We start from the raw sequence: 57,671 nt of genomic DNA, 5'->3' as shown, positions 1-57,671 counted from the left end.
GCTTCCTCTACGGCCTGATAACCGGTGTAGCGTCCACGTCCTACCGGCAGCCGTTCTCTACGCGCATGGCGCTTGGATACGTGGACAAAGGGCTGATCCGCCGCGAGCACCTCAGGAACGCGACTGTGATACTGCCCAGCGACCTGTCCGTGCCGCTGGAAGTGCGCGAGTACATGACAGGGGATAGCTCGACCATCCTGTGGGGTGGTGAGGGCTGAGTCAGCACGCGCGCCACTCGCAAACCGGGCAAACGAAAAAAGGCTGGTCATCACTGACCAGCCTTTTTCATGAGCGCACGGTGTTACTCAGCAGCCGCACCGAACGGAACATCCTTACCGCCGTAGCGGCGAACACGAATGTTGGCCTGCTCGGCGTGGCCAGTGAATTTCTCCAGGATACACAGACGGGAGCAGTATTCACCGATCATGGCCGAGGCCTCGTCTGTGAGGATGCGCTGATACGTACAGGTCTTCAGGAACTTGCCAACCCACAGACCGCCGGTGTAACGAGCAGCACGCGAAGTAGGCAGCGTGTGGTTGGTACCGATCACCTTGTCGCCATACGCAACGTTGGTGCGGGCGCCCAGGAACAGCGCGCCGTAATTCTGCAGGTTGTTCAGGAAGTAGTCCGGATCACGAGTCATCACCTGGACGTGCTCGGAAGCCAGACGGTTCGCTTCCACGATCATCTCTTCCTGGCTTTGGCAGATGATAACCTCACCGTAGTTGTCCCAAGCCTTGCGCGCGATCTCAGCAGTGTCCAACAGCCCCAGCAGACGCTCGATCTCAGCCAGGGTGTCTTCACCCAGCTTGCGCGAGGTCGTAATCAGCACTGCCGGCGAGGTCGGGCCATGCTCAGCCTGACCTAGCAGGTCGGTTGCCACCAGCTCGCCGTCAACCGAGTCATCCGCAACAACCAGGGTCTCGGTAGGGCCAGCAATCAGGTCGATACCGATCTTGCCGAACAGCTGACGCTTGGCTTCTGCAACGTAGGCGTTACCTGGGCCAACGATCATGTCGACCTCAGGGAATTCACCGATACCCAAGGCCATCGAAGCAACGGCTTGCACACCACCGATACAGTAGATCTCATCGGCGCCGGCCAAGTGAATTGCAGCGATCACCGGAGCGCTTGGACGGCCTTCGAAGGGCGGGGAAGTCGCGATAACCTTCTTCGCACCGGCGACCTTGGCAGTAATGATGCCCATGTGAGCCGAGGCCAACAGCGGGTACTTGCCACTCGGGATGTAACAGCCAACCGTCTCAACCGGGATGTTCTTGTGACCCAGGATCACGCCAGGCAGCGTCTCGACCTCGATGTCTTTCATCGAGTTGCGCTGATGCTGAGCGAAGTTACGAACCTGTGCCTGAGCAAACTTGATGTCATCAATCTGCTGCGGGGTCAGCTCGGCCAGGCATTCGTCGATTTGCGCTTGAGTCAGGCGGAAGCTGGCGGGGTCCCATTTATCAAACGTTGCCGAGTATTGGTGAACTGCCACTTCGCCGCGGTTGCTGATGTCGGAAATCATCTCCTCGACGATTCGGCGTACTTGTACGCTGTCCGCCTCTCCAGCTGGCTGAGTGGTTGAAGATTTCAGATAGTACGCCATGGGTTGTTCCCTTTTGTTGATTTGCTTCGCCTAGGACGGATGCGCTCAAAATGAGCTTGGTTCTCCCATCCGATGAGCGAAGTATTCCCAAGAGTCCATAGCGCGCTCAATTTCGCAGCTCCAACCTGATTGACGCACAGTGACGCATTTGCAGGCGTAGTTTGAGAAAAAACCCAGCAGTCCCCGTACGGCAGGCTCAAGTCCCGGCGTAGCAGCCACAGAGATCAGGCAAGACCAACGGCAGAAAATCGAGATAGGCCGCATAGACCTTGCATCGTGCGTCAGGTGTGACGTGCGACGCAGGTAAGAGCGCTTCAGCGTGCGTACTGCGGGGCCGGGAAAGAAAGGTCATTCTGTAACACCGGCCCTGCCCCCTCACGCGCAACGATCACCTCAACAAGTGACGGCCCATTGCTTTTCAGCGCCTTCTGATACACCGACTTCAATTGCGAAGCGTGCTCCACACGCCAGGCATCGAGCCCGAAATTCCTCGCAACCTCTGCGTAGTGTGGAGAATATGGTTTGCCATCTGGAAAGTTGAACTCGCAACCATAATGGCGCCCGAACACCCCGTTCTGCCCGTCGCGCAGCGACATGTATCCGCTGTTGTTGAACACGACGAACAGGACAGGAATGGTATGCATCACGCAGACCGCCAGTTCCTGGAGCGAGTGGAGGAAGTCGCCATCACCGACCAGGCAGATGACTTGGCGAGCGGGCATGGCGAGCCTGGCGCCGATTGCAGCAGGAACTGCCCAACCGAGCGATGACGAGTCACCACACGTGAGGTGAGTGCGCGGGTGGTAGATGGGAAACATCTGGTGCACCGCCCCTTTGACGCCGCCTGAGCCTGCAACGATGATTGCGTCGCTTTCGATCCAGTTGCGAAGCTCCAGCAGCGGTCGCTGCAGGTTGAAAGGAGCACAGTCACTGTTACTCAGCAACTCGACCTGCTCATTCCACTGCTGTCTCAGGGCAATAATTTCCTTCAGATAGGGCGCCCGCCTGGTGGCCAACTGCGTGCGTTGAGCCGCGGTGATTGCCGATCCAATTGCATCCAGGGCCAGCTTCGCATCTGCAACGATTGCCAGGTCGACGTCATGGCGCTTGCCAATCTGCTTTGCATCGATATCGATGTGCACCAGACACGCATGAGCAAGGGCAGAATCTCGTCCCCCGCCCCACCCCAGGTCCAACACATTCTCCAGCCGGGTGCCAACAGCCAGGATCAGGTCTGCACTACTCAAAAGACAGTTGCCACAAGTACTGCCTAGACGGCCGATAGCGCCGCCATTGAGGGCATGATCATCAGGGAATGCGCCCTTGCCACCGGATGTACTGACGACCGGAGCGTGCAGGTACTCGGCCAGTTTCACCAATTCATCAGTGACGTCAGCATTGATGACGCCACCCCCCACCAGAATCACCGGGCGCTGGGCATCACAAAGCAGCGCAGCAGCATTCGACACCACCTGCGCATCCGGACATGACTTGAGATTGGCCTGCCGCTGAACCGAGAAATCGAGTTTGGCTTCTGACGTGCCGATCTGCGCACTGACCGACAATGCAAGGCTGGCCGGCCCAGGCCGACCCGATAGCATGCTAACGAATGCCTGCCTCAGAACCTCCGGAATTGCGTCGACCTCGTTCACGTAGCAATCGACCTTGCAAAGTGTTGCTCTATCGCCTCGAGACGCGGTTTTCGCAGCGTCAACCAACGACCTTTCCTTATCCCCGCTCAGAACCAGTACGGCAGAAGAATTCGCTGACGCCGTAGCCAACGCACAGACAGCTTTAGACGTTTCCAGACCGGCTGGCAGTAACGCTGCCATCGGCCGTCCGCAGGCTCGAAAGAAACCATCGGCCAGATGAACGGCGCTCTGTTCCTGCATGACCTGGATGAAGGGAATCTCGGATCCAGGCTCAAGGAAGGCATCCACCATGGCCCAAGAACCGTAGCCGGGAATGCCAGCAACGTACTGTACCCCGTGGGCTTTTAGCGCTTTTGCCAGAATCTGGCCCCCAGTGAGCTTCATTGGAATACCTTCTTGTTGAACGCCGATGACGAGGTGCGAGCCTGCTGCAAGGAACACTTCCAGGACCGAAGATTATTTTTCCCATCAGGCGAGATCTCCATTTCGCACCCCTTGAAAAATCGACGCAATGAGACGCACACGTTCGGGCTCACCCACGCTTGAGCCCAAGCTCCACAAGATGAAGCACGATGAATAACATCGGAACTCAGTCTGTCAGGCGTAAGGGGGTTCGAAGAACTGCATCGCAGATTGGTAAGCGAGTTCAGCCATCTGATCCACCGCAAGCCCACGATGAATGCCCGATATGATCTCGACGCCCCAGGGCCCGTCAAAGCCCGTCTGCCTCACATTGTGAATGAACCCGCAGATATCGATCTCTCCGTCGCCGATGAGCAACCTCTGGTGGTTGGACTGCTCTATCAGGTTATCCGACATCACGAACATGGCGTCACTCAGCTCCACGCCCTTGATCAAAGGTGCTGGGATCTTGGCGATCTCGGACATCTCCATGCCACCATAAGCTACGTGCCAACTGTCGATGACCATGCCTGCGTTATCGTGCAAGCCTTGGGTGACTGCCATGGCCTTGTCGATAGTCGATACTTTGGAGAACGGCATGAACTCGATAGCTACGTCGATGGAGAATTCAGCTGCGACTCCGCACAAGGCCTGCAAAGAGGCCCGCATGCCCGCTACATCAAGGTCGCCCTGCTCCAACACACCAGCCCCACATTTGAGTCGCTGGGCCCCGATAGCCGCCGCGAACTCCAGAAGCTGCTTTCGCTTGTAGTCGGACGCTTGCTTTTTGCTTCCTTGCAAGTGCCAATCGGTCAGGAACTCGACTTCAGCGTACTCCAGGCCATGCTCTTTGAGCAGATTGGCGACTTCTCGAATACCAATGGTCTGCTCCAAGTGAAGCAAATCAGCATAGGTGAACCCCAGCCCACTCCAACCGGCCTTACTTGCTGCAGATACACGATCCTGAAGGCTAAAAGTGGCGACCTCACTGGGCGCGCCAGGAAACGTGTTCCCAGCCAGTGTCCAGTACGAAGCGATCAATTGAGTTTTCTTGTTTTTCATGCAGAGCACCTGAACTCAAGAACATGGCAGTGAGCAACCTGATCAAGCAGGCAATATGGGCAATTGCGGCAGTTGGCCGAAACTTCGCAGCCCATCAAATCGCGACGCAGATCGACGCACAGCGTTGTGCTCCCAGATTTTTCCAGAAGGATTGAATCGCCACGGATGCTGCAGACACCTTCTTTACCTGCGTGGCCGCCCCCGGTAGCCCACGAGCGAAGGAATGCCGCGCCCGCAACGCACCTGCAGCGAGGCAAAAAAAGATCGTGGCCATTTGCTATATCGCCGAGTGCCTACTACTTTTCCAAGCGCCACCGTCGCGTCACCAGGAAGGTGGCCACCTCCCCCCCCCAGTCCATGCAGCAAGGAGCTCTCAGAATGGGTATCAGTGCCAAAGTAAATGCTGAGTTTTTGATCGACAACAAGACCTACAAAGCTTCGCTCAACATCCCCAACTCCGCACCGACTGCCGATAAGCCGTTCATCTTCACTGTCACCTCCAAAGGCGAAGCCGCAGACGCGGTACTGCAGACACTTCTCGAAGTCGCTGTCGGCGCCACCGACCAGGTATACGTTGCAGTTGCACCACCCATGGACCTGATCTCCGACGCCATTGGTGGTGACGCCAAGGTCGTCCAGGCGCTCAACGTTGAAGTCTCCGAAGGCAAATACAAAGACGGGAAATTCGAAGTCAAGGCCTGACTCCTCCACGGTGGGGCATGTCACTATGCCCCACCGCATTGATGTACCTGCCTGCGGGAGGGCCCCTCGCCCATGGATATCCGCGTTACGGCGCACTTTGCCTGGTCGGAGATTTTTGGTCGCAAGATCGCCGCCCGAAGCAAGTGCCAGCTGGACCTGTCACGCCAGTACAGCCTGATCTATGCAGACCTGGGAACAGAGGATGCACAGGGGTGGAATGTTCTCGCTGAACTCAACAAAGCCTTCGATATCGAGCTTCCGGCCGAATATCTGAGGGTGATGGATGCCGGGTTCTTCACATTCAGTCATTTCGGCAACGGGGCGGTCCCCCCGAACACCTCTTTGGACAAGATTTTCCCGCAATCGCCGGTTCCACTCAGTGTCTCCAGTGCCACCGAGCCGATGACCAATACAGCGGGGTTTTGGCTGACGGTAAGCCTCGACGATATCAAGCTGTTCGGCAGCCTGATCGAAATAGGGTACGCCTCGCCCTCTGGCGACGGTGACAAGCTCTCACTCTCCGCGGTGCTGGCTAGAGGGACTGTCGCCGGCAAGGCGGTGAGTGACGCGATCTACTTGGCCAGCTTGCCGAACATCCGCTTGTTCAAGCTGTTCGGCTTTGAAGAGGTCGAGGTTCGATATCGCTTCAAGGAAGCCAGACAGCTCAATGTCAAAGGCAAGCTGCGTGTGTCCCTTTTTGATGAGAAGCAGTATCTGTTCGAAGGGGTACTGAACTCGGACGAGGTCAACAGAACCTTCTCAGCCTGCTTGAAAAGTGCCGAACCCGATCAAAGCGTTACCAGGCTCTTCGGCGACCAGATGCGTGGCATTACCTTCCAGCGCCTGGTGTTCGGGATATTCGCTCGCTATGGCGACAACGATGATCAACGAACATTCCAGGTCCAGGGTACGGTCAGAGTCGGCTCAGCCCAGCTGACCGGGTACATCTACCTGCACAACGGCAAACCCCAGGTGGCCAGCATAAAAGTCGACAAGGCACTGTCGATCGGTGATGTGTTCAACCAATGCATCCCGGGGGCCCTGTGGCCGACCTCGCTCATCGACATCACCTTCAAGGCAGGCAGCGAGCTGTATTACCGCTCGGCCGCTGGAAGCCAACTCGCAAGACTGGAGACATTCTCATGCCCTGCCGAGGGGGACCTGCCCGATCGTCAACTTAGCGCCAGCATCGACTACCAGAATGGGTTCAACATAAGGGCGCTGTTCGACCTGACACTCGTCAAGACCCTGGAAGTGGTCGGCACGATCCAGATTGCCGAGGATGGCGTCACTGCCGATATCAGCCTGGGCAAGCCCATCGACCTCTTCATCGTGACCATCGCGGCATCACGCGCCTCACAGCCCATCGGCGGGCCTGCGTTCGAGCTGTCTACCGTCGAGAAGAAATCCTCTATGGGTTTCGTTGGCAGCCTATGGTTCATGCAGGAACAATTTGGCGTCGACGTCCGCGTGAAAGCCACCAGAAACGCGAAGGGAAACACCCAGGTCGACGGTACGCTCACGGCGCTATCGAACTACCCACCGTTCCTGCCCGCTGGCACATCCCTGGGGCTTCGGTACAGCAAGGACGGTGGCTTCCAGGTGACGAACTGGCCAAGTTTCGAGTATCTGACCAACGCCATCGATTTCATCAAGACACTGCAGAAACTCTCCGACCAGGGCAGCGCCGGGTGCGGCAAACTCGTCGGGTTCGCCTTCGAGAAGCTTCTACAGTCGAAATTCCGCGTGAGTGTCTCGTTTGGTACCCAGGAAAACGATGAGGGGGTAACGCTGGTCCTCGATGGGTCCTATACGCTCTGCGTCGCGCAGACCTCCCTCACCGCGGTAGCGATTCCATTTCCAGGGTTGGTGTCGATCCCCCTACCCAACTCGATCAGCTTTTCCGAGTTGGGCAACTACATCGAACGTGCTCTGGCTGCAGCAGCTGAATCATTTGTCAAAGCCCTGGTGAAAAACCGAGAGGCCATTGCTGCCGTCATTGGCCTCACCGCGGGAAAAGCCGCGGCCTCCTATGCCGCTACTCTTGCCTGCCAGGCCTTGATCGACGGTGTAGCAGCAGATGCTGTTGTTGCGACAGCTGCAGAGACCCTTGCCGCAGCCACGGCCGCAGAGGCGGGGGCCGGCGCTGCTGGGGCCCTGGTCGCCGGCGCCGTAGTCGCGGTTGCAGATTTCTTTGCTGGCACAGGCACAGGCACAGGGACTGGCACTGGCACTGGCGGCACAGGAACAGGAACAGGAACCGCGACACAGAGCCCGCCTGTTGATCCGCGAGTCACCATCACCAACCGTGTGGTCACTCTGACCTGGGGGGGTGGCCAGGGCAATGCGCGCTATCACGCGCAATTGCTCGACAGTGCCGCGACCATCCTGCTGAACAACCCGGACCTGGCGGGTGCGGCCCGGCAGACCCAGTTCGAGTTTGGCCCAGAGTGGCCTTCAGGCCCTTACACGGCCCAGGTCCAGGGTGTTCATGAACAATCGGCCACCCGCTGGGCGGCGGCTCCCTTCAACCGGCTGACAGCGCCGGCCCAACCCAGCGCTCAAGCAGACACCACGGTCCCGGCGCCAGCATATGGAGTGCAGCTGAGTTGGCCACCGATTGTCGGGGCCTCCTCGTACGAGCTCTCTACCCGCCTGCCCGGGAGTGCGACCGATAGGGTCCAGATCGAGCCCGGCGCAGATCAGTCGCTCCCACCTGCGGCATACGCATTCATTTTCGAAGAGGCTTCCCCAGCGGGGGATTATCGCTTCAGCGTAACGGCCAAGGGTGGGCATGCATCCGTAGCGAGTCCAGACAGCGAGCCGCTGACGCTTGTACGTCCAGGCCAGCCCCAGGACTTCCAGGCCAGCAGTATCGGCAGCAATGTTGCGTTGCGCTGGCGTTCGGTTGCTGGTGCATTGCGCTACCAGGCATTGGCGCAGAAGAAAGGGGCTGCCCCTCTGGTTATTGAGCTGCACGCCCGGGAGGAAAGCGGCGTCGAGCATGCAGACTTCGCTCTACCCTGCCCTTCGCATTCGCCTTCCGTTTACCAGGTGCAGGTCTGGGCGCTGCCTGGCGCCGACCAGGTGAACTACGTAGCGGGCGTGCCGTCAGCCGTCGTCCAGGTGACGATTACGCCCTATGCAACCGCATCAGAAATGGCCACCGCGCTGCATGCCCTCACTATCGAGGGGAGCGCGTGCGGTACACAGTTGATAGCGGCATTCCCGAACCTGACACCGGACACTTTGGCCATCGCCATGGCGCAAGGCGGCTACCCGGCCATTGAGACCAGCAATGGCCTGCTTGCTGTGTGGCCTGATACCCCACCTCTTGAGCTGGCGACCGTACTTGCCCTGGCGTATCCCGATCCGTTGCAGTTTGCCGCCTCCCAGCGTGACCAGGGCGTGCCTGGAGAGCTGTGCGCAGTCAATCTGTTGAAGGCATTCCCACAGCTTGGCGTATCAGAGATGGCGCGCGCCATGGCAAAGGCAGGTTACCCCGCAACGGACACCGCGACAGGCCTCAAGGTGGCGTACCCCGCCATCTCGCCTGTGGAGCTATCAACTGCGCTGGTGCTCGCTTATCAGTGACGCCGCCATGCCGAGCAAGAAGATCCACCGTTCAACTGCGTCATTCACCCCATTACAAACAGCGACTACGAGAGGTAAACAGCATGAGCACCGAAACCCTGATCAGCATCCTGCAGTCTCTTAAGCAACAAGGGCTGAGCCCCCTTGAGGCGGTCAAAGAGGCACTGGCCCAGCTCCAGTCACGTGCCCGAGGGGCTACCACCGACAACACCGCAGTGGCCGAAGCCGTGATCGAGGTTTTCTCGCCCCTGACCGCGACCCAACTCGCAATCATCCTGCACACCACCTATCCGGACCTGACTGCGCTTGACGTCGGGAAAACCATTCTCAACCCGAAAGTGCTGCCAGCCACACCGGCCACCGAGATGAATGAAGCCCTTGGCAAAGCGGGTTTCGACGCCTCCAGCGTCAGTGATGCAGTGAACATCCTGTATCCGGTTACCGTGACCATTCAGGCCAATCAAGCCTGGCAGCAAAGCGGCCTGACAGTGACTGGCCGCCAGGTCACCCTGATTGCAGCGCAAGGCTCCTGGACTTCCAACCCGGCAACAGGGAAAACAGGCCCGGCCGGCAACACGAACTATCGCGCCAAGCAAGGCTATACCCTGCCAGGCCAGTTCGAGGGGGCCCTGATCGGCCGCATTGGCGACAACGCACCGTTTCTGGTTGGGCCTCAGGTCAAGGTGCCGGCAGGACAGTCGGGGGCCCTGCAACTGTGCATCAACGATGACCTCAACGGGATTTATGGTGCGGGCCTGACGGACAACGTCGGTAGCATGCAGGTAGACATCCGCACGCAAGGCGAATAGCCGATGCTGCCAGCCCGGTGGCTACCTCACCGGGCTGGCAGCCTCATTGCCCCGGCGCGCTGCCACGCTCCCCGAAGAGCAGCGTCACATTGACCCGTTGATTGAGGTAGCCCGGCCGGAAAGCCAGTGGCGCGGTGGCATGGAACAGATCTGAGTTGAAAATCACAGCGCGATTGCACCTGTAAGGGATGACTGTGCGCCGGGCTCCAGCCTCCTTCAGAAAGGCGGCAATTCGATCACCTTGACGATTGTAGGTTTCGAAATCCCAGTCAGAGGGTGCCTCGACGTCGTAGACCACAAGCCCTCCCGAGTCGCGGTCAAGGTTTGCCTCGTCCGGCGTGATCCAGAAGTTCACGTTCACAGCGGCAAAGTCTGCATGGGGGTGTGTCGCAGGCTGGTCATGCTGGTACTTGAACCCCCACATCTGAAGCAATGGGTGATGCTTGCCGATAAGCTGGGGGAAGCAACGCCGAATCTCATCGGCAACCTGCAGCAGAAGCGGGCAATTGAAACCCTCCCTGAAGAACGCGCCGAGCCGACCATGAGCATATCGGTCGGTATGCCAGATGGTGGACTGCAAACAGAACGCCTGCACAAGCGCCAGTGCATCAGCAGACAGGAAGTCGTCGATCACGACCAGGCCCAGGGGGCTCTCCAGGTAATCGCGTTCAGCTCGCAGCAGCGCCTGGCTCATCTTCAAGGCCCCTTCTTGCAGTCGCGGAGCCTGCAACTGGTGCACATTACGCCCGTAGCTCGGGGGCAGCGCAGCGACGTTGGCCGGGGGTGTTGCCAAACTGTTGGGCTGTTCGAATGGTTGGAGAGCTGCCTCATAGCTAGCAATCTCCGCCTCAAGACGCGGACCAATCAGCTGGTGGTCTCGCAAATAGCGTAACTGCTCCAGGTCGTGGGCCAGCTTCGCCCGCGAAGCCCTCGGTACAGCGCCACGCCCTTCGCAGGCACCGGGTTGAGACAGGCTGCGCTCGTCACCACGAACTACAGAGGCATAGTGCGCAGCCCACAGGCCCGCAGCGTCAAGGTCGTGAGTACGCAATGAAGTGCTGACGAGTTGCTCCAGGATCTCTGGATCGCGCGGGTACAGTTCGCCGAGGACCTTCCACATGCCACGGGCCGAATCGTGCTGGCCCATGTGGCCATACAGCGTGGCCAGCAAAAAGGCCAGGTTGGCCCTGGCCAGGTCGAAGGCAGGCTGCAGGCTGATCGCAGCCTTGTAGCTCGAAATTGCGTCCTCATTGCGCCCCGATTGCTGCAAGGCCCAACCCAGGTTGTTATGGCCAACAGCCCAGTCAGGACACTGCTGCACAACGGCACGAAAGCATGCCTGTGCGGCATCGAACTCGCCCTGATCGCACAGGGTACAGCCCTCCTCCAGCAGCACCGATACGGTCTGCTGCGCGCAGCCATTGCCTGCAGCTTCTGGCGTGGTGCGCAGGGCACCATATTTCGCCATCCAGACTTGCGCACTCACGCAAAGCCTCTGAACGGGTCAAGGGCAGCCTTCATCTTCATGGCGCGGCCGAAAGCGTCCTTGTCGGTACTTTCAGCAGCCTCATTCCCGTCATCGCCAATCGCGGCGCTCGCACCGCCAGTGTCATTCAATGCAGCCCAGGCAGGCTCGGTCTCAAGAGACCTTGCGCCGTAGGCTCGAATCACACCGGTTATGTTTGTACTATCCCTTTCAGCGTGCATGGTCCGTCCTTGGAATCGAGCATCAGGTGGCTCGTGGAGCCGGGTTGCGAAACGCCTAGCATAGCCACTGTATCGCCACCATCCACTGAAAGTGCAACTACAGGTGGAAATGCCCCGCAGCCTCGGGCTGATAGAGCACCTTCCGGATCTCGATCCGGCGGGTTCGATCAGCGATTCGCCAGTCGATGGCGTCCCCCTCCTGATAGCCGAGGATGGCGGCGCCGATGTCGGAACACACCGAATGCTTGCCGGTGCTGCTGTCCGCGTCTTCGGGGTAGACCAACGCCACTTCGATCTCCTCGTCGTCCAGCTGCAACAAGGCCCTGGAGTTCATCGTGACGACATTGCGCGCCACCTGCTGCGGCTTCACGACGATGGCCCGCTCGAGCTCATGCTCGAGTTCCACCACGGTCGGGCCTTCCTCTAGCGCGATCAGGCCCTCGAGCCTGGCCTTGTCGATTTCTGTGATGTAGATCCCGGTGGAGTCGCCCACGGCACCTTCGCGCAAGAACGTGAGGTAGCGCCCCATCGTCATGGCAAATGACTTCAATGTCGGGGTTTCGCTCTCCAGCACAAAGCCGCTGCGTACAAAGGCTTTCAGCGAGCGCGTGTTGTCCGGGTGGATCTTGGCGATGAGCTTCTTGGCCCGCATGTCGAGGAAGGCCAGTTTCATGCCTTCGCGAATCGTACGGGCGCCAAGGTTTCGGCCCCACTTGTCGCTGTCTCCGATGACCAGGACGATCTCGCAGTTGGAGCCAGTCTTGACGAGGCGGACAAAGCCGACCGGGGCGTCATGCCGGTCATAGGCCATGAAGAATCGGCCGCCCCGATTGAATAGATGGGTCAGGATCGGCAATTGAGTCCGATCGATGGCTTGTTCGATGGAGCGAGAAACATCACGCGAATCACTCAGATAGCAGGTAACACGTTCGTCTTCCAACCAGTCCATCAACGTCAGCGCATGTGCCCGGGTAATTTCAGGGCACAGCGAAATGAAAGGCCTGTTCATCTTCACCACACTTGATATGCAAAGGATGAAAGCCCTTCATGGCGATTGCCATGACGGTTCTTTCGGCAACCGGCCATCTTAAGACATAACGCCAGAATGGCGAACAGTTTGCGCACTTTCCTCCCCCCTCACCGCCTGCGTCCCAACGTCGCAGCAAAGTGACTTGGCAAATGCCGCGCAATGCTTAAAATCTCGCCTCCTTTTCTACAGTCTGCAGGGGGCATCGCCCTGCCCTGGCTGGCCCTTTCCTGCCGTTCGATACATCGCGCGTACTGCCCGAAGGCGCCGTGCAGCAGGTCACTCGAGGTTTTTATGTCTCCGCGTTTGCTGGCCATGGCGCTGGCGCCCCTGCTGGGCCTGTTCATCATCGCCCTGGGCAATGGTGCCTTGTCGTCCTTGACCACGTTGCGCCTGGGCGAAGCCGGGGAATCGGCCACGATGATCGGTATCGTCGCCTCGGCCTACTTCATCGGCCTTACGCTAGGCGCCCTGTTCAACGACCGGCTGATCCTGCGGATCGGCCATATCCGTGCCTACAGCAGCTTCGCCTCGCTGATTGGCGTCACCATCCTGCTGCAGGGCATGTTCTATGACACCTGGGGCTGGTTCGTGCTGCGCCTGATCAACGGCTGGGCCACCGTCGGCGTGTTTCTGGTCATTGAAAGCTGGCTGCTGCTGGCCGGTGACGCAAAGATCCGCGGGCGCCTGCTAGCGCTCTACATGATCGCCCTGTACGGCGCTGGCGTGCTGGGCCAGGCAACCCTGGGCGAGATCACCGGTTGGGGCGACACGGCGCCATTCATGGTCGCCGGCATGCTCGCGTCCTTGTCGGTGCTGCCGATCGTGATCCTGCCGCGGGTGTCGCCGCTGCTCGACCAGGTCGAGCCGCTCAAACCACGACAGCTGCTGGGGGTGACGCCTACCGGCTTGGTGGGTTGCTTTGGCTCAGGGGTGGCCATTGCCGCCGTGTATTCGTTGCTTCCGCTGTACCTGCAGCGTATCGGCCACGATATCGGCGAAGTCGGCAGCCTGATGGCCTGGACGATTCTCGGGGCAATGCTGCTGCAGTATCCCGTAGGGCGCTGGTCCGACCGCAGGGACCGCCTGGAAGTGCTGACCGTGCTGGCGGGGGTATGCAGCGTGCTGTCGCTGGCCGTGGTACTGCTGCCGCTGTCCGCGACGCTGCTGGCCGCACTGCTGTTCCTGCTGGGCGGCGGCGTGTTCGCGCTCTACCCGGTAGCGGTCAGCCATGCAGCAGACCGCGCGTCGCCCGAGGCGCTGGTACCCATGATTCAGGGCCTGCTGCTGATCAACTCGCTGGGCTCTGCCATGAGCCCGCTGATGATCTCGCCGGTCATGACATCGCTGGGCGAAAACGGGCTGTTCTGGGCCTTCGCGGTGGTCAACCTGAGCATGGTGACGTTTTTCGTCTGGCGTCGCGGCAAGCGCCCGGTACCGGTCAATCCTGCGCCGTTCACGGCCTCGGCAACCTTTTCGCCTACCGGTGCCGAGTTGCGCCTGACAGAAGACCTGATGCAGGCCGTGCAGGATCACCCGCCGATGCCCGATGCGGTCAACGGCCAGGCCGCCCCCAAGCCCGCGCCACACTGCGAGCCTGGTTGAAAGAGGCTACAGTGGAGCGTCCCGAGACCCCGAACGCGTTGATCGAGCGTTCACCTTGGGTCGAGAGGCACTGCTTCAGCAGTCGACAGCCTCTTGGGCAACTCGCAATCTGCTCGAAACTGCCGGAGGACGCATGAACCGTTTCAATCCACGAAAGCTTGGGCTGTCAAAGTGGACCGCCTGCCAGCCGGTCAACCGTGAAAAGCACTTCCTGGTCACCGAGTTGATTTGCGATGAGCACGGCACACCCCTGCAGATCGAACTGCAGGCCGTGCACAGCGGGCGAAAACAACTGCTCGACTGGCAGGAACTCAGGGATAGCCAGCGCTGGAAAATCGGATGGTGCTGAACGGCACATTCTGGGTATGGGACGATCAACCGATCGCCTTGTGAATCCTTTGACTGGCAGCATGGATCTCGCAAACCAGTTGCCTCACCGCCTCCTCAACCGTGCCTTCATTACGGCACAGCACCCACCCGTTATCCGCAACCGCCTGCTCGAATGCCTGCGTGGCAGCAACCTGCTCCTCCAGGCTGAACATCACGGTACTGCCCAGCCCTCGCGTTCTGGCCGCCGCCCTCGCCCACGAAATCTGCGGGCTGGTAACCACCCCGACGTGCAGGTCCGGCACACTCACCTCGCGCTCGAGGTTCAACCGCAGAATCTCGGCAAACGGCACTATCCGGCGAAACGCCGCATCCGATGGATACCAGCGGTCGATCAGGATGATGCTGTTGGGCGGCTGCCTGGTCAGCACCTGCCGGGAAATCCAGGCCCGGCTGTCGGCAAGGCGTTCGCAAACCGCCCACTCCAGCGACCGGCTGGGGTTTCTGACCAGTGCGTTGACGAGCGCCATCGTCTCGCCCCGGCCGGGGTCGCTGTTTTTCTCGGACAGCCGGACCACCTTTCTGCCGTCCGCCCGCAGTGCCTGGGTCACGGCTTCCAGCAGCGTGGTCTTGCCGGTTCCCTTGGGGCCATCCAGAGAAACGAAAAGCGGACGGTTCATTGTTGTTGCGCCTCTGGTTGTGTCCATCAGTCATGAGCCGGCATTCTTGCACACCCGCTCCCCAGCAGACACCGAGGCACCTCCGTCAATGGACCCGACACTCACCCAGGCCCTTGCGCAACTGCGCCGCGCCCTGCCCATCGGCCTGCGCCACGCCCGGGCCCTGCTGCAACGCTGCGCCGGCAACCCGCAGCAGGCCGCCGAGCTGTACAAGGCCGAACTGCTGCAGGTGCTGATGGAAAAATCCGGGCTGCCACACCACCAGGCCCGCCAGTACCTGCACAGTGCGGGCTACGACCTGAGCCGCGCCTTGACCGCCCTGGACGAAGCGCGTTTCACCCTGACCCAGCGCATTCTGCGCCACCATCACCAGGACAAGCCGCGCGCCCTGGACCTGATCGCCCAGGCCATCGAAACCGCCGGACAGCTGCCCCGCCAGTACTGGCTGGATTTCGAGCGCCTGGATCAACTGCCCCCGGCGCTGCGCTGCTTCATGGTGATCCACGAATGGCTGGCCTTCGAGCAATGGGAAGGCTTTGACAGTGCCCTGCACTTTCACCTGCCCCAGGCCATCGCCCAACTCAGGCACCTGCAGCTCGATGCCCTGGCGCACACACTGGAGCAGGCCGATCAGCGCCAGCAGCACCTGCGCCAGGCCCATGCCGATGAACACCACGTCGAGCTGGCCATACGGATCCAGCATGACCCGCTCTTCGACGCCTGCCAAACCCGCTTCAACCAGCAGCGCACGCAGCTCGACGAGCAGCTGTACGCGTGGGTGGAGCGGCACATGGCGCAGTTTCCCTCCTGAGCCGCGCCCCTGCAGCGCGCAAGCCGGTAGACTGCCGCCCTCCCCGACGGACCTCGGATTCCCCCTCATGGAACTGCACTACCGCATCACCCCCGACCACCTCCAGTCCTGGATCGCCGAACCGCTGAAGCAGGAACTGCTCAAGCAGGACACGCAACAGGCCCGCGCCCTGGCCACCTTCGCCAGGTGGCAGAGCCGCCTGATCGGCCCGCTGATGTTCGCCCTGTGCCTGATCGGCGCCCTGCTGGCGGTGTATCTCCCGGAGCGACGCATCACCCCGGAGAAAGCCATCGCCCTGCTGCTGTTCACACTGGTGTTCATCCCGCTGTGGTGGCGCTTTTCCGGGCGCTGGCTCGGCCACCTGCAAGCGCGGATCGCCGCCAACCACGCCAAGCCCCGGGCACCGGTACGCGGGCTCAACCAGCGCCTGATCGAGGCCAGGCTTCGGGCACCCCTGAAATCGGCCCAGGACACGTACAAGCTGAGCTTCGATGATCAGGGCTTCACGCTGGACAAGGCCCGGGGCGGCAAGACGGTCCTGGCCTGGGAGCAAGTCGTACACCTGCTGGAAACGCCGGATTTCTACCACGTGGCGAGCGCAGACATGCGCGCCAAGGGCATGGCCTGCCTGATTGCCAGGCACAGCGAGCTGATGCCGGCGGACGACTATCAGCAAGGTCTGCAGGCGTTTCTGAGCCACTGCCCGGTCACGGCTAGCGCCCCGGCCACGTCTTGCCCATCACCCCCGAAGTAGCCCTCGCCCGGCCTGGGCGCAGGTGGTAATTCGGCCAAAGCACAGGGAAGCAATGCCATGGCAACGCGCCGGTGCTGCATGCAGCCATGGCGAACGTATAAGGTAGGCCGCACAACAATCCAACTGCCAAGGAGACAGCCATGACCCTGTTCTGCCGGCTTAGCCTGCTGTTGCTGATCGTGGGAATGCTGCTGGGCGAGATCGTGCTCGCCAGCGTGGGGCTGGTGGGCGTGTGCGGTGCGGCGCTGTACATCAGCATCCGCGAGGACACCCCGCAGGCGCCCCCCGCCGAGCCGGAGTTTCTCGCCTAGCCGTTCAAGGCTGCAGCGGTTCGGCGCCCTTGACGAACATCTGCGCCGTGACAATGCAGCACTTCTCGGCCTTCTTCGAACTGAAGGCCTTGTGGTCGAGCGCCCATTCCAGCCAGAAGCCGTCGATCAGCGCGGTGATGGTCAACGCCGCGCTTTTGGCGTCTATCTGCGTGCCCTGTGCCTTGCCGATGGCCTTGAACACCGACTCCAGTTCCTTGCGATAGTCGGCATAGAGCTTCTTGTTCAAGGCGCGCAGCTGCTCCGACGATACCGCCGCCCCCCAGAACCCCAGCCAGGTGGTGAGGATGAACTCGTTGAAGATCTGCCCGCGAAACGAGGAGCGGATGATCGCCAGCAGACGGTCCTCGGGGGTGCCGCCCTGCACCGCCAGGTACTTGCGGGTTTCTTCGCGCAGCTGGTCGGTGAGTTCCTGGTAGGTCGACAGCATCAGCTCTTCCTTGCTGGAAAAGTGATGGCCGATCAGCCCGATGGACACCCCGGCCTGCGCGCAGATGCGCTCCAGGGTACTGCCACTGTGGCCATAGCGGGTGATGCACTGCATCGTCGCCTCGATGATGGCCTTGCGGCGCGTCTCGGGGTCGATGCGGGTTCGACGCTTCCTGGGTTGGGTTACTTCGGGCTCACTGCTCATACGTCAACAACCTGTGCACTGCGGGGCATGGCCCCGGTCTCCGGACAGCGGCTACATCTCAGTCGCCAAGCGAGGCGACAATTTAGCAACTTTTGCCCGGGCAAGTGACAGGAAATGGCGATTGCCCCGGCGTGCGTCGCGCACGCCGGGGCAATCGTCGACAGGCTCAGTTGGCGCTCAGGCCGCGCTCCAGGTCCTTGTCCAGTTCATCGATGCGCGACAGCTCCGCCGCGATGTCCTGGGTGCGGCACAGCCACCCATAGACCAGCGCCGACACCACCAGGCCCACCAGCATGCTGATGTCGGCGCCATCGAGCAGCGTGGTCACGTAGCCGGTATACAGCCCGGTGCTGGAGAACGGCAGCATGGCCACGAAGCCTGCCACGTAGGCGCCGATGCCGCGCCAGTTCCAGCGCCCGTAGATCCCGTTGGGCTTGAAGATCTCGGTAATCGAGAACTTGCCGTGGCGTACCTTGTAGAAGTCCACCAGGTTGATCGCCGTCCACGGGGTGAACAGGTACAGCAGGATGGCCAGGAAGTCGCCGAAGTCCTTCACGAAGTTGTCCGAGGCGGTCATCGCGATGGCGATCGCGGTCCCGCCCACCAGCAGCATCGAGACGATGCGCTTGAACAAGGTGGAGGTCTGGGTCTTCACCGTGTCGGCGATACTCAGCAAGGTGATCGAGGCGCCGTAGAAGTTCTGCGCCGCGCTGGTCACCAGGCTCAGCACCGCCAGGATCAGCAGGCATTCGCCGAAGCCGCCGAACAGTGTGTTGCCCAGCATCACCAGGCCCTTGGCCAGGTTCTGCCCCGGGCTCAGTGCCGCGGCCAGGGCGCCGATCAGCATCATCCACACCCCGCCGATCATCGCGCCCATGTAGGTCCACCAGAACGACGAGCGCACGCTGACGTTGGCCGGCAGGTAGCGCGAGTAGTCCGACACGTAGATCGCCCAGCTCAGCTGATACGCGGCGGCCACGAAGAACTGCGCCAGGAACGGCGTTGCCTTGAAGTCCGAGACGCTCAGCTGATCGGCTGGCAGCTTGACGAAGAAGAACAGCCCCACGGTGAACACCAGCATCACCGCGATCAGCACGAACGCCAGCAGCCGCTGCACCTTGTGGAAGGTGTTGTAGCCGGCAATCGCCATGACGATCGCCAGCAGCGAGAAGGCGATGGCCGAGCCGTTTTCGGGAACGTCGAACAGTTCGTGCAGCGTCTGGCCCACCAGCAACTGGTTGAAGGCGTTGTAGCCCACGTAGGTGGCGATGGCCACCACATACACCAGCAACGCGCCCAGGTAGCCGAACTGCGGGCGCGACTGGATCAGTTGCGGCAGGCCCATCTGCGGGCCCTGGGTGGAATGGCCGGCCATGAACAGCGTGCCGAAGGCGCAGCCCAGGAAGATCGCCACCGCCGACCAGAACAGGTTGGCGCCCATGCCGACCCCGATGATGCCCACCGCCAGGGTGGTCAGGTGCGCTTCCCCGCAGAACCAGATGGGCCACAGGTGCCACGCCTTGCCGTGGCGCTCTGCGAGCGGGACGTAATCGATGGAGCGTGTTTCAAGGTTCAGGCGTCCCTTGGACGCCGAGTGGGAGGCAGACATGGCAGTTGCACCTTTTTTTATTGGTCTGGTTGCACGGCTAAGCGGAAAACAGCGGGTTCATCAATCGCGGGCGTGGTTGATCGCCTGGGTCAACAGCGCCTCCAGTTGTGCCTGGGTGCTGTCGCGCGGGTTGGTCAGCCGCGCCGGGTCGCCCATGGCCTTGCGTGCCACGGCGCCGACATCGGCCTGGCGGACCCCGAGCTCGGCCAGCGACCTGGGAATCTCCAGGCGGTCGAGCAAGGCGCACACGGCGTTGTAGAAGGTCTCGAACTCGGCGTCCGGCAAGCCCAGGGCCTGCGCCACCGGCATCAGGCGCGGGGTGATCTGCGCCTGGTTGTAGCGCAGCACCACCGGCAGGATGACCGCGTTGGTCAACCCATGGTGGGTGTTGTAGGTGGCGCCCACCATATGGCTCAGTGCGTGCACCAGCCCCAGGCCCTTGAGAAACGCCACGCCGGCCAGGCACGAGCCGATCAGCATGTTGCCCCGCGCCTCTAGGTCGTGACCGCGTTCGACGGCGGTGTCGATCGAGCCCCACAGCAGCGTCAATGCCTGCAACGCGGCGCCATCGCTGAGCGGGTTGAAGCTGGGCACGAAGTAGGCTTCCAGGGCATGGATGATCGCATCGCACCCGGTCCATGCGGTCAGGTTGGCCGGCAGGCTCTGGGTCAGCTCCGGGTCCAGGATCACCGCCGCCGGGCGCGCCCGTGGGTGCCACACGCAGCCCTTGATGCCGCGCCCGGTGTCGGTGAGCATCGCGGTGCTCTCGGTTTCGGCGCCGGTGCCGGCGGTGGTGGGAATCGCGATCACCGGCGCAAAGTCCGCCGCACTGAAACCTGCCGGCACCGGCTTGTCGAAGTCGAAGGCCCACAGCTCGCTGCGCTGCTGACGGGCGACCAGGGCCACCGCCTTGCCGCCGTCCAGGCCACTGCCGCCCCCCAGCGCGATGATGCCGTCGGCGCCCCAGGCCCGATAGGCTGCGGCACCGGCCAGTACCGACTGGTCGGTGGGGTTGGGCTCGATGCCGCCGTACAGGCCGCAGGCAAGCCCCGCCTCGGTCAGGCTGCGCTGCAGTTCATCCACGAAGGGCAGGCGCAGCGAGCCCTGGTCGGTGATGATGATCGGTCGGCTGATGTTGAAGTCCCGGCACAGCCTGGCCAGGTGATGACGCGCACCCGGGCCGTACTCGATGGGCAGTGGCACGGTCCATTGTTGCGGGTTCAAGGCTGAAAGCGTGTTTTGCATGGGGTTGACCTCAACGGCAGCGCAGGATGGTGGATTTCAATTCGGTGTACTTGCCCAGCGCATGGGCCGAATTGTCCCGGCCATTGCCGGACTCCTTGAACCCGCCAAACGGGAAGTTCATGTCCACCAGTTCGTCATAGCAGTTGACCCACACCGTGCCGGCCCTGAGCTGGCGGGTGGCGCGGTGAATGGCCCCAAGGTCGGATGACCACACCGCCGCCGCCAGGCCGAACTCGGTCTGGTTGGCGATGGCGATGGCCTCATCGAGGGTGTCGAAGGGAATCACCACCAGCACCGGGCCGAAGATTTCCTCGTTGGCGATACGCGCCGTTGCGTCCGGGGCAAGGAAGATCGTCGGCTCCAGGTAGGCGCCTGCCCCCACCGGCGAGAGCGCCTGGCCGCCCTTGAGCAACTGCGCCTCGTGCCGGCCTGTTTCGATGTAGCGCTGGACGCGCTCGAACTGCACCGCGTCGATGATCGCACCCGTGACGCTGGCCGGGTCCAGGGGGTGCCCCGGGTAGTAGCTGTCGGTGGCCACGAGCAGTTCGCGCAACAGCGGCTCGATCACCGAGCGCTGCACCAGCAGACGCGACCCGGCGCTGCACACCTGGCCCATGTTGGCGAAGATCGCCGCCGCTGCCGACTGCGCGGCCTGGGTGAGATCCGCGCAATCGGCCATGACGATGTTGGCCGACTTGCCGCCCAGCTCCAGCCATACACGCTTGAGATTGGAGGCGGCGGCGTTCTGCGCGATCTGCCGCCCCACCGCGCCGGAGCCGGTGAAGGCGATACAGTCGACGTCGCCATGCAGGCTCAGCTCGCGCCCTACCGCGCCATCACCGGGGAGCACGTTGAACACCCCAGCCGGAACACCCGCTTCCATCGCCAGGGCGGCGATGCGCAAGGCGCTCAACGGGGTTTTCTCCGACGGCTTGAGCAGCACGCTGTTGCCGGCTGCCAGGGCCGGGGCGAACTTCCAGGCGGCCATCAGCAGCGGGTAGTTCCAGGGCACCACCGCCGCCACCACGCCCAGCGGCTGCTGGGTCACGGTGCCGAAGAATTGCGGGTCGGTGGCCGGCACCTCGCCGTGCACCTTGTCGATCAGTTCGGCAAACCAGCGCAGGCAGTAGATCGTGCCCGGCAGGTCGGCACCAATGGTATCGGCAATCGGCTTGCCGCTGTCCAGGGTCTCCAGCAGCGCCAGCTCGTCAGTATGCGCCTCGAGCAGTGCGGCCCACTTCAGCAGCACCGCCTTGCGCTCGCGGGCCGCCAGCTCGCTCCACACGCCGGCCTCGAAGCTGCGCCGCGCAGCAGCCACGGCCAGGTCCACATCGGCCTTCGCGCACTGGGCCACCGCCGCGAGCACGGCGTCGTCAACCGGGCTGCGGGTGCAGAAGGTCGCCCCGTCTTGCGCGTCCACATAGCGCCCGTCGATGAATGCCCTGCCCTCCAGCGGCAACGTTGCTGCCTTGTCGAGCCAATAGGCCCTGTCTTTGAGTCGTGTCACTGCAATACCCCGTCTTGTTCTTGTCAGGCTGGGGCAATCCTAGGCGATACTGAAAATATCTTCAATAACGATCAAGGCTGTTACTGAATTTATTTTCAATAAAAAATGCCCGCATGAGCGGGCATTGTTCCAGGCGATGCATGGGCAGCAGCGTGCAGTCAGTCCGTCCAGGTCAGCGAGGGCGCCCCCCGCCGGCGCATCACCCAGGCAATCAGCAGGCCGCCGAGCATCCAGGCGGCGCCCAGCACCTTGGCGTGCACGTTGGTGCTCCACAGCGCATAGCTCAACAGCAGCACGCCCAGCACCGGGGACACCCCATGGCTGAACAGCTGCGCCTGGCCGATCTTCCTGAAGTAGATCATCACCGACACGTGCAACAGGATGTAGGCGGTCAGCGCGCCGAACGTGACCAGGGTCACCATCACATCCAGGTAGCCGGCCCCGGCGAACGCCACCACGAACGAAACCAGCGCAACCGTGACGATGGCGTTGGCAGGCACGTTGGTGCGGGCACTGATGCGGCTCAGGTACGCGGGCAGGCGCTTGTCCCGCGACATGCTGAACAGCACCCGCGCCGTGGTCGCCTGGGACACCAGGGTGTTGGCCATCAGCGCGATGATGCCGCTGGTCAGGGTGATCACCGGCAGAAACCAGGCCCCGACGATCTCGGCACTGAGGGTATAGAACGCGGTGTCGGCAGCGGCGCCCTGGTACACCGTGCCCAGCGGCACGAACACTGCCGCCAGGTACACCTGCCCCACGAACAGCACCGTGACCAGCACCAGCAGCATCATCGTGGCCCTGGAGACCGTCTCCCCGCCCCCCTTGGCCTCTTCGTTCAGGGTCGACACCGCGTCGAATCCGATGTAGCTGAGGGCTGCAATCGGTACGGCGGCGAACACCATGGCCATGGAGAAGTCGGAGCGGTTGTAGAACGGCGCGATGAAGTGCTCCAGGGTCGGCTTGAGTTCGATGATGCGAGAGGTGGCAAAGGCGGCGAACAGAAACAGCACCACCAGTTGGATCAGCAGCAGCACCTTGCTCAACCTGGCATTCATCTCGATGCCCATCAGGTTGACCGCCGTGGGCACCGCTACGAAGGTGACCAGCCACACCGTGGTCGGCACCTGCGGGAACTGCGCCGACAGCGCCGCCGCCCCCAGCACCGCCAGCAGTGCCGGCAGCAGCAGGTAATCGAGCAGAATCGCCCAGCCGGCCACGAAGCCCAGGCTGCTGTTGGTGCCGTGGGTGACATAGGAATAGACCGAGCCGGCCAGGGGGATCTTCCTGGCCATCTGGCTGTAGCTGATGGCGCTGAAGATCATCGCGACGGCGGCCACCAGGTACACCAGCGCCACCATGCCGGCGGAGGTGTTGTAGATAAGCCCGAACACGCTGACCGGGGCGATGGGCACGAAATACAGCAGGCCGTAGGCGAGCACATCGGAAAAGCTCAGTACCCGTTTGAGCCCTGCCTGCTCCGGGTCTTGTGTACTGGGGGTGTCTGACGCATTGGCAATCGACATGGGCAATCTCCGAAGCAATAGATCGTCGAGGCGCAACCCCCTGTTTCGCCAGGGGCCTGGGTCGACTTGTTTTTTATAGTTTTATCCATGACTTCAAGGGTCGGTACAGCGCGCGAGGGGCTGCGTGCGCTGTACCGGGGCTGCTTCCTGCAAGGGGCAAGTATCAAAGTGGGCCACCAGGCGAACAAGCGACCATTGCGCATGCAATCAGTCGTCGGCGGAATGATCCCCAGCGGTGCCGCCATGGCTGTGCATCGACCCGACGGCATTCAGATGCGCGGGGTCGCCTTGGCAATGAAGGCGCGCAGGTGCCTGAAGAAGGGTTCGGGGTTTTCGATATGCGGCATGTGGGAGGCCTCGGGTATGCAGCAGAACTCGGCGCCCCTGACCATCGCCGCGAAGGCCCGGCCCGATTCTGGGGTGCCTTCGTCGTGGGCCCCGCACATGAACAGCGTGGGCACCTCGATCGACGCCAGCTTCGGGGTCAGGTCCAGGTCCGCCAATGTGCCGGTGCCGAAGAACTCGGTGGGGCCCCACATGTAGCCGTACAGTTCGGTCGCGCAATTGTCCATCGTGTCGACCACGATCTGCGGCCAGGGCTGCACGCGGCACAGGTGACGCACATAGAACGCGTTGACCACCTCCAGGTACTCGGGGCTGGTGAAGTCGCGCTGCGCCTCGCACCGGCGCATCACCGCCTGCAGGTGGTCGGGCAACTGCGCCTTCAATCGCTCGCAGTCCGCCATCCAGCGCTTGGCATCGACCAACGGCCCCGACAGCGCCAGCGAGCACAGCCCGGCCGGCTGCCGGGCCGCATAGTTGATGGCGATGCTGCAGCCCCACGAGCTGGCAAACAGATGCACCTGGCCCAGGCCCAGGTGCTCGCGAACGGCATCTATCTCGTCGGTAAAACGCTCCAGCGTCCAGTTGCGTGTGTCGCCCACCCGCTGCGAGCGTCCGCAATCGAGCTGGTCGTACAGCACCACGCTGCGGTCAGGCACCAGTTCGAGCAGCGGCAGCAGGTAGTCATGGGAGTTGCCGGGGCCGCCATGCAGCACGATCAGCGGCACGGCACCGCTGTTGGCCGAGCGGTTGAGCCGGTACCAGACCTTCCCACCCGGCACATCGATATGGCCGCTTTCATCTGGCACAGCAGCGTAGTCACTCACGAGCACCTCCAACCTTGTGATTGTTATTCTGTTGGCGCACGCCCCCGAACCCGCAAGCCCGGTACTGACGCGGGAACAGGCGGTCGTCGCCCTGCTTGAGTCTTAGGGCACGAAGGGGCTGGCACAAGCGAAAAAAAATGGGCTGGTCCTGAATTATTTTCCTGACCTGCCGTGGCGCTGCGGCACGCTCAGGGCGGCGGCGCGAACAGCACGGGCCGCGCTGCATCGGCGCCCAGTACACAGGCCACGTCATGCGCGCAACCTGGCACGATGACCATGCGCCTGGGCGTGCGCGGCTTGAGCACGGCCTGTTCATAGGCGGCATACGCCAGCCCTCGCTGCAATCGGAAAGGCCCCTGCAACATGGCCGCGCAGGATTTGTCGAGAATCGGGTAGAACGTACCCTTGTCGGCACTGCTGTCGAGGGCACCTTCCAGGTAATCGACCTGGGCCGCCGCATAGTGTGCGCGGGCCTGCGCGCCGGTACGCGGCAGATAGCCAGGCAGCGACTGGGTGCCGTACTTCCAGTGGTCATAGGCACAGGCCGGGGACGTCGCCGGCACGTCGAAGCGCCAGGTGCAGCCCCCCGTACCACAGGCCTCCCACGGCACCGTTCGCTCGCCCCGCAGGGGCACGGGGCGAACCGGGTCGAAGTACAGCCAGCTGCCCGGGTCGGCGATCACATAGCGCAGCGCCACACCCGCCGGCGGGTCGGCGGCAAAACCGATGCTGTGCTGGAGCATCTGCGCACCGGCCGAAAATCCCACCAGGGTCACACTGCGCAGGCTCGGCCACTGCCGGGCCAGTTCGCCCAGCAAGGCGTCCAGTGCCGCAAAGGCGCCAAGCGGATGGGCGCCCAGCGAGGGAGCCCCCGCCAGCCAGCCGGCACAGCTCCACAGCGCGTCGCCCGGTTGAGCGCCGGGCGTGTCCGGCATGCTGCAACGCCCGGCCTGCGCCGGCGCCACCTGATACAGCGGCGCCACCACCAGGGTACGCGGCAACCGGCCCGCAGCACGTGCCGCCTGCAAGCCGGCCTCGAAGCTGCGCCCGACATCGCGCGGATGCCCGTGCAGTATCAGCAGTGCCGTCTGCGGGCCGTGGGGGTCGCCGGGCCTTGGCGCGCGCGATGCGTAGTAATGCATCTGGCCTGCACCTGCCGGCAACGCGAAGCTGTGCAGGCACTGCGGGCCGGCCTGGCGCCCGCAGTGGCCGCGCTCGGCGGCGAGCGCGCCACTGGCCGTCAGCCACAGCACTGTCAACCACATAACGCTGCGCCAGAGGCGCCTTGGCGTGTGCATCGTCGCCTCCATCAGGCTTGGCCTGTCACTCCGGCGAGGTCAGTTCCCCGTACGCCACCACCCGGTTCCGGCCGCCCTGCTTGGCCTGGTACATGGCCTGGTCGGCCTGTCGCAGCAGGTGCTGGTAGTCGGGGTGGCCGTTGTAGGTGGCCATGCCGATGCTCACGGTGACCTGGTGCCTGCGGCCTTCGGTCAGTTGCAGCTTTTCCGCTTCGACCTTGCGCCGCAACTTCTGCGCCACCTTCATGGCGTTGGCGCTGTCGATGTCCACCAGGATCATCAGGAACTCCTCGCCCCCCATGCGGAACACGTAGTCCCCCGCGCGGCTGTGGCTGCTGAGGATCTCGGCGATCTGCTGCAGAATCGCGTCGCCGGCTTCGTGACCGAAGTTGTCGTTGATCGACTTGAAGTTGTCGATATCCACCGAGAACACCGAAAACGTCTGCCCGGTCTTCTGCGCGATGGCGATCTCGTTGCCGATCACCACCGGCAGGAACTTGCGGTTGAGCATGCGTGTGAGCACGTCGCGGCCGCTTTCCAGCTCGTTGGCGGTGTTGAACAGGTTGTCGAGGTTGAACATCAGGCTCTTGGTCTGGTCGCGAATGTCGCGCAGCAGGCGCATGCGCGTCTCCTGCTCGTGCATCGAGGCAAGAAACATGGGCAGCAACACGTCATCCATGTGACGGATGATCTTCAGGATCTGATCGCTTTCGCTGGTGTTCTGGAAGGCGTAGGCGCCCTTGTGACGGAACCACAGGCCGAAATCAGAGGCCGCGAGCCTGGGCAGGTTCACGCCGTTGGAGCCCATGGCCAGGTCGAACATCAGGCTGTTTTCCCAGTCCAGCAAGGCGCCACGCTGACGCTCGCGCTCGGTGCTGATGTTCTGCAGCACCGAGAACAGCCGGTAGCCTTCCTCGTTGCGCGAGTTGCGGTCATGGGACCGCGAATAGGCGTGGCTCATGATTTCCATGGCCAGGTCCATGGTTTCGCTGGCCAGGCGCAATGCCTGCGCCTCGCTGGCCCACTGCTGTTCGAGAATCAGCTGGAACAGCAACTTCTTCAGGTGCCGCGCACCACTGAGCACCAGGTGCAGCGGCACGTCGATGCGCGCATGCACTTCCCCCACCTGCTTTTGCAGGGCAACCAGCGGCATGCAGTCATCGGTGGGCGACACCGAATAGACCCGCACCAGCCAGGCCTGCATCGAACTGCCCAGGCGGCTCTTGACCTCGTCGTGGGACAGGATCAGCGAAGCATTGGGGTCGGCCAGCATGTGTTCATAGAACCGCGCGGCCAGCATGACCTTGTTGCGCTCGACAAGGCCCTGCAACGATTGGGTCAGCGTGCATGGGTACTGGGAAACCATGCTGTGCCATTCTTTGGCTTGTACTTCCGGGGAAACGCTTGGCATGTGTGGCCTATTTTCAATTCAGCAAGAAGCCTGATGCCTACACGAATCACAAGAGGCTTCGGCACTGGACGAACCAACCGGGTTCGCCCGCCGGGTATTCTATTGCACGCTGCGCGGGAAGTCTTTGAACGCGAGCCCTGCATACCCGGCTCAATACTTGCGCGGCCCTGCCGATAGCCTGCGCAAGGCATTTTTTCAGACGCGAGGCATTCCTGTACCCGCAGGACCTGGAAGACTACACGCACTACAAGCAGGAACAGGCCAACTACCACGCCGAGCCCGCCAGGGTCGACGCGCTGGGCGACTTCCTGGATATCCCCTTTGCCGACCAGACCTTCGACTACCTGATCACTTCCCACGTCATCGAGCATGTGCCCAACCTGCTGGCGGCCTACGTGGAGTCATCCCGGGTGGTGAAGGACGGTGGCGTGTTCTTCTGCATCTTCCCCAACCGCAACGCCGAGCCCACCGACCGCATCCGCGCGCTGACCACCCTGGAACAGATGATCGACGCCTACGAAAAGCGCGTCGACATGAGCATGATCGACGCGCACCTGTGGCGTGGCCATCACCTGGTGTTCTCCCGGCACTGATCATCGACCCGGAAAACGAAGAGTACCGCCAGTGGTTCGTGCAGTTCACCGGCGGCCCGTTCATCAACCCTGTGACCTGACCCCGCCGAGCCGGCCGCACGCAGGCCGGTTCAGGCGTGCCAGCAGCGGTACCAGCCATCCTGTTCGCTGATGCGCAGCTGCGTCTGGTACAGCTGCGACAGTGCCGCGCTGGTCAGCACCTCGGCCTTGGGCCCGTCGGCCACGATGCGCCCCTGGCTAAGCAGCACCACACGCTCGATCTCCGGGATGATCTCGTCGATATGGTGCGTGGTGATGATCATGGCGTGCTCCTCGGCGCAGAAGCTGCGCAGCAACCTCAGCATGCCCAGGCTCGCCCCCATGTCCAGGCCGTTGGCCGGCTCGTCGAGAATCAGCGCACTGGGCCGGTGAACCAGCGCGCGGGCCAGCAGCAGGCGGCGCTTCTGCCCGGTGGACAGGCGCTGGAACATGGTGCTTTCGTACCCGGCCATTTCCACCTCGGCCAGCAGCGCACGCGCCTGCGCCAGTTGCTCGTCATCGGGCTGCAGATGGCCATGGGCACCGATGGCGCCGAAAAAGCCCGACGCCACCACATCCAGCGCCTGGGTGTGCGGGGTGTAGTCTTCCTGCAGGTCCTGGGACACGAACCCCAGGCGACTGCGCAGTGCCCACAGGTTGACGGTGTCGCTGCCGAACAGCTTCAGGTGGCTGCCTTCGCGCTCCACCGGGTACAGCTCGCGGGTGATCAGCTTGAGCAGGGTGCTTTTGCCGGCCCCGTTGGGGCCCAGGATGGCGACCTTCTCGCCGGCACCGATGTGCAGGGAGAAACCGTCCAGCACACGGTTGTGCTGCTGGTAGGCGGTGACATTGTGGAAATCGATCATGGCTTGCTCGTCAGTGCGGCACGGAAAAGAACCCGGATCTTTCCACAGCACGCAGCCACTGGCTACAGGGCACGGCCAGGTGCCCATGAATGCCGGGCGCGACGTGTGTCTGGCGCCAGATTACCGACAGCCGCCCCGCGTCAAACAATCGTTTGAAAAAAATCGTCGAAATACCCATTTTCAGTGATGGCAATGCGTCACTACCTCGCCTAGCATCAACCCACCTCCCGAGGGCCGCTTCGCCGGACCCTCTGCCTGTTATCGCAACCATGGAAGGAACGCTCATGAAGAAGCGCAGATGGAAGCTGGAACGGCCACCGGCCGTGATCGATAACCGCCTTACCTAGCTAGTCAGCTCTGCCGTGATTGTCACTCACTTGCCTGCAAGTGGGTTTTTTTTGGTGCCTGAGAAACATGATGGAGGTTTGTTCATATGGAACCTTTCGTGGGTGAAATCCGCCTGTTCCCGTACAACTTCGTGCCCAAGGGTTGGCTGCCGTGCGACGGACGCCTGTTATCCACGCAAACCAACGCTGCACTGTTTTCCTTGCTCGGCACCCAGTTCGGCAGCTCCGGCAACAACCTGTTTGCCCTGCCTGACCTGCGCGGGCGCACCGCGCTGGCCCGGAACAGCACCGGCACCCCTGACCCCGGCCTGAGCAATCATACCCAGGGCCAGTCAGCCGGCACCGAGAAAGAAACACTGCCCGCCGCCGCACTCGCCCAGCATACCCATGAGGTCTATGTATCCGATGCCCTGGGCAACAGCGGGCCGGCCGGTGCGTTCCCGGCCACCAGTGCCAACCTGGCAACCCCACCGGTCGCTTCGCGCAGCACCTACGTCAAGTTCGACAGTAGCAAGCAGCAAGCGCTCAACCCGGCAACGATTCAGCCCACGCCACCCCAACAGCCCCTGGACAACATGCAGCCTTCGCTGGTGCTGCAGTACTGCATCGCCAGTGTTGGCGTTTACCCACCGCGCCCGTGAACACGCTCCTTCACATCAAGGAATGAACCATGTCTGAAGCCTTTATCGGGGAAATCCGTCTGTTCGCAGGCGACTACGAGCCACAGGACTGGGCACTGTGCAATGGCCAGCTGTTGTCGATCCAGCAGAACCAGGTGTTGTTCACGCTGTTGGGCACCACCTATGGCGGTGATGGGGTCAACACCTTCGCCCTGCCCGACCTGCGCGGCCGGGTACCGGTAGGCGCCGGCGCAGGCCCCGGCCTCACGCAGCGCAACCTGGGCCAGGCAATGGGCAGTGCACAGACCTCCATTGGCGTGCAACACATGCCCGCTCACTCGCATACCTTTTACGCCAGCACGCAGTTGGCCGATGCCGCCTCGCCGGTCGACACCCAGGCACCGGCCTCGCGCACGCTCGGGGTGTTCACCGCGCAAAGCTCGACCAAGGGGCTGTACAGCAACGGCGGCACCAACCCCAACGTCACACTGAACTCCGCGGCAGTGTCGGTGGCGCCAGGCGGCGGGCAACCACATGCCAACCTGATGGGCAGCATGGCGCTCAACTACATCATCGCGCTGGCCGGGATCTACCCGTCGCAGCAGTAAGCCCACCCCTCTCTGAATCAAGGAAAGAGCATCCCATGGACGCTTTCTATGGTGAAATCAGGCTTCTGCCCTACAGTTTCGTGCCGCAGAATTTTCTTCCCTGCGACGGGCGTTCGTTGTTGATCCAGCAGTACAGCGTGCTGTTTACGGTGATCGGCAACCGATTCGGCGGCGATGGCAAGACCACGTTCATGCTGCCCAATCTCAATGGTCGTGTGGTGATGGGAGCCGGCCAGGGTACCGGGTTGCCAAACGCAGCCTTCGCCAGTACCGCTGGCGCCGACAAGGTAGCGCTCAATTCCTTGAACTACCCGCCACACAACCATGGGTTCACCGCGCGCGATGGTACCGAGCCGGACCAGAGGGTCGACATCCCGAGCACCACCACCTACCTGGCCCAGCCACGCAACATCAACCTGTACAACACTGTGGGCACCACGCAGACGCTGGCCGAAGGCAGCATGACTGACGCCGGCACTGGCAACGGCAACATCGAGCGCAACCTGATGCAACCCTACCTGGCGCTGGCGTACTGCATCTGCGTCGAAGGGGAGTACCCGATCCGCAATGACTAGCCTCGAGCGCCTGGCCCGCCTGTTGCCATCGTCGTTCGATCCCGGCCTGCGCCTGCAGGCCGAGGCGGATGACGGGTTTCTGCGCGCGCTGTTCGTGGCGCGCCGCTGGGAAGAGGTGCGTGCCGCACCAGGGTGGACCGACGCGCAGCGGGTCGCGTTTCTGCACGCCCAAGCCGAGCTGCAGCAACGCCACTACGCCCTGCACTATCGCTCGGCCGAATTCCTGTTGCTGGAGCACCAGGGGCAACCGATCGGCAGGTTGTGCCTGCAGGTGGACGCCAGCGAAGTGCGGGTGGTCGATATCGCCTTGCTGCCTGCCTGGCAGGGCAAGGGGCTGGGCAGCACCCTGCTGGCCGCGGTGCTCGCGCTGGCCGACGGCCAGCACACGCGCTGTGCCCTGAGTGTGGAGCCGTTCAACCCGGCGCGCCGGCTGTATGCGCGCCTGGGCTTCGAGGTAGTTGGCGAGCAGGGCTTGTACCTGCAGATGCAACGGCCACTGATGCAGACCTGTGCCGAGGGTGCCCCCATGGAACCCTGACCACGCCGCCGCCGTTACCTCAACGCTGCAAAACCCGCACTGCCAGTCACAGCATACGGGTTGTTCCGATGACTCTTGACCCGCGCCGCAAGCGAGTAATACCGCTACCTGGCAGGAAGCCCCATGAACAGATCCCTGATTGACCTTCGTCACCGCATGGCCCGCAGCATTGCATTGCTGGGCCTGATGCTCGTCTCGCTGCTGCTGTGCGGCCAGGCCAGTGCCGCCCCGACCCTTTCCCCCGCCAGTGGCACCGCCCTGCCGGATGTGGCGGTCAACACACCGATAGACACTTTCACTATCACCGCCACCGGCGGCGCCATCTTCGAGTGGTACGAATGTGACCAGGATGACACCAGCATGCCGACCAACTGCCTGCCGCCCGGTCTGGTTCTGGAAACGTCGCCTGGAAGCGCGACCACCACCCTGCATGGCACCCCCACAGCCATCGGCAACTACGATTTCTGGATTTCGGCCCTTGACAGCAACGATGTCGTGGGCAAGGCCCGTTACACCCTCAAGGTCACAGGCGCAACACCGCCCCTGACCCTGACCGCCGTATCGCCCGGCAGCGGCCCCGCCATCGGCGGCACCTCTGTGACCCTGACCGGCACCAATTTTGTCGGCGTCACCGACGTGACATTCGCTGGTGTGCCCGCTACCAACATCATCGTCGTTTCCCCGACCTCGATAACCGCCACCGTCCCCGCCCACACGGCAGGCCCGGTCAACGTGACGGTCACAACGGCAAGCGGTACGAGCACGCTGACCAATGGTTTCACCTACCTCGCCGTACCGACCCTGACCATCGCTACGCCCAATTCCGGCGCCACCACCGGCGGCAATCAAGTGTTTATCTCAGGCACAGGCCTGACCGGCACCACCAGCCTCACCTTTGGCGGCACACCGGCAAGCAGCTTCACCGTCAACAGTTCGACATCGATCACCGCCATTGCGCCCGCGCATGCCGCCGGGCCCGTCAATGTCGTGGCCACCACGCCGGGGGGCAGTGCCACTTCGGTCAATGCCTATACCTACCTCGCCGTGCCGACCCTGAACACCGTCACCCCCAACTCAGGCCCCATCGGCGGTGGCACCAGCGTGACCCTCACGGGCACCGGCCTGACCGGCGCCAGCAGCGTCACCTTTGGCGGGGTATCGGCAACCGGCTGGACCATCAACAGCCCCACCCAGATCACCGCCACAATCCCGGCCGGCAACGCCGGCGTGGTCAACGTGAGTGTCACCACTGCCGCCGGCTCGGCGTCGTTGACCAATGCCTTCACCTACATTGCACCGCCGGTTGCCGGCCCGGTCAGCGCCTCTGTCGGCCACAACAGCAGCGCGAACCCTGTCACACTCAGCCTCTCGGGGGGCGTCGCCAGCAGCGTGGCCATCAGTACCTCAGCAAGCCACGGCACAGTAACGGCCAGCGGCACCAGCGTCACCTACACACCCACGGTCGGTTATGCAGGCACGGACAGCTTCACCTATACCGCCACCAACAGTGCAGGCACCTCTGCCCCGGCGACCGTGACCGTTACCGTCGGTTCCCCGACCATCAGCATCGCCCCTGCATCACTGCCTGCGGGTACTGCCGGTATCGCCTACAGCACCACCTCGCTGGCTGCCAGCGGGGGTAACGCGCCCTACGCCTTTTCGCTTGCATCTGGAGCCTTGCCCAGCGGCCTGACCCTGGCATCCAACGGCACGCTCAGCGGCACGCCGACCAGCAGCGGCAACTTCAGCTTCACGGCCAAGGTCACCGACGCGTTCAGCTACACCGGCACGCGCAGCTATACACTGACCATCGTTGCCGGCAGCATGGCCATCACCCCGGCGACATTGCCGGCCCCCATTTACAGCAGCAGCTACAGCCAACAGCTCACCGTCAGTGGGGGTGTCGCGCCCTACACCTTCAGCATCAACGGTGGCAGCCTACCGACCGGAATCGCCCTTTCCAGTACCGGTACCCTGACCGGAAGCCCCTCCAAAGCCGGTACTTACACCTTCAGCGTCACGGCGGTCGACAGCTCCAGCAACCTCACCAGCGTCAGTCAGACCTATACCCTCACCATTGCCACGCCCTTCATAGACATCACGCCGATTACCTTGCCCGCAGCTACGGTGGGCACGGGGTACAGCACGTCGATCAGCGCCAGCGGTGGGGTTGCACCCTTCGACTACGGTATCGCCTTCGGCGCGCTGCCTGCAGGAATGAGCCTTACCAGCACAGGCACCCTGAGTGGCACACCAACCACCGCCGGTACGTTCACTTTCGGGGTGCGGGCCAGTGATACCAACAGATTCACCGGAGTGCGTCCCTATTCCTTCGTGGTTGGCCAGCAAGCGCCGGTAGCCGCCAATATCAACCAAACCCTCGCAGCCAACAGCGGCGCCAGCACGATCAGCGCAAGCCTCAGCGGGGGGCCGACCACCAGCCTGGCCGTGGTGACACCCCCTGCACATGGCACCGTCAACATCACCGGGGCCACGGGTTTCACCTATACCCCGACCCCAGGCTATGCCGGCGTCGACAGCTTTACCTATACCGCCACCGGCCCGGGAGGGACTTCGGCGCCTGCCACCGTCAACCTCGCCATCACGCCACCCACCGTGGTTATCGGCACGACCACACTGGCCAACGCCACCCAGAACGTGCCCTACACGGCCAGCATCAGTGCCAGTGGCGGCACCGCGCCGTACAGCTACACCATCGTTTCGGGCGCCCTGCCGTCCGGCATGGCCCTGGCCCCGACCGGCAGCCTGACCGGTACGCCAACCGCACCCGGCACCACCAGCTTCACCGTCAGGGTGACTGACAGCCAGAATTTCCAGGCAAGCCAGGCGCTGAGCCTGACAGTCGTGGCACAGGCGCCCGTGGTCGGCAACGTGTCGGCCAGTGTGGCCGCCAACAGCCGCAACAACCCGCTGACCCTGAACCTGGGCAGTGCCCCGGTCACCAGCGTGGCCGTGGCCAGCAACCCACAGCACGGTACTGCGCAGGTCAGTGGCACCCGCATCAGCTACACCCCGACTGCCGGTTACTCGGGCATTGACAGCTTCACCTACACCGCAACCGGCCCGGGCGGCACCTCGGCAGCCGCCACGGTGAGCCTCACCATCACCCCACCGACGCTGGTAATGAGCCCGGCCTCCGGCACACTGCCGCCAGGCACCGTGGGCAGCGCCTACAGCTTCGGCCTGGGTGCCAGCGGCGGGATGGCGCCGTACAGCTACGCCATCGGCGCCGGCAGCCTACCCAATGGCCTGCAGCTCGACCCGGCGACCGGGGTGATCAGCGGCACGCCGACCGAGGCCGCCAACGCCACGCTGACCGTTACCGCCACCGATGCCAACGGCGCCACCGGCAGCCGCAGCATTACCCTGGCGATCGCCGCCCAGGTGGTCACCGTGGTGTCATCCAGCGAGGCGCTCAGCCCCGGTGCTGTCGCCAGCGTCGACCTTACCCGTGGGGCCACCGGAGGGCCGTTCCTGCGCGCCCGCGTGCTGTCGTTGAGCCCAGCGTCAGCCGGGCATGCCAGCCTGACATCGGTGGCCCCTGCGCGAGCAGCGCGTGCCGCCCTGTCCGGTTTCAACCTGCGCTTCGTGCCTGCCGCTGCCTTTGCCGGCACAGCAGTGGTCACCTTCAGCCTGGAGAGCACCAGCGGTGCCAGCGCGACCGGCACCGTGACCTTCAGCGTGCAGGCACGTCCCGACCCCAGCAAGGACGCCGAAGTGATCGGCCTGCTCAACGCGCAATCGCGCGCAGCGGATCGTTTTGCCAGCACCCAGATGGACAACTTCAACCGGCGCCTGGAGCAACTGCACCGCCCTACCTGTGACCGCAACTCGTTCAACGCCAACGTTCAACATGGCCGCGACAACCTCGGCCTGGGCAGCCTGGGCAAGGCGCTGCGCGACGAGCTCGAAGGCAACGGCAAGGGCAATGACGACGAGGACGCGGACGACACCCGTCGCAAATAGCGCGACACCGCCCGCGCCACCTCAGGCGAGTGCGTCGAAGAGGCCGTGGCCTACTGGACCGATGGCTTCATCAACACCGGTTCCAACCACGCACGCGGCGCCAAGGACAACAGCTTCGTCACCTACGGACTGAGCGCCGGCGTCGACTATCGCCTGTCGCCAAGGGCCGTGGTGGGCATCGGTTTTGGCTACGGCAACGACCGCGCCGACATCGGCGAGCGGGACACCCGCAGCGAGGCCGACGCCCTGGGCCTGGCGGCGTACCTGAGCGTCAACCCGCTGTCGGAGATCTACATCGATGCACTGCTGGGCTACAACCGCATCCGCTTCGACTCGCGCCGCTACGTCACTGCCGACCCGTCCAACGGCTATGCCCATGGCTCGCGCGACGCCGACCAGCTGTTCGCCTCGCTGACCGCCAGCTACGAGTACCGCGAAGGCGCCCTGTCGCTGGCGCCGTACACACGGCTGAACGCCAGCTTCACCAAGCTGGACGACTTCAGCGAACGGGGCGGCGGTATCTACGGGCTGTCGTACGAACAACAGCGCCAGCGGACCTTCACCTCGTTCCTGGGCGTGCGCAGCGGCTACGACATCCAGACCGGCGCCGGCGTGCTCACGCCGCGGGTCGGGCTGGCGTGGGGTCACAACTTCAGCCACAGCGACGACTACCGCATGCGCTACACCGACCAGACCAACGACGGCGTGCTGTATCGCCTGTCACCCGACCCGATGGACAGCAACTTCGTCGACCTGGACCTGGGCCTGGACTTCAGCCTCAGCCAGAGCTGGCGCCTGGGCTTCTCGTACAAGACCGCGCTGGCCACCGACGAGCGCAACGAGATGTTCCGCATCGGCCTGGACGGGCGCTTCTGACCCCTGCCCTGGCGCCCCTTTGCCGGCCTCACCGGCGAAGGGGGCTGGTCAATCTGCATGACGCCTGTCGGCAAAGGTGCCGACAGCGCGTTGCGCGGCTACAATGCGCGGCTACCGTGACCAGCCAGACTAAAAAGACATGTCCCTACCCAAGCATCACCTGGAATTGCTCAGCCCCGCCCGCGACGTGGCGATTGCCCGCGAGGCGATCCTGCATGGCGCCGATGCGGTGTACCTGGGTGGCCCGAGCTTCGGTGCCCGCCACAACGCCTGCAACGAGGTGAGCGATATCGCCGGGCTGGTGGAGTTTGCCCACCGCTACCACGCGCGGGTGTTCACCACCATCAACACCATCCTGCACGACAACGAGCTGGAGCCGGCGCGCAAGCTGATCCACCAGCTGTACGACGCCGGCGTCGACGCGCTGATCGTGCAGGACCTGGGGGTGATGGAGCTGGACATTCCGCCCATCGAGCTGCACGCCAGCACCCAGACCGACATCCGCACCCTGGCACGGGCCAAATTCCTCGACCAGGCCGGCTTCTCGCAGCTGGTGCTGGCCCGCGAGCTGAACCTGCAGGAAATCCGCGCCATCGCCGACGAAACCGACGCGGCCATCGAGTTCTTCATTCATGGCGCGCTGTGCGTGGCGTTCTCCGGGCAGTGCAACATCTCCCACGCCCAGACCGGACGCAGTGCCAACCGTGGCGACTGTTCCCAGGCCTGTCGCCTGCCCTACACCCTCAAGGACGAAAAAGGCGGCGTGATCGCCTACGAGAAGCACCTGCTGTCGATGAAGGACAACAACCAGAGCGCCAACATCCGCGCCCTGGTAGAGGCTGGCGTGCGTTCGTTCAAGATCGAGGGCCGCTACAAGGACATGGGCTACGTGAAGAACATCACCGCCTACTACCGCCAGCGCCTGGACGAAGTGCTCGAAGACCGCACCGACCTGGCCCGCGCCTCCAGCGGCCATACCGCGCACTTCTTCGTGCCCGACCCGGACAAGACCTTCCACCGCGGCAGCACCGACTACTTCGTGAGCGAGCGCAAGATCGACATCGGCGCGTTCGATTCGCCCACCTTCACCGGCCTGCCGGTGGGTGTGGTGGAAAAGGTCGGCAAGCGCGACCTGCAGGTGGTCACCCATGCACCGCTGTCCAACGGCGACGGCCTCAACGTGCTGGTCAAGCGTGAGGTGGTCGGCTTTCGTGCCAACATCGCCGAGGCCAGGGGCGAGTTCGACGAAGACGGCGAAAAGCGCTACCGCTACCGCGTAGAGCCCAACGAGATGCCCAAGGGCCTGCACCAGCTGCGCCCCAACCATCCGCTGAGCCGCAACCTGGACCACAACTGGCAGCAGGCGCTGCAGAAGACGTCGGCCGAACGCCGTATCGGCCTGGGCTGGGTCGCGCAGTTGCGTGAACACGGCCTTGAGCTGACCGCCACCAGCGAGGAAGGCATCAGCGCCAGTGCCACCCTGCCCGGCCCGTTCGGCCCGGCCAACAAGCCGGAGCAGGCGCTGGAGCAACTGCACGACCTGCTCGGCCAGCTGGGCACCACCCAGTACCACGCCACCGGCATTCGCCTGGATGCGCCGCAGGCGTACTTCATTCCCAACTCCCAGCTCAAGGCGCTGCGCCGCGACGTGATCGAGAGCCTCACCGCCGCCCGCGTTGCCGCGCACCCGCGCGGCAGCCGCAAGGCCGAGACGGTGCCGGCGCCGGTATACCCCGAGTCGCACCTGTCGTTCCTGGCCAACGTGTACAACCAGAAGGCCCGCGACTTCTACCACCGCCACGGGGTCAAGCTGATCGATGCGGCCTACGAGGCCCACGAAGAGCCCGGCGAAGTGCCGGTGATGATCACCAAGCACTGCCTGCGCTTCTCGTTCAACCTGTGCCCCAAACAGGCCAAGGGCGTCACCGGCGTGCGCACCAAGGTTGCGCCCATGCAGCTGATTCACGGTGACGAGGTACTGACCCTGAAGTTCGACTGCAAGCCGTGCGAGATGCACGTTATCGGCAAGATGAAGGGGCACATCCTCGACCTGCCGCAACCGGGCAGCGTGAAGCACATTGTGGGCCATATCAGCCCCGAGGACCTGCTCAAGACCGTGCCGCGCGGCACGCACTGAGTGCCGCCCGGGCGGTCATGCGCCCTGCATGACCGCCCGCACCCGGCGGCGCAGGCCTACCCCCTGGCCGCCAGCCGGCCTTGCCTGGCCAGGGTCAGTTCCTCGATGCTGATCTCGCGCATGCGAAACTTCTGCACCTTGCCGGTGACCGTCATGGGGAACTCGTCCACCAGGCGAAAGTGCCGCGGCACCTTGAAGTGGGCGATCTGCGCCCTGGCCCATTCGCGCAGTTCGTCTTCGCTGGCACTGTGTCCGGGGTGGAACTTGACCCAGGCCACGATCTCCTCGCCATAACGGCTGCACGGAATGCCGATCACCTGTACGTCGGCGATGGCCGGGTGGGTGAAGAAGAACTCCTCCAGCTCCCGCGGGTAGATGTTCTCGCCACCGCGAATGATCATGTCCTTGCTGCGCCCGACGATGCGCACATAGCCCTGCTCGTCCATCACCGCCAGGTCGCCGGTGTGCATCCAGCCCTCGTGGTCGATGCTCGCGGTGGTGGCCTCGGGGTTTTCCCAGTAGCCGAGCATGACACTGTAGCCACGGGTGCACAGCTCGCCGATCTGCCCGCGGGGTACCGTGAGCCCGTCGCTGTCCACCAGCTTGCTCTCCAGGCACGGCTGGGTACGCCCCACGGAGGTGACGCGCAGCTCCAGCTCGTCCTCGGCGGCGGTCTGCAGCGACACCGGGCTGGTCTCGGTCATGCCATAGGCGATCTGCACCTCGCTCATGTGCATCTCGTCGATCACCCGGCGCATCACCTCGATCGGGCAGGTAGCGCCGGCCATGATCCCGGTGCGCAGGCTCGACAGGTCGAATTCATGCCGCTGCGGGTGGTCCAGTTCGGCGATGAACATGGTCGGCACACCGTAGAGCGCGGTGGCGCGCTCCTCGGCAACGGCGCGCAGGGTGCTCAGCGGGTCGAAGGCATCCCCGGGGTAGATCATGGTCGAGCCATGGGTCAGGCAGCCCAGGTTGCCCATGACCATGCCGAAGCAGTGGTACAGCGGCACCGGGATCACCAGCCGGTCGTGCTCGCTCAGGCCCAGGCTCTCGCCGACCATGTAGCCGTTGTTGAGGATGTTGTGGTGGCTGAGGGTTGCCCCCTTGGGAAAACCCGTGGTGCCGGAGGTGTACTGGATATTGATGGGGTCGTGCCAGTGCAGGCCGGCCTGGCGCTCGGCCAGGGCCTGCACGGTCACCGCCTCGGCCATGCCTTGCAGGCCCGCCCAGGGCAGAAAGCCTGGGGGTGGTTGCTCGGCCAGGCTCACCACGCCGCGCAGGGCTGGCAGGCGCTGGCAGTTCAGGCTGCCGGGGGCGACGCTGGCCAGCTCCGGCACCAGGCCGAGGAGCATCGCGTGGTAGTCGCTGGTCTTGAACGCGTCGGCGCAGATCACCCAGTTGCAGCCGGACTGCTTGAGCGCGTATTCCAGCTCGCTGCTGCGATAGGCCGGGTTGATGTTGACCAGGATCACGCCGACCTTGGCGCTGGCGAACTGGGTGATGCACCACTGCGCGCAGTTGGGCGCCCAGATGCCCAGGCGATCGCCGCGCTGCAGCCCCAGGGCCAGCAGGGCCCGGGCGTGGCGCTCGACCTCCTCGGCCAGTTGCTGCCAGCTGTAGCGCAGGCCCTGGTGGCGCACCACCAGCGCTTCACGCGCGGCGAACCTGGCCGCAGTGGCGTCGAACGCCGCACCGATGGTCATGGCGAGCAGGTCCTTGTCCTGACGCCCCTGGGTATAGCTCGGTTGATTCATGGTTGCCCCTTGTGATTGTTATGGGCCGGCGCAGGTGGTTGCCCGCCTGCGTTGAGTCAGCGGGTGAATACCTGTGCGGTACCGGTGGCCATGTCGCCGCCTGGCAGCTTGATGTTCGCCACCAGCTCCAGGCTGTCCGGGTCGTACACCGCCACGTCGTTGAAGGTGCCGGTCAGGTACAGCTTGCTGCCGGCCTTGTCGAAGCTGATGCAGTAGTACGAATGCGCCAGGTTCGCGGCCTTGATCAGCTTCTGCTGCTTGATGTCGTACTTGGCCAGGCGGTTGAGCACGCCGAACATCTGGTTGGGGTCCTTGGGCGAGCGCATGCCGGTGAAGTACACCTCGGTGACCGGGGCAAAGTCCTGAACCTGGGTCTTGCCGGTGGTCAGGTCGACGCTGACGTAGCCGTAGACGAAGTCGGCGGTGTCAGCGTCCTGTTTCTCGTCCTTGTACTTGGCGGCGGTGTAGAGCAACGAGAAATCACGCCGGGCGGTCTGGTGAGACCAGATGTAGAGCAGGTCCGGCGGGCTGTATTGCGGGCGCTTCCAGCTGCCGGTGGGCAAGGCCACGCTGTACTGGCCGGTCTTCACGTCCAGCTTGTAGATGTCGCGCCCGGCCATGTACAGGCTGCCGTCGTCCGCGGCCTGCATGATCGAGATCTGCCTCGGTACCTCGTAGGTGCGCAGCGGCTGGGCGTTCAACCCGGCGTCGGTGGCGTACACCTGCAGGCGCGGCGCCTGCACCGCATAGTGGTCGTTGAGGATCTGCGTGGGGTTGGCCACGCTGTACAGTTCCTTGCCGTCCGGGCTGACTGCGAGCGACAGCATCGACTTGGCCTGCTCGCCCGGCTTGAACGCCAGGCGCGCATGGAACACCGTCTTGCAGGTGTCCAGCTCGATGCCGTAGATATCGCCGTAGTGGTTGTTGAGCACGTAGGCGACCTTCTTGTCCGGCGCCACCTGCGCCGCGCCCGGGCCGAAGGCGTCGGGCATCTGGCAGGTCTTGTACAGCGTGTCGCTGGCCACGTCGATCAGGTGCAGGTTGTTGGGGTAGTTGGTGGCCAGCAGGTATTCCTTGCCCGGCTTGAGCGCAGGCCCCGACGCGTTGGCGGGTACGTCGCTGGCGGCGAAGGCCAGGCCGACACCGGCAGCGGTGCAGATGGCAAACAGACCCAAGCTCGTCGCGGCCATGCGGCCGATGAACTGAAGCTTCATAGCGGTATCCTTTTTTATTCTTGTCGTCAGGTCACTTGTCGTTCGGGAACACGGTGGTGAGATTGCGCCAGCCCTCGTCGGAGCTTTGCGCGTCCTTGTTCCAGTCGGGGAAGGTGCTCATCATGTCCGGCACCTGGGCCGGCCACCAGCACGGGTCGGAGCAGCCATAGAGGTCGGCCTCCATCGGCTGGCACAGCGACGCCACCCCCCCGAACACGTCCACCTCCCAGCCCGGGTCGGTGGTGGCGGTGCACCCGGCCACGCTGCTCATTGCCACCACTTCCTCGAGACGGTCTTCGGCAGCGGCCTGTTCCAGAATCAGTGCCTTGTTGTTCAGCGGCTTCAGATGTTTCATGTCAGTGCGCCTTCCGCGGGGTGATGTAACTGCTGATGAAGGCCGGGTTGGCGGCCATGATGCGGCTGTAGACCTCGATGCCGAAGTCCACCCAGTCGCGCATCAGTTCGCAGTAGTGGTAGGTGGGATGGGTGGGGTCGCCATAGCGGGCGTAGCTTTCGTGGTAGCAGCCGCCGGAACACAGGTTGCGAATGTGGCAGGTGTCGCAGCCGGTACCGCTGCGGTCCAGGCGCTGGGACAGGAAGTCGTTGAGCTCGGCCTGCTTGACCTCGCCGTGCACGTTGCCGAAGGTCGGCAGGCTGGAGCCGGTGAAACGGTGGCACAGGTTGAGCTCGCCCTTGTGGTCGACCGCCAGCATTTTCAGCCCGGCCCCACAGGGCAGCGCCTTCTTGTGGCCTTCGTGGATGTCGGTGATCAGCTGGTGCAGGTTGGAAAAACCGATGTTGCGGTGCTCCAGCGCCGCCTCCAGGTAGCGCCGGCCCAGGGCCTTCATGTTGGCGAACACCTCCACCAGTTCGTCGCCGGTGAGGTTGAAGTCGGACATGTCGCCCGAGGTGACCGGCGCAAAGCCGACCTCGGCAAAGCCCAGCTCGTTGAACAGGTGGTTCCAGATGGTCTCCACGTCGGTGATGCCACGGGTCAGCGTCACCCGCGCGCCCACCGGGCGGCTGCGGTAGCGCGACAGCAGCAGGTCGACCTTGCGCCGCACCACGTCGTAGGTGCCCTGCCCGCCCACCGTGATGCGGTTGCGGTCGTGCACGGTCTTGGGCCCGTCGATGCTCACCGACAGCCCGAAGCGATGGGCATTGAGGTAGTCGACGATCTCTTCGGTGAGCAGCGTGGCGTTGGTGGTCATGATGAATTCCACCTGCTTGCCGGCCTCGGCAAAGCGGCGCTCGCAGTAGTTGACCATGTGCTCGATCAGCGGGCGGTTGGACAACGGCTCGCCGCCGAAGAACACCACGCTGTAGCGCTCTTCGTCGGGCGACTCGCGCAGCAGCATCTCCACCGAGGCCTCGGCGGTGTCGGCGCCCATCTTCTTGCCGGCCGAGGGTTTGTCCAGGTCTTCCTTGTAGCAGTAGGTGCAACTGAGATTGCAGCCGGTGTTGACGTTCAGCACCACGGTGTTGAGCGCTGTGCGCTCGACCCGGCTGATGCCCAGCTCCGGGGTCAGCGGCGAGCCGTCGTTGACCACTTCCAGCGCGATCAGCTCGCGCAGTGTCTCGTTGACGTCCTGCCCGGCGAAGCGTCCGGCCAGACGCAGCACCAGGTCTTCGCTGGTGCAGCTCTGCACGCGCAGGGCGTCGATGATGCCGCCGGTAACGTCATCGGTGGCGAACAGCGAGCTGCTGGGGATGTGGAACAGCATGCGGTCGTCGTCCACCCGCACTTCGTGCAGGTTGCGTTCGACCAGATTCAATAATGCACCCATGGTGACCTCCGCAAATGTGACGATTCGTCGTGGCAAAGCCGGGCGAGACGCGCTCGCCCACCGCCTTCGCGGTCAGGGCAGCGGCGGGCTGTTCCAGCGCTGCACCGTGACGATCAGTTGCCCTTCGCCTTGCAGGCCACCCTCCTCCAGCTGGGCGATCACCTTCAGGTTGCCGACGTTGTTGGCCATCATCCTGCGCTGCGGGTTCGGCCCGGCGCCGGCAGGCAGGAACACCCCGTCGCGCTGCATGGTGCCGGCGAACTTCACGTCCTCGTCGTCCCTGGCCTGCTCGTTGAACGGCTCCACCGTCCATTTGGCCGGCAGGTAGCCGATGCGGTAAGGCTGGCCATCGGCGCCCTTGCCCCACGCCTCGGCCTCGAAGCGGCCCTGCACCTTGGGCGTGGTGCCGCCGTTCTCGCCGATGCGCGCCACCGAATACGCCGGCACCACCTTGACCTCGGCGACCTCGGTGTACACCGCAAGGTCCACGCCCTTGAGCGCACCCAGGGCCACGTTGCGCAGCCCCGGCGCGGCATCGGCTGCCGCCTTGACCTTGACCCGCAACAGCTGCGGGGTGCTTTCCAGCACCTTGACCACCTCAACGCCTGCGCCCAGGTCCGGGGTGCCGGACAGGCCGCTGCCCACCAGGGTCAGCTCGGCCTCGTTGCCGGCGCGGATGAACGCCGGCTGTACCGCCAGCAGGCGGGGGCTGTCCTGCCTGGCCGCGCTGAAGTCCAGGCCGCGCTCGTCGTGCTCGGTCTCGAACATGCGCCCTTTCATCTCGCCGTTCAGGGCCGCGAATACCTGATGCATGCGCACATCGCCGATCTTCAGGTTGCCGCGCCATTCGTAGCCGTTGTAGACGATGGCCGAGCCGCTGCCATTGAACGGCGTGCCGTCGGCATACTGGCCCTTGACCTCGATGTTGAAGGTGTCGCCGCTGTCGTGGGTCACGCTCATCACGCCGCGCACATCGCCCCTGGTCATCATGTGGCCGCTGAAGCTCCACTGCCCCGGCAGTGCGTCGGCGCCCGGCTTGCTCTTCTGCCAGTCGCTCCAGGCCTGACTCTCAAGCGGGTAGTCCTTGGCCAGCTGGGGCGCCACTTCGTTGCGCGCCAGCCCCAGCCAGTCGCGGTCGCGGGACATCATCTGGTATTCCAGCGACGGCCAGCGCCCCAGGTGGAACTCCACCAGGCGTTCCCATTCCTGCAGCGGCCGACGCTGCAGCGCCACCCGCGCGCCGGAGTGACAGCGGGCACACATCTGGTTGAGGGGTTCGTCGAACTTCTCCACGGTGTTCAGGCGCCGCTCCATCGCGTAGCGCATGCCATCGGTCTCGCTGGGTGCCAGCCCCTGCCTGTCGGCCAGATACTTGACCACCGAGCGACGGTCTTCATCGCTGATCTTCACGCCGTACATCAACTGCATGCGCGCAATGCTCATCAGCCAGCCTTCGGGGGTCTTGCGCTGGTGGCTGATGCGGCTCAGGGCGTCGTTGCCCTCGGGGGTATGGCAGGCCATGCACTTGGCATTGAGAATCGCCTTGCCATCTTCGGCCACGGCGGGGGGCAGAACAGCACAGGCCAGCATGGCCATGGTGCCGGCACTCAGGTAATGCCGGAGTCGTGTTGTCTTCAAGGTCAGGCCTCCACGGTATTGTTTTTATAAATCGTCCGCGCCCGGCGAGGGGCTGTACTGCACATCTGACTCACACCAAGCAGAGTGCATGCCAACAAAATCAATTCCTTGTTTAACAATTAGTTACTGGATACTCCTGATAAACAACATTGATTCAAGCGCTGCCCGGGCGTGCAATTTCGCGATGACTGTCTAACTCTGAGACAGCTGAGACCACTGCCTGGCCGGGTGAGCCTGGCCCGGCAGCACCAGCATACCCAGCACCATCGCCAGCAACCCCAGCCACACCAGCGACACGAACGGATAGCGACGCACCACGATCACCCCCTGGATCGCGTCGCCACCGCCCAGCGTGCCGGCGGCCGTCATCAGGCGTGGCGAGGCCGGTACCCATACCTGCAGGTCCTGGGCCCAGCCGCGCACGATGAAGGGGTGCAGCACATAGCCCGGGTCGCCCACATGGCGTGCATAACGGTAGTCGAGGATTTCGCACAGCTGTCGCACCGGGCCCTGATAGGCCGGCGGCAATGCGCGCCGGTCCTGGAACAGCGCGTGCCCGGCGATGACCTGGTCGTCGCTGCGCAACTGCACCTGCGCCACCGCCTGGTAGCCCGAGAAGTTCTGCTGGCTGCTTACCGGCAGCACGCGCACCTGCAACTGATCGGCCACCCGGTGCCACGCCTGCGGTGATGAAGCCGGGGCAATATTGATGGGCATGTAGGTATTGAGTGCCGTGGCCAGCAGGCCACCGGCCAGCGCCACCATCGCCCCACCGTGAATCAGCGCCAACGGCGCCGTATGACGCAGGGTGCCGAGCCGGCGGCTGCGCCACAGTACCCGCATGCCCCAGGCCAGGCACGCCAGCAGCAGGAACATTCCCGCCAGCAGGGCCGCGTCCAGCCACGGCAGCACCTGCACGATGCGCTGGGACAGCACCCCTTCGCCGGTGTAGCGCGAGGTCAGCCAGGCACCGCGCCAGGCCGTCAGCGCTACCCACAGCGCCATGCCCAGGGTAATCAGGCCGGCGTAGCGCGCCGGCAGGCTGCGCCGCAGGAACACCCACCCGCCGAGCAGCCCGAGCAAGCCGATGACGGGCATCAGCCACTTGCCCAGGGCATGGCCGTCCACGTCCCAGTGATCGAAGGCCCGGCGCAGACCGGCCAGCTCCTCGGCACTGGCCCACACGGCCAGGGTCTCGAAGAACGGCTTGAGCTCCGAGGCCTTCTCCAGCGCCAGCCACTGACCGACATGAGCGCTGAGCAGTTGGCCCACCGCCAGCAACGCGGCCACGGCGAACAGCCACATCGACAGGTCCAGCCCCCAGTCCGAAGCCGACCGGCGCACTGGGCGGGCCTGCGCCGCCGGCCGCCTGAACGCTCGCCAGGCAAACCACAGCATCTGGCCGAGGATGCCCCCCGCCAGCGCCAGGTGCCCCAGCCATGAAGTGGTACCGATATAGCGGTGTGAACTGGCCAGCACCTCGCTGCGCGTCACCGACATGGCGATGCAGGCCAGCGCCGCAGTCAGCAGGCTGAACAGCGGCAGCGCGCGCCAGTGGCGGCCCTGCGGCCGCCAGCGCCGTGCCCCGTGCAGTACCGCGCCGAGCATCGCCCATACCGCGAAGGCGGCTGTCTGCACCGGGTCCCAGTGCCATAGCTGGCCGAAGGTGAAGTCTTCGAGCGCCCACACCATGCCCATGCCGATGCCGGCGGTCAGTACCAGCCAGGCGCGCCTGCCGTAGGTACATGCCAGCGCACCGTAGGCGTCGCCGGTACGTGCCAGTGCATCCAGCGCAGCACCGGCCGGGGCGATGGCCCAGGCATAGGCGGCGATAATCAGCGGCGCGTGAAACGCCATCCAGATCGTCTGCAGGTGCGCGTTCATGCCCTGGCTCGCCTGGGCCGCCAGCCAGTCGGCCGGCGTTGCCGTGAACGGCCCCAACCCGGCGGCAGTGAGGGTGTACCAGGCCGCCACCAGCGCATTGGCGCGCCCGGCCCAGCCCGGCAGCGCGGCATTGCGCACGCCGATGCCCATGCACAGGGTTGCCAGCAGCAGCACGGTGCCTTCATCGCCGCCCCACAGGTTGGCGACCTTGAGGTAGGCCGGCAGCGTGGCGCTGCTGTACAGCCAGATGTAGCGCAGCTGGAAATGGTCGGCCAGCAGGTGCATCACCAGGCTCAGGCACGCCGCACACAGCCCCACCAGCGCCAGCCGCCAGAGTATCTGCCGCAGCCGTGCGCGCACGGCGCCCAGTACCACCAGCCCGGCAATCAGCACCAGCAGCAGGTTGCCCATCTGGGGCAGCCACCACAGCAGCGCGCAGCACAGCAGCAGCCCCAGGGCCGGTGGCCAGCCCGTATCCCATCGCAGATCGCTCACGACGCCCACTCCTTCTTGTTGTTGTGCAAGCGGCCATACAAGTACTGCGCCAGGCCAGGTTTCACCTGCCAGAACAGCAGCTTGGCCGGTTTCAGGGCATCCCGGGAGTGCGTGCGTGTGTGCCGTTCTGAGACAGTCGATGGGCGGCTGAGACAGTACGGCCCGCCTCGATCTCGCCGGGCTGGGAGACAAACCGCCGACATTTCATCGGGTTGAACGCGTCGTGCAGGCATGGCGCAGTAGTTGCTTGGGCCGGTGCAGCTCGCTGCACACCTTCGATAACAACAAGAAAGGAGCACACCGATGATTCGAGCCGCCCGCACGCCCTTGGCGCTGACGCTTGCCCTCATGGCCTGCAGCGCCCAGGCCCACGAGCTGTACAACAACGAGGGCCGCGTGCTGAACGCCGACCTCGAGGCCCTGTTCGGCGTATTTCACAGTGACGAAAGCTACGCGGTGGGCGGCAACCGTCAGCCCGGCAGCAGTGCCTGGCGCGAGGGCTATATCAAGTATGGGCTGAGTGCGAGCCAGGCACTGGGCGCTGCGGGCACGGCCTACGGCGCGTTCAACCTGGTCAGCTCCGGTACCTGGGGCGACGGCGACGCCGCCGGCCTGACCCTGGGCAGCGAACGGCGCACCGGCGTCGAGGATGCCTACCTGGGCTGGCGCTCCGGCGACCTGTTCCCGGCGCTGGGCAAGGACGGCGTGGACGTTTCCGCCGGCCGCCAGACGCTGACCCTGGGCGACGGCTTTCTGATCCAGGGTGATCCGGTCAACCTTGGCAAGGTCGACCTGGGCGCGAACTTCAACCGCGGCGGCGCCTATTACCTGGCCGCGCGCAAGGCCTTCGACCGCACGGCCGTACTGCGCCTGGGCGGCAGCGAGGGCCTGCGCGGCGACCTGATGTGGCTGAAGTCGGACAACCATTACCAGGCCGATACCGAGCTTGCCATCGCCAACCTCGAACAGGTGGGCGAAGCCGGCACCCTGGGCATTTCATGGATTCGCGGCCTGGATGTCGACCGGCGCTATGCGTCGATCCTGGGCCTGCAGGAGCGCGATGGCATGGATACTGTCAGCCTGCGTGGGCGCGGCAGCCTGGGGGTCAAGGACCTGGAGGTGGCCGCCGAATACGTGACCCAGGACAAGCCCAGCGGGCGCGAGAACGCCTGGTACCTGGAAGGCGCCTGGACCTTCTCCGAGGTGCCCTGGAGCCCGACCGCCACCTACCGCTACAGCCGCTTCTCGAATGCCTTCGACCCGCTGTTCTACGGGGCCAGCCGCGGCTACGGCACCTGGTTCCAGGGCGAGGTCGCGGCCAACTATGCCGGCCCGTTCAACAGCAACAGCCAGGTGCATCACGTGGGCCTCAAGGCCACCCCACGGGAGAACCTGACCCTTGGCGCGCTGTACTTCGACTTCGATACCCTGGACAAGGCGCGTGGCAACCTGGGTGGCCGCGAGCTGGACCTGTACGTGGAGTGGATGGTCAACGAGCACCTGCTGATCAGCCCGCTGCTGGGTTTCTACAAGCCTGATCGCAGTGCCGACAATGGCGGCCTGCAGCTGGGCAGCAGCGACACCAGCACCTACCTGCAACTGCTGGTGGGCACCTTTTTCTGAGGTGTCACACCGGGTACCCCTGCGCGGCCAGCCAGCCGCGCAGCCTGGCCTGTTCCGGCGCCGGCCTGCCGTGCAGCAGCCACTGCAATGGCTGACCGGCCTGAACCCCGCGTACCAACGGGGCCAGCGGCACGCCGTCGAGGTGCCAGATACCCAGCGGCTGGTCGGGCCCCACCACCACCTCGGCCTGTTCGATGAAGCCGTGGCTCACCACCGGGCGCTGCTGCACCTGCCATTGGCGGAAGTCCCCGGGCAGGTGCAGTGGTTGCGCATCCGGCCACACCTGGCGCGGGCCCCAGAACGCTTGCCCGGCCTTGTCTGCCTCCTGGGCATAGAAATCCCGGCCGATGCGGGCGAAGCGCAGGAACAGCTGCTCGATACGTTCCTGATGAAAGCGCAGGGCCAGCGCCTGCTGCCCGGGGCGGCGCAGCAGGGTGTTGATCACTGCGGGCGCCTGCAGGGCCGAGGACAGCGACTGGAAGATGCCGTTGCCCGACAGCGGGTCCACCGCCATGGCGGCGTCGCCGATGCGCAGCCAGTTGTGCCCCGCGCATGCGCCTGCCAGGATCGCCGTGCTGCTGCGCGCATGCACCGGCACCGCCTGCCCGGCCGCCGCGCCGAACACCTCGGCCACCAGTGCCGATTCGCCCCGACGCCGGGCACAGTACTCAGGCAGGTGCGCCTTGCCCGGCAGACCGCCGGCGCTGCTGTCCAGGCTGATCTGCCAATAGCAGCGGCCATCGGCCAGGCGCGCCATCCAGGCCCAGCCGTCGGCCAGGCTCTGCACCGCCGACACCGGCTCGGCCGGCGCGCCCTGCCACACACTGAGCAGGCTGACGCTTTCGGGGCCGCGCAGGCGGCTCGCCGTCAACGGGGCCTGGCGCCCGCGTGCCTCCACCAGAAAATCGGCATTCAGCACCCGGCCATCGTTAAGCTGCACCTGGTGCGCGTGCGCCGTGCTGTGCAGCTTGCTCACCCGTGCTTCGATCAAGCCCACGCCGGCCCGGCGCAGGTCATCGCGCAGGGCGGCATCGAAACGGCGGCGGTCCAGCAGGCATTCCTGGTTCAGCCATTGCTGCTGGCCATTCCAGTGCACCTGGCGGCGCGCGGGCATGGCTGCCTGTTCCAGTGCGCTGCCTAGGCCGGCATGGCGCAGGCCGTCGAGCACCCGTTGGGACACACCCTCCACCGCCTCGAACCGGCGCCAGTCACACACCATCTCGACCGGGTAGCCCAGGCGCTGCAACCCCATGGCGCACGCCGCGCCTGCGGGCCCGGCGCCCAGTATCAGGATGCGCGGCTCAGCCATGCACGCCGCCACGGCGTTCTGCACCAATGAAGGCGGCCTGTTGGCGCAGATAGGCCAGTACCTGTTCGCGACCCGCGTTCGGCTGCGCCGTCAACAGTGCGCGCACCTGGCCGCACAGCGCCGCACTGGCCAGGCTCGCCCCCGCCACGCCGCTGGCCGGATCGACCGCAGCGCCGAAATCGGCCTGGGGCGTGTCGAGCCACGACCATTGGCCCGGCGCGCAGCGGGCATCGCCGGTTACCCGAATCACCCCCGGATAACGCGCCGGGTACACCGGCGCACCGCGCGCCGGGCTCGATGCGCACAGCAGCACCCCGGCCTCGACGGCCACGGCGCAGGCCGCACGCAGTACATTGCGGTCCTGCTGCAGGCCCAGGCTCAGGTTGACCAGCATCGCGCCCTGCTCCACCAGCCACAGCAGCGCCGCCGCCACCTGCAATGCCGAGGTCTGCCAGTGGCGGTCGAACACCTGCGCCACCAGCACCTCGCCGGCACCGCCCTGGGCCAGCAGGCAGTCGAGTACCCGGCTGCCATGCCCCAGGACATCGGCCTGCACCTGCCCCTCGCGCAACTCGCCGTGCTCCAGCCAGAAACGCCGGCCACCGGCGATAGGCCCGGCCTGATGCGCCGAGCACCCGCTGTCGATCACCCCGACACGCAGGTTAGTGCCCATGCCGCACGGGCTGCGGCTGTACACAGCGCAGTTGCCCGTCCTCGAGGTGCAGGTGAAGGTCCGCGCCGTCCAGGGTGGACGGCCGGTGGCTGATCAGGATGCGCGTGCGCCCGGCGAACAGCTGGTCGATGGCCGCGATCACCTCGCGCTCGGTGGCCTCGTCGACCGCCGAGGTGGCTTCGTCGAGCACCAGGATCGATGGCTGCTGCAACAGGGCGCGGGCAATCGCGATGCGTTGTTTCTGCCCACCGGACAACTGCTGCCCACGTTCACCCAGCGGCCCGTCCAGCCCCAGGGGCAGGCTGTGCACCAGGCTGTCCAGGCGCGCCAGGCCCACCACCTGTTCCAGTTCTGCACGGCTCGCGTCGGGCCGGCAGTAGGCCAGGTTCTGCGCCAGAGTGCCGCGAAACAGCACGATGTCCTGGCTGACCACCGCAATGCGCCGGCGCAGTGCCAGCAGATCGAGGTCGCGCAGGTCCTGGCCATCGAGCAGGATGCGCCCCTGGTCCGGGTCGTAGAAGCGTTGCAGCAGGTCGATCAGGGTCGACTTGCCAACCCCCGAAGCACCGCTGATGGCAACCTTGAGCCCGGCGCCGATGCACACCCGGGCATCCTGCAGCACCGCGCCACGACGCTGCTCATGGGCAAAGCACACTCCTTCAAGGCGCAGCTCGCCGCCGCCGTCACGCATCGGCTGCGGCGCGGCCGGCTGGGTCACGCTGACCGGCTCCTGTTGCAACTCCATTACCCGGCCCAGGCTCACGGCCATGCGCTGGACCGCCACGTACAGGCCCAACAGGCTCTGCACCGGCCCCACCGCCATGCCCAGATAAGTGGAAAAGGCAATCAGCGCGCCCAGTTGCCAGGTGCCCTGGATCACCCAGTAGCCGCCCACCAGAAACGCCGCGGCGCGGCACAGCGAGGTCAGGGTGCCCGGCACCGCCTGGGTCAGGAACTCGGTCACCTGCACCTTGAGCAGTTGCCCCATGTAGCCCTGGCCCAGTCGCCCCAGGCGCCCGGCTTCGCGCTGCTGCTGGCCCGCGGCCTGGATGAACTTCATCGCCGGCAGGGTCTCGACCAGAAACGACGAGACATCGGCCGAGCGTTCGCGCAGCTGGCGCACCTCGCGCTCGACCTTGCGCCGCATCCAGCGCAGCCACAGCACCTCGATGGGAATCAGCACCGCCAGCAGCAGGGTCAGCTGCCACGACAGCATCAGCATCAGGCTCACCGCGCCCACCAGGCCGATCAGGCTGGAAACCGCCGAAAACAGCGAATCCACCGCAAAACGCTGGATTTCCGCGACGTCGCCATCGAGCCGCGAAAGGATGTCGCCCAGCCGCTTGCGCCCGTAGAAGCTGGGCGACAGCTGCTGCAGGTGGCCATACAGGTCGTCGCGCAGGGCGAACAGGATGCGCCCCGACAGGCGCGTGTGCAGGTAGCGGTTGACCCCCGACAGCACGGTGCTCGCCAGCCCCACGCCGACCATGATCGCCGCCATGTGCCACAGCACCTCGAAGTCCTTGGCCAGCAGGCCCTCGTCGATCAGGGTCTTGACCAGCCAGGGCTGGGCCAGCACCAGCAGCGAGGCGCCCAGCGACAACCCCAGCAGCACGCCGATCGCCCGCCCGTGGGGCCGCACGAAGCCGTACAGCCAGGCCAGCGCCCGGCGCATCAGCTGCGGGTCGTCGGTATTGACCAGGCGCAGCAGCACTCGACCCAGGCGGTTCAACTGCGCAGCTGCTTGATCTTGCGGTACAGCGTGGCGCGGCTGATGCCCAGGGCATCGGCTGCCGCGGTGATGTTGCCGTGATGACGCGCCAGGGCGCCACGGATCAGCTCCTCCTCGTTTTCGCGGATGCTGCCCGGCTGCTGGGTGCTGCCCCTGAGGTCTTCAAGCAGGCAGTCGGTCAGGTGTTCCAGGCCCAGCAGTGGCTCACCCGGCTCGCGCATGGCCACCGCCGAGCGCAGCACCATCTCCAGCTGGCGGATGTTGCCGGGCCAGTCGTAGTTGTTCAGCAACGCGGCCAGCTCCTTGCTCAGGCGCACGCCGTGGGCGCCGAACTTGTGCAGCAGGCTGTCGATCAGGGCGCCCAGGTCGTCGCGCTCGCGCAGTGCCGGCAGGCGCAGGCTCACGCCGTTGATGCGGTAGTAGAGGTCTTCGCGAAACTGCTGCTCGAGCACGTGGCGCTTGAGGTCGCGGTGGGTGGCGCAGATCACCGCCACGTCGATGTCCTGCTCTTCGCCGGCGCCCAGCGGCGCCACCCGGCGCTCCTGCAATACCCGCAGCAGGCGTGCCTGCAGGGCCAGCGGCATGTCGCCCACCTCGTCGAGAAACAGGGTGCCGCCGTGGGCCTGCATCAGGCGCCCGACCATGCCGCCACGGCGCGAGCCGGTGAACGCCCCTTCGCGGTAGCCGAACAGTTCGGACTCGATCAGCCCCTCGGGTATGGCCGCACAGTTGACCGCCACGAACGGCTTGCCGGCACGCGGGCTGGCCTGGTGCAGGGCGCGCGCCACCACTTCCTTGCCGGTGCCGGTTTCGCCCAGCAGCAGCACCGGCAGTTCGTTCTTCAGGCCCTGCAGGGCCATGCGCAAGGTGCGCGCAAGGCTGCTGTCGCGCCCGGCCAGGGCCTCGAGGTCGACGCTCTTCTGCGCGGCCACCGGGGCAGCGGGTGCAGGTGTCGCGGCAATCACGGGCTGGCGCGGCAGGTGCTGGGAGCGGAAGTAGAACTCGCCCTTGGCGGTCTGCACGCTGCTGATGCCGCCCTGCCATACCCGGCTGATGAAGGCGCTGGAGCGTTGGCCGATCAGGTCGCTGCAACTGCGCCCCACCAGGGCGGCGCGCGATACCTGCAGCAAGGCGCAGGCCTGGTCGTTGGCCGCCAGCACCTCGCCGTCCAGGCTCAGGGCAAGCAGGCCGTGCCAGGCGCTGCCCAGGTACTGCGGGCGGTTGTGGAAGGCCACCACCAGTTGCTCGGGGTAGCACAGGCCGAACATACGGCTTTCGATGTTGCCGGCCGCCAGCAACAGCGTCGAGAGGTTGTCCTGGGGCTGGGCCATGACGCCTTCGCGGGTCAGGTCGAGCACCCCGATGATCTCGCCGCGCGGGTCGCGCAGCGGTACCGAGGTGCAGGAGAACGGGCTCAGGCGGTCCAGGTAGTGTTCGCCGCAGTTGATCAGCGTGGGGCGCCCTTCCACCACGGCGGTGCCGATGGCATTGGTGCCGCGCACCGACTCGCTCCAGCAACTGCCCGGGTGCAGGTCGCGCAACCCGGTCTGGCGCAGTGGCTCGGTGTTGCCCTCGATGGCCAGCACGTTGGCCTGGGCGTCGCCGAGGATGATGATGCCGCCCTTGCCCTGGCGCGACACCAGGTACTCCAGCTCCGGCGTGGCGGCGTCGATCAGCAGCCGGTTGCTTTCCAGCAGGCGCTTGAGTTCACCGCGCTGCGGGGCGGCCAGCTCGTGCCGCTCGCCTTCGAGGCAACTCAGGCCATGGCCGAGGCTGCGCCGCCACGAGGCATCGATCTCGTCGCGCAACATGCCCAGCGGCAACTCCCCGTCATGGACCAGTTTCATGCGTGCCTGGCGTGACTCCTGCAAAGGGTCAGCGGCGTTTTTTATTAGAATGGTGCGTGCCATCGCTTACTCCAGCGCCCGTCGAACGTTGTGCACTTAAGGCAATGTAACTCAAGGGAGTGTGCTTGAGATTTGCAGGGCCGTCACCCGCAGGCGCCGACAACCTGATCGGCAGAGTGGCACAAGGTTACGTTTACGTAAAGGTGATGAATCGCGACGTGTCGTCCTCCTTTCAGGCGCGCCGATTGCGCGCCAGCAGCCACAGCAGGTACACCCCGCCCAGCAGGCCGGTGGTCAGGCCGATGGGCAGGTTGAGGTTGGCCACAAAACGCTGGCTGAGCAGGTCGGCGGCCAACAGCAGTACCGCCCCCATCAGCGCTGCGCTCACCAGCGGCACCTGCGCCGAGGTGGTCAGGCGCCGTGCCAGCTGCGGCGCGGCCAGGGCGATGAAACTGATCGGGCCGGCCGCCGCGGTGGCGGTCGCGGTCAGGCCCACCGCCGCCATCACCATCAGCAAGCGGGTACGCTCCACCGCCACACCCAGCTGGGCGGCGCTGTCGTCACCCAGTTCGAGGATGTTCAGGCGCCGTGCGTGGTACACCGCCACCGGCACCACCAGCAGCAGGCCCAGCGCCGCCGGCAGCACATGCGACCAGGTGCGGGTGTTGAGCGAGCCGGCCAGCCAGATCTGCGCCGACATGGCCTGGTCGAGGTTGCCCATCACCAGCAGCACGGTGTTGAGCCCCGAGAGCATCGCGCCCACCCCGATGCCCACCAGCACCAGGCGATAGCCGCCGGTGGTGCGGCCCTTCATCGACAGCACGAATACCAGCGCAGCGGTGCCCACGCCGGCGATCACCGCCGCCAGCGACGCCCCCAGCGGGCCGGCATCGAACAGGATGATCTGCACGATCGCCCCGCTCGCCGCCCCGGTGGTGAAACCGATGATGTCGGGCGAACCCAGCGCGTTGCGCGAGATGGACTGGAAGATCGAGCCGGCCATGCCCAATGCAGCGCCCACGCACAACGCGGTGAGCACCCGGGGCAGGCGCACGCGCAGCACGATGCGCTCGGTGGTCGGGCTCGGCCCTGCCCCCAGCAGGCTGGCCAGCACCTGGCCCGGCGTCAACGGCAAGGTGCCGATGCCCAGCAGCAGCACCCCCAGCCCCAGGGCCAGCAGCACCAGCACGGCACACACCAGCAACCCCCGTGGCTGCCAGCGAAACGACAGGGCGGCCAGGCGGACGACCCGTGTAGCGGTAGTGTTCATAGCTTGCTCAACCGGAATGTGCGCACCAGCGCGATAAAGAACGGCCCGCCGATCAGCAGCGCGACGATACCCGCCGCCACTTCCGCCGGCGCCGCCACGACCCGGCCCAGCACATCGGCCCCCAACAGCAGCACGCCGGCAAACAGTGCCGAGTACGGCAGGATCCAGCGGTAGTCCGGGCCCACCAGCAGGCGCGCCAGGTGCGGCGCCACCAGCCCCACAAAGCCGATCGGCCCGGCAGCGGCGGTGGCAGCGCCGGCCAGCAGCATCACTGCCAGGCAGGCCAGCAGCCAGGTGAGGCGCACGTTCACCCCCAGCGCCAGGCCCAGGTCCTTGCCCAGGGCCATGGCATTGAGGCTGCCGGCCAGCGCCAGCACCGTGACAGCGCCCGGCACCACGGCCATCGCCAGCACCCCCACCGCCTCGAAGCCGCTCTTTTCCAGCGAGCCCGATGCCCAGTGGCGAAACTGGTCGAACACCTGCGCCGGCGCATTGAGGATGATGATGCCGGTGACCGAGGCCAGCATCACCGACAGACCGGCGCCGGCCAGCACCAGGCGCACCGGGTTGGTGCCGGTCTCCTGGGCACGGCCCAGCATGAACACGGCCACCCCGGCCAGCCCGGCGCCGACGAAGGCGCACCACACGTAGCCGCTCATGCTGCTCAGGCCCAGCACGGCCACACCGACGATCACCCCTACCCCGGCCCCGGCGTTGATGCCCAGCAGTCCCGGTTCGGCCAGCGGATTGCGGGTGACCGCCTGCATGATCGCACCAGCCAGGCCCAGCGCCAGCCCGGCCAGTATCGCCACCAGCGTGCGTGGCACCCGCAGTTCGCGCACGATCAGGTGCTGGTCGTCGAGCCGGTCGTAGGCCGACAGCGCCTCGAACACCTGGGCCACGCCGATGCTGCGCGACCCCACCACCAGGCTCGCCAGCACCGCCACAACCAGCAACAGCAGCCCCAGCAGCAGGCCCTGACAACGTCTTGATCGCACCATGGCTCAGCGGTACGCCCGCGCCACGGCGTCGATCATCTCGCGCCCGGAGTAGTAGTCGATGCGAAACGAACTGGGGCCCAGTGCATACACCCGCTTGTGCACCACCGCCGGCAGGTTGGCCAGCACCGGGTCGGCGAGAAACGCCTGCACGTCGGCGTCGCTGCCGCCCAGCAGGAACACCGTGTCGCCGGTGATGGCCGCCGAGAGGTTTTCACGGGAGATGAAGTCCACGTCGGAGCTGCGCTTGACCTGCCCTTGCAACCCTTGCGGCAAGCCGGCCACCGCGAACCCGAGAGCTGCCAGCAGCTGCGCATGGGGGCTGTCCAGGCGCGCTACCGAATAGCTGCCACCCAGGTTGTAACCCACCACGCTGACCGCGCCGGCAGGTGGCGTGATGCGCGCTGCAACCTGCGCGGCGTAGGCGTCGAAGCGCTCGATGGCCGCCTCGGCCTGGGCCTGCAGGCCGCTGGCCTGCCCCAGTTGGCGCGCCAGCTCCTGCCAGCTGTGGTTGGCGTAGTTGACCACCACCGTGTCGATGCCCTGGGCCTGCAGCTCGGCCTGGTGGGGCAGCACACTGTCGGCCCCCGTGGCCGACACCACCAGCAGGTCGGGTGCCTGCCCGACCACCGCTTCGAGGTCGAACAACAGGTTCTTGTACAGCACCTGCACGCCGCGCTGGTCGGCCACCTCGGCCCACTGGGTGAAGAAGCCCTTGGCATCGGAGATGCGGCTGGGCGTGGTCGCGGCACTGGCCACCAGCGGCGCGTCCATGGCCAGCAGGATGCCGGTCACGCTCGGCGAGGTGGA

The 57,671-nt window shown here is 64.7% G+C and carries 45 protein-coding genes and 1 pseudogene (2 of these 46 cut by a window edge); 18 read left to right on the top strand and 28 right to left on the bottom strand.

The features are described 5' to 3' along the window. Positions 1 to 218 carry the final stretch of an XRE family transcriptional regulator gene (locus QMX96_RS07915; protein ID WP_282361525.1) on the top strand. The gene continues 517 nt to the left of window position 1, outside the view, so the window shows 218 of its 735 coding nt (coding positions 518–735); its start codon lies beyond the left edge, outside the window; its stop codon occupies positions 216 to 218. An 83-nt stretch (positions 219 to 301) separates the two neighbouring features. Here the strand turns inward: QMX96_RS07915 and hisD are convergent, their stop codons facing one another. From hisD to QMX96_RS07900, 3 genes are all read right to left on the bottom strand, one after another. Beyond that, complete coding sequence (gene hisD / locus QMX96_RS07910; protein WP_088515025.1) at positions 302 to 1,609, bottom strand: histidinol dehydrogenase; 1,308 nt, start codon at positions 1,607 to 1,609, stop codon at positions 302 to 304. A gap of 314 nt (positions 1,610 to 1,923) precedes the next feature. Then, entirely contained in the window at positions 1,924 to 3,645 is a 1,722-nt protein-coding gene (locus QMX96_RS07905; RefSeq protein ID WP_282361524.1) for a thiamine pyrophosphate-binding protein, read from the bottom strand. A 213-nt stretch (positions 3,646 to 3,858) separates the two neighbouring features. Then, positions 3,859 to 4,725 carry a sugar phosphate isomerase/epimerase family protein gene (locus tag QMX96_RS07900; protein ID WP_282361523.1) on the bottom strand — a complete coding sequence of 289 codons (867 nt, stop codon included), beginning with the start codon at positions 4,723 to 4,725 and terminating at the stop codon, positions 3,859 to 3,861. 378 nt (positions 4,726 to 5,103) lie between these two features. On the opposite strand from QMX96_RS07900, the gene QMX96_RS07895 reads away from it, so the two are divergent. The 3 genes from QMX96_RS07895 (at position 5,104) to QMX96_RS07885 (ending at position 9,830) form a co-directional block, all read left to right on the top strand. After that, positions 5,104 to 5,427 (top strand): hypothetical protein, encoded by a 324-nt coding sequence (locus tag QMX96_RS07895; RefSeq protein ID WP_123753042.1) that lies wholly within the window; start codon positions 5,104 to 5,106, stop codon positions 5,425 to 5,427. Positions 5,428 to 5,499: 72 nt separating this feature from the next. Beyond that, the gene (locus QMX96_RS07890) at positions 5,500 to 9,021 is read left to right on the top strand and encodes a hypothetical protein (RefSeq protein WP_282361522.1); all 3,522 of its coding nucleotides are present in this window, start codon (positions 5,500 to 5,502) and stop codon (positions 9,019 to 9,021) included. Between the two features lie 83 nt (positions 9,022 to 9,104). After that, a complete protein-coding gene (locus QMX96_RS07885; RefSeq protein WP_054914499.1) occupies positions 9,105 to 9,830 on the top strand; it encodes a hypothetical protein in 726 nt (241 codons plus the stop codon). Between the two features lie 43 nt (positions 9,831 to 9,873). Here QMX96_RS07885 and QMX96_RS07880 read toward each other — a convergent pair whose 3' ends face one another. Next, the gene (locus QMX96_RS07880) at positions 9,874 to 11,316 is read right to left on the bottom strand and encodes a tetratricopeptide repeat protein (RefSeq protein WP_282361521.1); all 1,443 of its coding nucleotides are present in this window, start codon (positions 11,314 to 11,316) and stop codon (positions 9,874 to 9,876) included. Between the two features lie 318 nt (positions 11,317 to 11,634). Next, positions 11,635 to 12,598: pseudogene (locus QMX96_RS07875) on the bottom strand (GNAT family N-acetyltransferase). A 260-nt stretch (positions 12,599 to 12,858) separates the two neighbouring features. On the opposite strand from QMX96_RS07875, the gene QMX96_RS07870 reads away from it, so the two are divergent. Together QMX96_RS07870 and QMX96_RS07865 are read left to right on the top strand one after the other, a co-directional pair. Then, positions 12,859 to 14,169, top strand: coding sequence for an MFS transporter (locus QMX96_RS07870; protein ID WP_104572466.1), 1,311 nt, complete (start codon positions 12,859 to 12,861; stop codon positions 14,167 to 14,169). Between the two features lie 133 nt (positions 14,170 to 14,302). Beyond that, entirely contained in the window at positions 14,303 to 14,518 is a 216-nt protein-coding gene (locus QMX96_RS07865) for a TIGR02450 family Trp-rich protein (RefSeq protein ID WP_054914496.1), read from the top strand. A gap of 25 nt (positions 14,519 to 14,543) precedes the next feature. Here QMX96_RS07865 and QMX96_RS07860 read toward each other — a convergent pair whose 3' ends face one another. Further along, positions 14,544 to 15,176 (bottom strand): dTMP kinase, encoded by a 633-nt coding sequence (locus QMX96_RS07860; protein ID WP_078480948.1) that lies wholly within the window; start codon positions 15,174 to 15,176, stop codon positions 14,544 to 14,546. An 88-nt stretch (positions 15,177 to 15,264) separates the two neighbouring features. Between QMX96_RS07860 and QMX96_RS07855 the strand changes: the two genes are divergently transcribed. The 3 genes from QMX96_RS07855 (at position 15,265) to QMX96_RS07845 (ending at position 17,052) form a co-directional block, all read left to right on the top strand. Further along, a complete protein-coding gene (locus tag QMX96_RS07855) occupies positions 15,265 to 15,987 on the top strand; it encodes a hypothetical protein (RefSeq protein ID WP_282361520.1) in 723 nt (240 codons plus the stop codon). Positions 15,988 to 16,054: 67 nt separating this feature from the next. After that, positions 16,055 to 16,741, top strand: a complete 687-nt coding sequence (locus tag QMX96_RS07850; protein ID WP_282361519.1) for a hypothetical protein — start codon at positions 16,055 to 16,057, stop codon at positions 16,739 to 16,741. Between the two features lie 140 nt (positions 16,742 to 16,881). Further along, positions 16,882 to 17,052 carry a hypothetical protein gene (locus QMX96_RS07845; protein ID WP_167400189.1) on the top strand — a complete coding sequence of 57 codons (171 nt, stop codon included), beginning with the start codon at positions 16,882 to 16,884 and terminating at the stop codon, positions 17,050 to 17,052. A 4-nt stretch (positions 17,053 to 17,056) separates the two neighbouring features. Here the strand turns inward: QMX96_RS07845 and betI are convergent, their stop codons facing one another. The 8 genes from betI to QMX96_RS07805 form a co-directional block, all read right to left on the bottom strand. Further along, entirely contained in the window at positions 17,057 to 17,704 is a 648-nt protein-coding gene (gene betI / locus QMX96_RS07840; RefSeq protein ID WP_052504246.1) for a transcriptional regulator BetI, read from the bottom strand. 166 nt (positions 17,705 to 17,870) lie between these two features. Continuing rightward, the gene (locus QMX96_RS07835) at positions 17,871 to 19,313 is read right to left on the bottom strand and encodes a cytosine permease (RefSeq protein ID WP_043861246.1); all 1,443 of its coding nucleotides are present in this window, start codon (positions 19,311 to 19,313) and stop codon (positions 17,871 to 17,873) included. 60 nt (positions 19,314 to 19,373) lie between these two features. Continuing rightward, on the bottom strand, positions 19,374 to 20,558 hold the full coding sequence (locus QMX96_RS07830) for an iron-containing alcohol dehydrogenase (protein ID WP_054914492.1): 1,185 nt from the start codon (positions 20,556 to 20,558) through the stop codon (positions 19,374 to 19,376). Positions 20,559 to 20,568: 10 nt separating this feature from the next. Next, positions 20,569 to 22,065, bottom strand: a complete 1,497-nt coding sequence (locus QMX96_RS07825; RefSeq protein WP_282361518.1) for an aldehyde dehydrogenase family protein — start codon at positions 22,063 to 22,065, stop codon at positions 20,569 to 20,571. A 158-nt stretch (positions 22,066 to 22,223) separates the two neighbouring features. Then, complete coding sequence (locus QMX96_RS07820; RefSeq protein ID WP_043861243.1) at positions 22,224 to 23,591, bottom strand: APC family permease; 1,368 nt, start codon at positions 23,589 to 23,591, stop codon at positions 22,224 to 22,226. 269 nt (positions 23,592 to 23,860) lie between these two features. Beyond that, positions 23,861 to 24,760 carry a proline iminopeptidase-family hydrolase gene (locus QMX96_RS07815; protein WP_282361517.1) on the bottom strand — a complete coding sequence of 300 codons (900 nt, stop codon included), beginning with the start codon at positions 24,758 to 24,760 and terminating at the stop codon, positions 23,861 to 23,863. A 188-nt stretch (positions 24,761 to 24,948) separates the two neighbouring features. Next, positions 24,949 to 26,025 carry a hypothetical protein gene (locus QMX96_RS07810; protein ID WP_196932212.1) on the bottom strand — a complete coding sequence of 359 codons (1,077 nt, stop codon included), beginning with the start codon at positions 26,023 to 26,025 and terminating at the stop codon, positions 24,949 to 24,951. A 58-nt stretch (positions 26,026 to 26,083) separates the two neighbouring features. Continuing rightward, a complete protein-coding gene (locus QMX96_RS07805; RefSeq protein ID WP_173925049.1) occupies positions 26,084 to 27,424 on the bottom strand; it encodes a diguanylate cyclase in 1,341 nt (446 codons plus the stop codon). A 182-nt stretch (positions 27,425 to 27,606) separates the two neighbouring features. On the opposite strand from QMX96_RS07805, the gene QMX96_RS07800 reads away from it, so the two are divergent. Then, positions 27,607 to 28,062 carry a class I SAM-dependent methyltransferase gene (locus QMX96_RS07800; protein WP_349016782.1) on the top strand — a complete coding sequence of 152 codons (456 nt, stop codon included), beginning with the start codon at positions 27,607 to 27,609 and terminating at the stop codon, positions 28,060 to 28,062. 110 nt (positions 28,063 to 28,172) lie between these two features. Here QMX96_RS07800 and QMX96_RS07795 read toward each other — a convergent pair whose 3' ends face one another. Continuing rightward, positions 28,173 to 28,946 (bottom strand): ATP-binding cassette domain-containing protein, encoded by a 774-nt coding sequence (locus QMX96_RS07795; protein ID WP_043861240.1) that lies wholly within the window; start codon positions 28,944 to 28,946, stop codon positions 28,173 to 28,175. Between the two features lie 433 nt (positions 28,947 to 29,379). Between QMX96_RS07795 and QMX96_RS07790 the strand changes: the two genes are divergently transcribed. The 7 genes from QMX96_RS07790 to QMX96_RS07760 all read left to right on the top strand — a co-directional run bounded on the left by QMX96_RS07790 (position 29,380) and on the right by QMX96_RS07760 (position 38,634). Beyond that, complete coding sequence (locus QMX96_RS07790) at positions 29,380 to 29,934, top strand: tail fiber protein (RefSeq protein WP_054914486.1); 555 nt, start codon at positions 29,380 to 29,382, stop codon at positions 29,932 to 29,934. A gap of 29 nt (positions 29,935 to 29,963) precedes the next feature. Beyond that, on the top strand, positions 29,964 to 30,521 hold the full coding sequence (locus QMX96_RS07785) for a tail fiber protein (RefSeq protein WP_282361516.1): 558 nt from the start codon (positions 29,964 to 29,966) through the stop codon (positions 30,519 to 30,521). 35 nt (positions 30,522 to 30,556) lie between these two features. Beyond that, complete coding sequence (locus tag QMX96_RS07780) at positions 30,557 to 31,096, top strand: tail fiber protein (RefSeq protein WP_116053946.1); 540 nt, start codon at positions 30,557 to 30,559, stop codon at positions 31,094 to 31,096. Beyond that, on the top strand, positions 31,089 to 31,634 hold the full coding sequence (locus QMX96_RS07775) for a GNAT family N-acetyltransferase (protein WP_282361515.1): 546 nt from the start codon (positions 31,089 to 31,091) through the stop codon (positions 31,632 to 31,634). Before QMX96_RS07780 ends, QMX96_RS07775 begins: the two co-directional genes overlap by 8 nt. A 123-nt stretch (positions 31,635 to 31,757) precedes the next feature. Further along, positions 31,758 to 35,621, top strand: a complete 3,864-nt coding sequence (locus QMX96_RS07770) for a putative Ig domain-containing protein (protein ID WP_282361514.1) — start codon at positions 31,758 to 31,760, stop codon at positions 35,619 to 35,621. A 45-nt stretch (positions 35,622 to 35,666) separates the two neighbouring features. Continuing rightward, a complete protein-coding gene (locus tag QMX96_RS07765) occupies positions 35,667 to 36,497 on the top strand; it encodes an autotransporter outer membrane beta-barrel domain-containing protein (protein ID WP_282361513.1) in 831 nt (276 codons plus the stop codon). A 139-nt stretch (positions 36,498 to 36,636) separates the two neighbouring features. Next, positions 36,637 to 38,634 carry a U32 family peptidase gene (locus tag QMX96_RS07760; protein ID WP_043861235.1) on the top strand — a complete coding sequence of 666 codons (1,998 nt, stop codon included), beginning with the start codon at positions 36,637 to 36,639 and terminating at the stop codon, positions 38,632 to 38,634. 56 nt (positions 38,635 to 38,690) lie between these two features. Here the strand turns inward: QMX96_RS07760 and QMX96_RS07755 are convergent, their stop codons facing one another. The 6 genes from QMX96_RS07755 to ccsA all read right to left on the bottom strand — a co-directional run bounded on the left by QMX96_RS07755 (position 38,691) and on the right by ccsA (position 47,409). Then, complete coding sequence (locus QMX96_RS07755; RefSeq protein ID WP_282361512.1) at positions 38,691 to 40,391, bottom strand: AMP-binding protein; 1,701 nt, start codon at positions 40,389 to 40,391, stop codon at positions 38,691 to 38,693. 56 nt (positions 40,392 to 40,447) lie between these two features. Continuing rightward, positions 40,448 to 41,605, bottom strand: a complete 1,158-nt coding sequence (gene peaD, locus QMX96_RS07750) for a quinohemoprotein amine dehydrogenase subunit beta (RefSeq protein WP_282361510.1) — start codon at positions 41,603 to 41,605, stop codon at positions 40,448 to 40,450. A gap of 31 nt (positions 41,606 to 41,636) precedes the next feature. Further along, entirely contained in the window at positions 41,637 to 41,960 is a 324-nt protein-coding gene (qhpC, locus tag QMX96_RS07745) for a quinohemoprotein amine dehydrogenase subunit gamma (RefSeq protein WP_054914481.1), read from the bottom strand. A 1-nt stretch (position 41,961) separates the two neighbouring features. Further along, a complete protein-coding gene (gene peaB, locus QMX96_RS07740; protein ID WP_104572474.1) occupies positions 41,962 to 43,392 on the bottom strand; it encodes a quinohemoprotein amine dehydrogenase maturation protein in 1,431 nt (476 codons plus the stop codon). Positions 43,393 to 43,464: 72 nt separating this feature from the next. Beyond that, positions 43,465 to 44,988 carry a quinohemoprotein amine dehydrogenase subunit alpha gene (gene peaA, locus QMX96_RS07735; protein WP_282361531.1) on the bottom strand — a complete coding sequence of 508 codons (1,524 nt, stop codon included), beginning with the start codon at positions 44,986 to 44,988 and terminating at the stop codon, positions 43,465 to 43,467. 234 nt (positions 44,989 to 45,222) lie between these two features. After that, the gene (gene ccsA, locus QMX96_RS07730) at positions 45,223 to 47,409 is read right to left on the bottom strand and encodes a cytochrome c biogenesis protein CcsA (RefSeq protein WP_282361509.1); all 2,187 of its coding nucleotides are present in this window, start codon (positions 47,407 to 47,409) and stop codon (positions 45,223 to 45,225) included. Positions 47,410 to 47,712: 303 nt separating this feature from the next. Here ccsA and QMX96_RS07725 point away from each other — a divergent pair, with 303 nt between their 5' ends. Next, positions 47,713 to 49,032, top strand: a complete 1,320-nt coding sequence (locus QMX96_RS07725; protein ID WP_282361508.1) for a hypothetical protein — start codon at positions 47,713 to 47,715, stop codon at positions 49,030 to 49,032. A 4-nt stretch (positions 49,033 to 49,036) separates the two neighbouring features. Here QMX96_RS07725 and QMX96_RS07720 read toward each other — a convergent pair whose 3' ends face one another. The 7 genes from QMX96_RS07720 to fepB form a co-directional block, all read right to left on the bottom strand. Further along, a complete protein-coding gene (locus QMX96_RS07720) occupies positions 49,037 to 50,341 on the bottom strand; it encodes a tryptophan 7-halogenase (protein ID WP_282361507.1) in 1,305 nt (434 codons plus the stop codon). Then, the gene (locus QMX96_RS07715) at positions 50,334 to 51,014 is read right to left on the bottom strand and encodes a peptidase S8 and S53 subtilisin kexin sedolisin (protein ID WP_282361506.1); all 681 of its coding nucleotides are present in this window, start codon (positions 51,012 to 51,014) and stop codon (positions 50,334 to 50,336) included. Before QMX96_RS07715 ends, QMX96_RS07720 begins: the two co-directional genes overlap by 8 nt. Beyond that, entirely contained in the window at positions 51,004 to 52,737 is a 1,734-nt protein-coding gene (locus tag QMX96_RS07710) for an ABC transporter ATP-binding protein (protein WP_116055342.1), read from the bottom strand. The genes QMX96_RS07715 and QMX96_RS07710 overlap by 11 nt, the downstream gene beginning before the upstream one ends. 5 nt (positions 52,738 to 52,742) lie before the next feature. Continuing rightward, complete coding sequence (locus tag QMX96_RS07705; RefSeq protein ID WP_282361505.1) at positions 52,743 to 54,656, bottom strand: sigma-54-dependent Fis family transcriptional regulator; 1,914 nt, start codon at positions 54,654 to 54,656, stop codon at positions 52,743 to 52,745. Positions 54,657 to 54,825: 169 nt separating this feature from the next. Then, the gene (locus QMX96_RS07700; protein ID WP_282361504.1) at positions 54,826 to 55,863 is read right to left on the bottom strand and encodes an iron chelate uptake ABC transporter family permease subunit; all 1,038 of its coding nucleotides are present in this window, start codon (positions 55,861 to 55,863) and stop codon (positions 54,826 to 54,828) included. Next, positions 55,860 to 56,864: an iron ABC transporter permease gene (locus QMX96_RS07695; protein ID WP_054914475.1), complete on the bottom strand. Its 1,005-nt coding sequence runs from the start codon at positions 56,862 to 56,864 to the stop codon at positions 55,860 to 55,862. Before QMX96_RS07695 ends, QMX96_RS07700 begins: the two co-directional genes overlap by 4 nt. Before the next feature lie 3 nt (positions 56,865 to 56,867). Then, on the bottom strand, positions 56,868 to 57,671 hold the 3' portion of the coding sequence (gene fepB / locus QMX96_RS07690; RefSeq protein WP_282361503.1) for a Fe2+-enterobactin ABC transporter substrate-binding protein. The gene runs 135 nt beyond the window's last position; the window shows 804 of its 939 coding nt (coding positions 136–939); its start codon lies off the right edge, out of view; the stop codon is at positions 56,868 to 56,870.

Origin of the sequence: Pseudomonas sp. PS01300, from assembly GCF_029960155.1 — a bacterium.
Classification (GTDB): Bacteria; Pseudomonadota; Gammaproteobacteria; order Pseudomonadales; family Pseudomonadaceae; genus Aquipseudomonas; species Aquipseudomonas palmensis.
This window is presented reverse-complemented; position numbering and strand designations above follow the sequence as displayed.

What these genes read in the sequence shown, in the direction of transcription:
- hisD (WP_088515025.1), bottom strand. Translation starts at nt 1,609, where the DNA reads ATGGCGTACTATCTGAAATCTTCAACCACTCAGCCAGCTGGAGAGGCG.
- QMX96_RS07905 (WP_282361524.1), bottom strand. Translation starts at nt 3,645, where the DNA reads ATGAAGCTCACTGGGGGCCAGATTCTGGCAAAAGCGCTAAAAGCCCAC.
- QMX96_RS07900 (WP_282361523.1), bottom strand. Translation starts at nt 4,725, where the DNA reads ATGAAAAACAAGAAAACTCAATTGATCGCTTCGTACTGGACACTGGCT.
- QMX96_RS07895 (WP_123753042.1), top strand. Translation starts at nt 5,104, where the DNA reads ATGGGTATCAGTGCCAAAGTAAATGCTGAGTTTTTGATCGACAACAAG.
- QMX96_RS07890 (WP_282361522.1), top strand. Translation starts at nt 5,500, where the DNA reads ATGGATATCCGCGTTACGGCGCACTTTGCCTGGTCGGAGATTTTTGGT.
- QMX96_RS07885 (WP_054914499.1), top strand. Translation starts at nt 9,105, where the DNA reads ATGAGCACCGAAACCCTGATCAGCATCCTGCAGTCTCTTAAGCAACAA.
- QMX96_RS07870 (WP_104572466.1), top strand. Translation starts at nt 12,859, where the DNA reads ATGTCTCCGCGTTTGCTGGCCATGGCGCTGGCGCCCCTGCTGGGCCTG.
- QMX96_RS07865 (WP_054914496.1), top strand. Translation starts at nt 14,303, where the DNA reads ATGAACCGTTTCAATCCACGAAAGCTTGGGCTGTCAAAGTGGACCGCC.
- QMX96_RS07860 (WP_078480948.1), bottom strand. Translation starts at nt 15,176, where the DNA reads ATGAACCGTCCGCTTTTCGTTTCTCTGGATGGCCCCAAGGGAACCGGC.
- QMX96_RS07855 (WP_282361520.1), top strand. Translation starts at nt 15,265, where the DNA reads ATGGACCCGACACTCACCCAGGCCCTTGCGCAACTGCGCCGCGCCCTG.
- QMX96_RS07850 (WP_282361519.1), top strand. Translation starts at nt 16,055, where the DNA reads ATGGAACTGCACTACCGCATCACCCCCGACCACCTCCAGTCCTGGATC.
- QMX96_RS07845 (WP_167400189.1), top strand. Translation starts at nt 16,882, where the DNA reads ATGACCCTGTTCTGCCGGCTTAGCCTGCTGTTGCTGATCGTGGGAATG.
- betI (WP_052504246.1), bottom strand. Translation starts at nt 17,704, where the DNA reads ATGAGCAGTGAGCCCGAAGTAACCCAACCCAGGAAGCGTCGAACCCGC.
- QMX96_RS07835 (WP_043861246.1), bottom strand. Translation starts at nt 19,313, where the DNA reads ATGTCTGCCTCCCACTCGGCGTCCAAGGGACGCCTGAACCTTGAAACA.
- QMX96_RS07830 (WP_054914492.1), bottom strand. Translation starts at nt 20,558, where the DNA reads ATGCAAAACACGCTTTCAGCCTTGAACCCGCAACAATGGACCGTGCCA.
- QMX96_RS07820 (WP_043861243.1), bottom strand. Translation starts at nt 23,591, where the DNA reads ATGTCGATTGCCAATGCGTCAGACACCCCCAGTACACAAGACCCGGAG.
- QMX96_RS07810 (WP_196932212.1), bottom strand. Translation starts at nt 26,025, where the DNA reads ATGTGGTTGACAGTGCTGTGGCTGACGGCCAGTGGCGCGCTCGCCGCC.
- QMX96_RS07805 (WP_173925049.1), bottom strand. Translation starts at nt 27,424, where the DNA reads ATGGTTTCCCAGTACCCATGCACGCTGACCCAATCGTTGCAGGGCCTT.
- QMX96_RS07795 (WP_043861240.1), bottom strand. Translation starts at nt 28,946, where the DNA reads ATGATCGATTTCCACAATGTCACCGCCTACCAGCAGCACAACCGTGTG.
- QMX96_RS07790 (WP_054914486.1), top strand. Translation starts at nt 29,380, where the DNA reads ATGGAACCTTTCGTGGGTGAAATCCGCCTGTTCCCGTACAACTTCGTG.
- QMX96_RS07785 (WP_282361516.1), top strand. Translation starts at nt 29,964, where the DNA reads ATGTCTGAAGCCTTTATCGGGGAAATCCGTCTGTTCGCAGGCGACTAC.
- QMX96_RS07780 (WP_116053946.1), top strand. Translation starts at nt 30,557, where the DNA reads ATGGACGCTTTCTATGGTGAAATCAGGCTTCTGCCCTACAGTTTCGTG.
- QMX96_RS07775 (WP_282361515.1), top strand. Translation starts at nt 31,089, where the DNA reads ATGACTAGCCTCGAGCGCCTGGCCCGCCTGTTGCCATCGTCGTTCGAT.
- QMX96_RS07770 (WP_282361514.1), top strand. Translation starts at nt 31,758, where the DNA reads ATGAACAGATCCCTGATTGACCTTCGTCACCGCATGGCCCGCAGCATT.
- QMX96_RS07760 (WP_043861235.1), top strand. Translation starts at nt 36,637, where the DNA reads ATGTCCCTACCCAAGCATCACCTGGAATTGCTCAGCCCCGCCCGCGAC.
- QMX96_RS07755 (WP_282361512.1), bottom strand. Translation starts at nt 40,391, where the DNA reads ATGAATCAACCGAGCTATACCCAGGGGCGTCAGGACAAGGACCTGCTC.
- peaD (WP_282361510.1), bottom strand. Translation starts at nt 41,605, where the DNA reads ATGAAGCTTCAGTTCATCGGCCGCATGGCCGCGACGAGCTTGGGTCTG.
- qhpC (WP_054914481.1), bottom strand. Translation starts at nt 41,960, where the DNA reads ATGAAACATCTGAAGCCGCTGAACAACAAGGCACTGATTCTGGAACAG.
- peaB (WP_104572474.1), bottom strand. Translation starts at nt 43,392, where the DNA reads ATGGGTGCATTATTGAATCTGGTCGAACGCAACCTGCACGAAGTGCGG.
- peaA (WP_282361531.1), bottom strand. Translation starts at nt 44,988, where the DNA reads ATGGCCATGCTGGCCTGTGCTGTTCTGCCCCCCGCCGTGGCCGAAGAT.
- QMX96_RS07725 (WP_282361508.1), top strand. Translation starts at nt 47,713, where the DNA reads ATGATTCGAGCCGCCCGCACGCCCTTGGCGCTGACGCTTGCCCTCATG.
- QMX96_RS07720 (WP_282361507.1), bottom strand. Translation starts at nt 50,341, where the DNA reads ATGGCTGAGCCGCGCATCCTGATACTGGGCGCCGGGCCCGCAGGCGCG.
- QMX96_RS07715 (WP_282361506.1), bottom strand. Translation starts at nt 51,014, where the DNA reads ATGGGCACTAACCTGCGTGTCGGGGTGATCGACAGCGGGTGCTCGGCG.
- QMX96_RS07705 (WP_282361505.1), bottom strand. Translation starts at nt 54,656, where the DNA reads ATGGCACGCACCATTCTAATAAAAAACGCCGCTGACCCTTTGCAGGAG.
- QMX96_RS07700 (WP_282361504.1), bottom strand. Translation starts at nt 55,863, where the DNA reads ATGAACACTACCGCTACACGGGTCGTCCGCCTGGCCGCCCTGTCGTTT.
- QMX96_RS07695 (WP_054914475.1), bottom strand. Translation starts at nt 56,864, where the DNA reads ATGGTGCGATCAAGACGTTGTCAGGGCCTGCTGCTGGGGCTGCTGTTG.